The 57,671-nt window shown below is 44.4% G+C and carries 48 protein-coding genes, 7 tRNA genes and 6 pseudogenes (2 of these 61 running past the window's edge); 33 read left to right on the top strand and 28 right to left on the bottom strand.

The window, feature by feature from the left end; translation table 11 throughout:
- Positions 1-58, bottom strand: partial view of a 23S rRNA (uracil(1939)-C(5))-methyltransferase RlmD gene (gene rlmD / locus H1A11_RS04910; protein WP_008663284.1) — the 5' end (the start) only. It extends 1,364 nt beyond the left edge of the window; the window shows 58 of its 1,422 coding nt (coding positions 1-58); it begins with the start codon at positions 56-58; the stop codon falls past the left edge of the window.
- A gap of 204 nt (positions 59-262) precedes the next feature.
- On the opposite strand from rlmD, the gene ppdK reads away from it, so the two are divergent.
- A complete protein-coding gene (ppdK, locus tag H1A11_RS04915) occupies positions 263-2,983 on the top strand; it encodes a pyruvate, phosphate dikinase (RefSeq protein ID WP_117964434.1) in 2,721 nt (906 codons plus the stop codon).
- Positions 2,984-3,074: 91 nt separating this feature from the next.
- On the opposite strand, the gene H1A11_RS04920 is transcribed toward ppdK, so the two are convergent.
- Complete coding sequence (locus H1A11_RS04920; protein WP_061411457.1) at positions 3,075-4,736, bottom strand: IS1182 family transposase; 1,662 nt, start codon at positions 4,734-4,736, stop codon at positions 3,075-3,077.
- A gap of 265 nt (positions 4,737-5,001) precedes the next feature.
- Between H1A11_RS04920 and H1A11_RS04925 the strand changes: the two genes are divergently transcribed.
- Positions 5,002-5,247 (top strand): hypothetical protein, encoded by a 246-nt coding sequence (locus H1A11_RS04925; protein ID WP_227186921.1) that lies wholly within the window; start codon positions 5,002-5,004, stop codon positions 5,245-5,247.
- A gap of 186 nt (positions 5,248-5,433) precedes the next feature.
- Here the strand turns inward: H1A11_RS04925 and H1A11_RS04930 are convergent, their stop codons facing one another.
- From H1A11_RS04930 to H1A11_RS04940, 3 genes are all read right to left on the bottom strand, one after another.
- Positions 5,434-6,216 carry a hypothetical protein gene (locus tag H1A11_RS04930; RefSeq protein WP_131226111.1) on the bottom strand — a complete coding sequence of 261 codons (783 nt, stop codon included), beginning with the start codon at positions 6,214-6,216 and terminating at the stop codon, positions 5,434-5,436.
- Positions 6,189-6,401 carry a hypothetical protein gene (locus H1A11_RS04935; protein WP_117600527.1) on the bottom strand — a complete coding sequence of 71 codons (213 nt, stop codon included), beginning with the start codon at positions 6,399-6,401 and terminating at the stop codon, positions 6,189-6,191. Before H1A11_RS04935 ends, H1A11_RS04930 begins: the two co-directional genes overlap by 28 nt.
- Before the next feature lie 163 nt (positions 6,402-6,564).
- Complete coding sequence (locus tag H1A11_RS04940; protein ID WP_117600526.1) at positions 6,565-7,404, bottom strand: ADP-ribosylglycohydrolase family protein; 840 nt, start codon at positions 7,402-7,404, stop codon at positions 6,565-6,567.
- Between the two features lie 734 nt (positions 7,405-8,138).
- Between H1A11_RS04940 and H1A11_RS04945 the strand changes: the two are divergent.
- From H1A11_RS04945 to H1A11_RS04960, 4 genes and pseudogenes are all read left to right on the top strand, one after another.
- Positions 8,139-8,533, top strand: a pseudogene (locus tag H1A11_RS04945) (hypothetical protein).
- 53 nt (positions 8,534-8,586) lie between these two features.
- Positions 8,587-10,052: pseudogene (locus H1A11_RS04950) on the top strand (relaxase/mobilization nuclease domain-containing protein).
- 209 nt (positions 10,053-10,261) lie between these two features.
- A pseudogene (locus H1A11_RS04955) lies at positions 10,262-10,560 on the top strand (AAA family ATPase); the annotation flags it as partial.
- A 51-nt stretch (positions 10,561-10,611) separates the two neighbouring features.
- Positions 10,612-11,076 (top strand): hypothetical protein, encoded by a 465-nt coding sequence (locus tag H1A11_RS04960; RefSeq protein WP_370293458.1) that lies wholly within the window; start codon positions 10,612-10,614, stop codon positions 11,074-11,076.
- Between the two features lie 166 nt (positions 11,077-11,242).
- Here H1A11_RS04960 and brxL read toward each other — a convergent pair whose 3' ends face one another.
- The 10 genes from brxL to H1A11_RS05010 all read right to left on the bottom strand — a co-directional run bounded on the left by brxL (position 11,243) and on the right by H1A11_RS05010 (position 25,792).
- Positions 11,243-13,393: a BREX system Lon protease-like protein BrxL gene (gene brxL, locus H1A11_RS04965; protein ID WP_181757793.1), complete on the bottom strand. Its 2,151-nt coding sequence runs from the start codon at positions 13,391-13,393 to the stop codon at positions 11,243-11,245.
- A gap of 3 nt (positions 13,394-13,396) precedes the next feature.
- Entirely contained in the window at positions 13,397-15,877 is a 2,481-nt protein-coding gene (locus H1A11_RS04970; protein ID WP_181757794.1) for a PglZ domain-containing protein, read from the bottom strand.
- Between the two features lie 14 nt (positions 15,878-15,891).
- Positions 15,892-19,815, bottom strand: coding sequence for a BREX-1 system adenine-specific DNA-methyltransferase PglX (gene pglX, locus H1A11_RS04975; protein ID WP_181757795.1), 3,924 nt, complete (start codon positions 19,813-19,815; stop codon positions 15,892-15,894).
- Between the two features lie 15 nt (positions 19,816-19,830).
- The gene (locus tag H1A11_RS04980; protein ID WP_181757796.1) at positions 19,831-21,999 is read right to left on the bottom strand and encodes a hypothetical protein; all 2,169 of its coding nucleotides are present in this window, start codon (positions 21,997-21,999) and stop codon (positions 19,831-19,833) included.
- The gene (locus H1A11_RS04985; RefSeq protein ID WP_181757797.1) at positions 21,921-23,411 is read right to left on the bottom strand and encodes a DUF6079 family protein; all 1,491 of its coding nucleotides are present in this window, start codon (positions 23,409-23,411) and stop codon (positions 21,921-21,923) included. Before H1A11_RS04985 ends, H1A11_RS04980 begins: the two co-directional genes overlap by 79 nt.
- A gap of 3 nt (positions 23,412-23,414) precedes the next feature.
- The gene (locus H1A11_RS04990; protein WP_131226120.1) at positions 23,415-23,975 is read right to left on the bottom strand and encodes a DUF1788 domain-containing protein; all 561 of its coding nucleotides are present in this window, start codon (positions 23,973-23,975) and stop codon (positions 23,415-23,417) included.
- Complete coding sequence (locus tag H1A11_RS04995) at positions 23,962-24,726, bottom strand: BrxA family protein (RefSeq protein WP_181758074.1); 765 nt, start codon at positions 24,724-24,726, stop codon at positions 23,962-23,964. Before H1A11_RS04995 ends, H1A11_RS04990 begins: the two co-directional genes overlap by 14 nt.
- Positions 24,726-25,196 carry a BrxE family protein gene (locus H1A11_RS05000; RefSeq protein ID WP_131226123.1) on the bottom strand — a complete coding sequence of 157 codons (471 nt, stop codon included), beginning with the start codon at positions 25,194-25,196 and terminating at the stop codon, positions 24,726-24,728. Before H1A11_RS05000 ends, H1A11_RS04995 begins: the two co-directional genes overlap by 1 nt.
- Positions 25,197-25,203: 7 nt before the next feature.
- A complete protein-coding gene (locus tag H1A11_RS05005; protein ID WP_117964421.1) occupies positions 25,204-25,410 on the bottom strand; it encodes a helix-turn-helix transcriptional regulator in 207 nt (68 codons plus the stop codon).
- 205 nt (positions 25,411-25,615) lie between these two features.
- Positions 25,616-25,792, bottom strand: a complete 177-nt coding sequence (locus H1A11_RS05010) for a hypothetical protein (RefSeq protein ID WP_165491397.1) — start codon at positions 25,790-25,792, stop codon at positions 25,616-25,618.
- 420 nt (positions 25,793-26,212) lie between these two features.
- Between H1A11_RS05010 and H1A11_RS05015 the strand changes: the two genes are divergently transcribed.
- Both H1A11_RS05015 and H1A11_RS05020 read left to right on the top strand, forming a co-directional pair.
- Positions 26,213-26,575 carry a hypothetical protein gene (locus H1A11_RS05015; protein WP_131226125.1) on the top strand — a complete coding sequence of 121 codons (363 nt, stop codon included), beginning with the start codon at positions 26,213-26,215 and terminating at the stop codon, positions 26,573-26,575.
- A gap of 90 nt (positions 26,576-26,665) precedes the next feature.
- Positions 26,666-27,013: a hypothetical protein gene (locus H1A11_RS05020; RefSeq protein WP_252195245.1), complete on the top strand. Its 348-nt coding sequence runs from the start codon at positions 26,666-26,668 to the stop codon at positions 27,011-27,013.
- Here the strand turns inward: H1A11_RS05020 and H1A11_RS05025 are convergent.
- The 6 genes and pseudogenes from H1A11_RS05025 to H1A11_RS19015 form a co-directional block, all read right to left on the bottom strand.
- A complete protein-coding gene (locus H1A11_RS05025; protein ID WP_255461559.1) occupies positions 26,953-27,126 on the bottom strand; it encodes a DNA-binding protein in 174 nt (57 codons plus the stop codon). The genes H1A11_RS05020 and H1A11_RS05025 overlap by 61 nt on opposite strands.
- Entirely contained in the window at positions 27,050-27,652 is a 603-nt protein-coding gene (locus H1A11_RS19010; protein ID WP_227186954.1) for a hypothetical protein, read from the bottom strand. Before H1A11_RS19010 ends, H1A11_RS05025 begins: the two co-directional genes overlap by 77 nt.
- 42 nt (positions 27,653-27,694) lie before the next feature.
- Positions 27,695-29,235: pseudogene (locus H1A11_RS05030) on the bottom strand (toprim domain-containing protein); the annotation flags it as partial.
- 63 nt (positions 29,236-29,298) lie between these two features.
- Positions 29,299-29,487: pseudogene (locus tag H1A11_RS19700) on the bottom strand (hypothetical protein); the annotation flags it as partial.
- A gap of 499 nt (positions 29,488-29,986) precedes the next feature.
- Positions 29,987-30,304, bottom strand: a pseudogene (locus H1A11_RS05035) (hypothetical protein).
- Positions 30,305-30,320: 16 nt separating this feature from the next.
- Positions 30,321-30,512 (bottom strand): hypothetical protein, encoded by a 192-nt coding sequence (locus tag H1A11_RS19015; protein WP_131226126.1) that lies wholly within the window; start codon positions 30,510-30,512, stop codon positions 30,321-30,323.
- Positions 30,513-30,649: 137 nt separating this feature from the next.
- Between H1A11_RS19015 and H1A11_RS05040 the strand changes: the two genes are divergently transcribed.
- On the top strand, positions 30,650-31,099 hold the full coding sequence (locus tag H1A11_RS05040; protein WP_131226128.1) for a transcriptional regulator: 450 nt from the start codon (positions 30,650-30,652) through the stop codon (positions 31,097-31,099).
- Between the two features lie 434 nt (positions 31,100-31,533).
- Positions 31,534-32,418: a sensor histidine kinase KdpD gene (locus H1A11_RS05045; RefSeq protein WP_117599467.1), complete on the top strand. Its 885-nt coding sequence runs from the start codon at positions 31,534-31,536 to the stop codon at positions 32,416-32,418.
- A 13-nt stretch (positions 32,419-32,431) separates the two neighbouring features.
- On the opposite strand, the gene H1A11_RS05050 is transcribed toward H1A11_RS05045, so the two are convergent.
- Positions 32,432-33,040: a thiamine phosphate synthase gene (locus tag H1A11_RS05050; RefSeq protein WP_117599468.1), complete on the bottom strand. Its 609-nt coding sequence runs from the start codon at positions 33,038-33,040 to the stop codon at positions 32,432-32,434.
- A gap of 168 nt (positions 33,041-33,208) precedes the next feature.
- Positions 33,209-33,829 carry a superoxide dismutase gene (locus H1A11_RS05055; protein ID WP_181757798.1) on the bottom strand — a complete coding sequence of 207 codons (621 nt, stop codon included), beginning with the start codon at positions 33,827-33,829 and terminating at the stop codon, positions 33,209-33,211.
- A gap of 144 nt (positions 33,830-33,973) precedes the next feature.
- Here H1A11_RS05055 and H1A11_RS05060 point away from each other — a divergent pair, with 144 nt between their 5' ends.
- The 8 genes from H1A11_RS05060 (at position 33,974) to H1A11_RS05095 (ending at position 38,337) form a co-directional block, all read left to right on the top strand.
- A complete protein-coding gene (locus H1A11_RS05060; RefSeq protein WP_181757799.1) occupies positions 33,974-36,328 on the top strand; it encodes an ATP-dependent helicase in 2,355 nt (784 codons plus the stop codon).
- Between the two features lie 141 nt (positions 36,329-36,469).
- Positions 36,470-37,615 carry a carboxynorspermidine decarboxylase gene (nspC, locus tag H1A11_RS05065; RefSeq protein WP_181757800.1) on the top strand — a complete coding sequence of 382 codons (1,146 nt, stop codon included), beginning with the start codon at positions 36,470-36,472 and terminating at the stop codon, positions 37,613-37,615.
- Between the two features lie 111 nt (positions 37,616-37,726).
- Positions 37,727-37,799: transfer RNA gene (locus H1A11_RS05070), tRNA-Gly, on the top strand.
- Positions 37,800-37,827: 28 nt separating this feature from the next.
- Positions 37,828-37,912 (top strand) — tRNA-Leu (locus H1A11_RS05075).
- Between the two features lie 40 nt (positions 37,913-37,952).
- Positions 37,953-38,036 (top strand) — tRNA-Leu (locus H1A11_RS05080).
- Positions 38,037-38,050: 14 nt separating this feature from the next.
- Positions 38,051-38,123: transfer RNA gene (locus H1A11_RS05085), tRNA-Gly, on the top strand.
- Between the two features lie 27 nt (positions 38,124-38,150).
- A tRNA-Leu gene (locus H1A11_RS05090) sits at positions 38,151-38,232 on the top strand.
- Between the two features lie 32 nt (positions 38,233-38,264).
- Positions 38,265-38,337 (top strand) — tRNA-Gly (locus H1A11_RS05095).
- 72 nt (positions 38,338-38,409) lie between these two features.
- Here H1A11_RS05095 and H1A11_RS05100 read toward each other — a convergent pair.
- On the bottom strand, positions 38,410-39,006 hold the full coding sequence (locus H1A11_RS05100) for a DUF4923 family protein (RefSeq protein ID WP_044468698.1): 597 nt from the start codon (positions 39,004-39,006) through the stop codon (positions 38,410-38,412).
- Positions 39,007-39,017: 11 nt separating this feature from the next.
- Positions 39,018-39,626: a ribosome biogenesis GTP-binding protein YihA/YsxC gene (yihA, locus tag H1A11_RS05105; RefSeq protein WP_009036961.1), complete on the bottom strand. Its 609-nt coding sequence runs from the start codon at positions 39,624-39,626 to the stop codon at positions 39,018-39,020.
- A 175-nt stretch (positions 39,627-39,801) separates the two neighbouring features.
- Between yihA and recR the strand changes: the two genes are divergently transcribed.
- The 3 genes from recR to H1A11_RS05120 are packed head-to-tail and all read left to right on the top strand — an operon-like array spanning position 39,802 to position 41,477.
- On the top strand, positions 39,802-40,419 hold the full coding sequence (recR, locus tag H1A11_RS05110) for a recombination mediator RecR (protein ID WP_035448317.1): 618 nt from the start codon (positions 39,802-39,804) through the stop codon (positions 40,417-40,419).
- 49 nt (positions 40,420-40,468) lie between these two features.
- Entirely contained in the window at positions 40,469-40,927 is a 459-nt protein-coding gene (locus H1A11_RS05115; protein WP_181757801.1) for a hypothetical protein, read from the top strand.
- 13 nt (positions 40,928-40,940) lie between these two features.
- Positions 40,941-41,477, top strand: coding sequence for a GNAT family N-acetyltransferase (locus H1A11_RS05120; RefSeq protein WP_117599474.1), 537 nt, complete (start codon positions 40,941-40,943; stop codon positions 41,475-41,477).
- Here the strand turns inward: H1A11_RS05120 and H1A11_RS05125 are convergent.
- Complete coding sequence (locus H1A11_RS05125) at positions 41,470-42,063, bottom strand: YqgE/AlgH family protein (protein WP_165491398.1); 594 nt, start codon at positions 42,061-42,063, stop codon at positions 41,470-41,472. The two genes, H1A11_RS05120 and H1A11_RS05125, sit on opposite strands and share 8 nt — an antisense overlap.
- 139 nt (positions 42,064-42,202) lie before the next feature.
- Between H1A11_RS05125 and H1A11_RS05130 the strand changes: the two genes are divergently transcribed.
- On the top strand, positions 42,203-45,310 hold the full coding sequence (locus H1A11_RS05130) for a SusC/RagA family TonB-linked outer membrane protein (RefSeq protein ID WP_181757802.1): 3,108 nt from the start codon (positions 42,203-42,205) through the stop codon (positions 45,308-45,310).
- A 20-nt stretch (positions 45,311-45,330) separates the two neighbouring features.
- Positions 45,331-46,911, top strand: a complete 1,581-nt coding sequence (locus tag H1A11_RS05135) for a SusD/RagB family nutrient-binding outer membrane lipoprotein (protein WP_181757803.1) — start codon at positions 45,331-45,333, stop codon at positions 46,909-46,911.
- 28 nt (positions 46,912-46,939) lie between these two features.
- Here H1A11_RS05135 and H1A11_RS05140 read toward each other — a convergent pair whose 3' ends face one another.
- On the bottom strand, positions 46,940-48,256 hold the full coding sequence (locus tag H1A11_RS05140; protein WP_117599478.1) for a pyridoxal phosphate-dependent aminotransferase: 1,317 nt from the start codon (positions 48,254-48,256) through the stop codon (positions 46,940-46,942).
- A gap of 165 nt (positions 48,257-48,421) precedes the next feature.
- Here H1A11_RS05140 and H1A11_RS05145 point away from each other — a divergent pair.
- From H1A11_RS05145 to H1A11_RS05190, 10 genes are all read left to right on the top strand, one after another.
- Positions 48,422-48,495: transfer RNA gene (locus tag H1A11_RS05145), tRNA-Asp, on the top strand.
- Between the two features lie 518 nt (positions 48,496-49,013).
- Positions 49,014-49,391, top strand: coding sequence for a DUF3853 family protein (locus H1A11_RS05150; RefSeq protein WP_181757804.1), 378 nt, complete (start codon positions 49,014-49,016; stop codon positions 49,389-49,391).
- Positions 49,372-50,472 carry a hypothetical protein gene (locus tag H1A11_RS05155; protein WP_181757805.1) on the top strand — a complete coding sequence of 367 codons (1,101 nt, stop codon included), beginning with the start codon at positions 49,372-49,374 and terminating at the stop codon, positions 50,470-50,472. The genes H1A11_RS05150 and H1A11_RS05155 overlap by 20 nt, the downstream gene beginning before the upstream one ends.
- A 57-nt stretch (positions 50,473-50,529) precedes the next feature.
- Entirely contained in the window at positions 50,530-50,868 is a 339-nt protein-coding gene (locus H1A11_RS05160) for a hypothetical protein (protein ID WP_181757806.1), read from the top strand.
- Positions 50,869-51,157: 289 nt separating this feature from the next.
- Positions 51,158-51,697 (top strand): hypothetical protein, encoded by a 540-nt coding sequence (locus H1A11_RS05165; RefSeq protein ID WP_255461531.1) that lies wholly within the window; start codon positions 51,158-51,160, stop codon positions 51,695-51,697.
- Between the two features lie 70 nt (positions 51,698-51,767).
- A complete protein-coding gene (locus H1A11_RS05170; RefSeq protein ID WP_181757808.1) occupies positions 51,768-52,223 on the top strand; it encodes a leucine-rich repeat protein in 456 nt (151 codons plus the stop codon).
- 243 nt (positions 52,224-52,466) lie between these two features.
- Positions 52,467-53,927, top strand: a complete 1,461-nt coding sequence (locus H1A11_RS05175) for a phage/plasmid primase, P4 family (protein WP_181757809.1) — start codon at positions 52,467-52,469, stop codon at positions 53,925-53,927.
- A gap of 225 nt (positions 53,928-54,152) precedes the next feature.
- Positions 54,153-55,079: a BT4734/BF3469 family protein gene (locus tag H1A11_RS05180; RefSeq protein WP_181757810.1), complete on the top strand. Its 927-nt coding sequence runs from the start codon at positions 54,153-54,155 to the stop codon at positions 55,077-55,079.
- A gap of 4 nt (positions 55,080-55,083) precedes the next feature.
- Positions 55,084-56,238, top strand: coding sequence for a phage/plasmid primase, P4 family (locus H1A11_RS05185; RefSeq protein WP_255461532.1), 1,155 nt, complete (start codon positions 55,084-55,086; stop codon positions 56,236-56,238).
- A gap of 164 nt (positions 56,239-56,402) precedes the next feature.
- Entirely contained in the window at positions 56,403-56,771 is a 369-nt protein-coding gene (locus H1A11_RS05190) for a zinc ribbon domain-containing protein (RefSeq protein WP_120387437.1), read from the top strand.
- A gap of 144 nt (positions 56,772-56,915) precedes the next feature.
- Here H1A11_RS05190 and H1A11_RS05195 read toward each other — a convergent pair whose 3' ends face one another.
- On the bottom strand, positions 56,916-57,671 hold the end of the coding sequence (locus H1A11_RS05195) for a sel1 repeat family protein (RefSeq protein WP_181757812.1). The gene runs 1,644 nt beyond the window's last position; only the last 756 of its 2,400 coding nucleotides appear in the window; its start codon lies off the right edge, out of view; the stop codon is at positions 56,916-56,918.

Raw genomic sequence — 57,671 nt, forward strand, 5'->3', positions numbered from 1 at the left:
CCACATCCGTAATTGTCACCTTCTCCAGTAGGGGAAGTTCTTTTCTCTTTCTTGCCACTTTTACACCAATCTAATAAATTCTTCGGCAAAAATAGACATTTTTTCGGGATTTCTCTCTATGAAATGAAATATTAAAGATTGCAATGTCGAAATTGCATTTTAGCATAAAGTTTTTTCTGAAAAAGTTTTCTAGTCTGCGAAATATACTTAGATTTGCGAACAGAAAAGAGAAAATCACTATCAAAAACTTTAAATTTATATTATGGACAAAAAAAGAGTTTATACCTTTGGTAACGGTCAGGCAGAAGGAAAGGCCGATATGAGAAACCTTTTGGGTGGGAAAGGTGCCAACCTTGCAGAAATGAACCTTATAGGAGTTCCGGTTCCTCCGGGCTTTACAATAACGACAGAAGTTTGTACGGAATATTATGAAATGGGGCAGGATAAAGTCGTTGCTCTGTTGAAGAACGAAGTTGAACAAGCCATCGCTCATGTGGAAACACTGATGCGTTCCAAATTCGGTGATGTGGAGAATCCGTTGCTGGTTTCCGTTCGTTCGGGTGCACGCGCTTCCATGCCGGGCATGATGGACACTATCCTGAATCTTGGCTTGAATGACGAAGTGGTGGAAGGCTTGACGCGCAAGACGGGCAATGCACGCTTTGCATGGGACTCTTACCGTCGTTTCGTGCAGATGTATGGCGACGTGGTGCTGGGTATGAAGCCGGTGAACAAGGAAGATGTAGACCCGTTCGAGGCTATTATAGAAGATGTGAAACATGCTAAAGGCGTGAAGCTGGACAACGAGCTTGAGGTGGAAGACCTTAAGGAACTCGTGAAGAAGTTCAAGGCTGCCGTAAAAGAACAAACAGGGAAAGACTTCCCGACTTGTGCTTACGAGCAGTTGTGGGGTGCCGTTTGTGCCGTATTCAACTCTTGGATGAACGAACGCGCCATCTTGTATCGTAAGATGGAAGGAATTCCTGACGAATGGGGTACTGCCGTAAGCGTTCAGGCTATGGTATTCGGTAATATGGGCGAGAGCTCTGCCACGGGTGTTTGCTTTAGCCGAGATGCTGCTACCGGTGAAGACCTTTTCAACGGTGAGTATTTGATTAATGCACAAGGCGAAGACGTGGTTGCCGGTATCCGTACTCCGCAACAGATTACAAAAATCGGTTCTCAACGTTGGGCTGAATTGGCCGGTGTAAGCGAAGAAGAACGTGTCAGCAAATATCCTTCCATGGAGGAGGCTATGCCGGAAATCTATAAGGAGTTGGATGCTTTGCAGACGAAGCTCGAAAATCACTACCGTGATATGCAGGATATGGAGTTCACTGTACAAGAGGGTAAACTCTGGTTCCTCCAGACCCGTAACGGTAAGCGTACCGGAGCCGCTATGGTGAAGATTGCCATGGATTTGCTCCATCAAGGTATGATTGACGAAAAGACTGCATTGATGCGTTGTGAGCCCAATAAGTTGGACGAACTGCTCCACCCGGTATTTGACAAGACAGCTCTGAAGCAAGCCAAGGTATTGACCCGTGGTCTTCCCGCTTCTCCGGGTGCCGCTACGGGACAAATCGTATTCTTTGCCGATGATGCTGCCGAATGGCATGCTGCCGGCAAGCGTGTGGTGATGGTACGTATTGAGACTTCTCCGGAAGATTTGGCAGGTATGACAGTTGCCGAAGGTATCCTGACTGCCCGCGGCGGTATGACTTCTCATGCGGCAGTGGTTGCTCGTGGTATGGGTAAGTGCTGTGTATCCGGTGCCGGTGCCTTGAACATAGACTACAAGGCGCGTACAGTGGAAGTGGATGGTGTACTGTTGAAAGAAGGTGACTATATCTCCTTGAACGGAAGCACTGGTGAAGTATATAAAGACAAGGTGGAAACAAAAGCGGCTGAGCTGTCCGGTGACTTTGCGGAATTGATGGATTTGGCAGACAAATATACGAAGCTGCAGGTTCGTACCAATGCGGATACTCCTCACGATGCAGAAGTGGCACGCAATTTTGGTGCGGTGGGTATCGGCCTTTGCCGTACGGAGCACATGTTCTTCGAAGGCGAGAAGATTAAAGCCATGCGCGAGATGATTCTGGCAGAAAACGCCGAAGGACGTCGCAAGGCTTTGGCTAAGATTCTACCTTACCAGCAAGCTGACTTCAAGGGTATCTTCAAGGCAATGGCTGGTTGTCCGGTGACTGTACGTCTGCTCGACCCTCCTTTGCATGAGTTTGTTCCCCATGACTTGAAGGGACAGCAGGAAATGGCAGATACGATGGGTGTAAGCCTCCAGTATATCCAGCAACGTGTTGAGGCGCTTTGTGAGCATAATCCGATGTTGGGACATCGTGGTTGCCGTTTGGGAAATACATATCCTGAAATTACGCAGATGCAGACGCGTGCTATCCTGGGCGCTGCTTTGGAATTGAAGAAAGAAGGCGTTGAAACCCATCCTGAAATCATGGTGCCTCTGACCGGCATCTTGTATGAGTTCAAGCAGCAGGAAGAAGTGATTCGTGCTGAGGCTGCCCAGTTGTTTGAAGAAGTGGGTGACAGCATCGACTTCAAAGTAGGTACAATGATTGAGATTCCGCGTGCCGCCTTGACTGCCGACCGCATTGCTTCCTCTGCCGAGTTCTTCTCATTTGGTACGAACGACTTGACTCAGATGACATTTGGTTATTCACGCGACGATATCGCTTCCTTCCTCCCGATTTATCTGGAGAAGAAGATTCTGAAAGTAGACCCGTTCCAGGTACTCGACCAGAATGGTGTAGGACAGTTGGTGCGTATGGCTACTGAAAAGGGACGTGCTATCCGTCCGGACTTGAAGTGCGGTATTTGCGGCGAGCATGGAGGTGAACCTTCTTCTGTGAAGTTCTGCCATAGAGTCGGCTTGAATTATGTCAGCTGTTCTCCGTTCCGTGTGCCCATTGCACGTCTGGCTGCGGCACAGGCGGCTGTTGAGGAATAATTCCAAATTGGCTTAATTAAAATAATGAGGTTGTGTCAAAACGTTGGCACAACCTCTTTTATATTTTAAGTTCTGCTATATTTTCTTTTGGCTATGCTACTTTTTCCTCATGCATTTGGCAGCAAGTTGCTATATTCCAATTATATCGGGTTATAAATAGTCCCATAAACAAATATTTGGCAACTGTAATGAGCCCCTTTCCTTCTTTTATCAGTTTAGCGCACATTTTTTTGATATTAAAGGCTATAGCAAAGAAAGCAAAGTCCATTGTAACCTTGTCTTCTCCCACATGCCGGAATCTTCTGTATGCCATGTTGTATTTCATTTGTCCAAACACAGCTTCTGGTTCTATACACCTCCTGCCTCTATGCTTGATACCTTCTTCTGAGAGCAACCTTTCCCGTGCCTGCCGTTTGTATTGATTTAATCGGTGGTTGACTTCTATAATACGGTTCCCCCGAGCTTTAAAACAACTGCCACGCAAAGGGCAACCTTCGCATCTTTTTGCTTTATACCGGGCACTTTCGGTGATGTATCCGCTCGCTGTCTTGTCACGTTTGGTTCCTATACGGTTCATGTGCTGTCCCATAGGACAAACGTAATAATCCTCTTGGGCATTGTAATGGAGACTTTCGGCATGGAACGGGTTGGGAGTATAACGGGGACGCTGTTCTTTATGGAAGTAATTGTACTTGATGAAGGCTTCTATCCCATTCTCCTGCATGAACCGGTAATTTTCTTCCGAACCGTAACCGGAGTCTGCCACGCAGATATTCGGTAAACGGTTATAGCGGTACTGGAAAGAGTGGAAAAAAGGTATGAGGGTCAGTGTATCGGTAGGGTTGGGAAACAGACGGAAGTCTGTGATAAATTGGTTTTCAGTACCTATTTGCAGATTATATCCGGGTTTGGTCTGCCCGTTCTTCATGGCATCTTCTTTCATGCGCATGAATGTGGCACCAGGATCGGTCTTGGAATAGGAGTTACGTTCTCCAAGGGTATCAAGGTGATTGTCATATTCTATCAGCTTGTCACGATACCCTTCAAGTTCCCTGACCTGCTTCTTCTTTTTGCGCAGGGCTTTCTTTTCTTCCTTATCCTTTGTTGCAGGCTGGCGTTCCAGGGCTTCTTTAAGTTCATCCACTATGTCAGAGAGCCTGCAGGAAGTAAACTCCACGGATGTGTCTTTTATAGAGTTCTCCTGTGCAATGGTTTCATCCACCTGCTCCAAGAGAATACGGATTTTATCCATTAGTCTCGTACGGTTCCGTTCGACTGTCTTGCGCCAGACAAAAGTATATTTGTTGGCTTTGGATTCAATCTTGGTGCCGTCAATATACTCCACATCAAGGCTGATGAAACCTTTATCGGCAAGGACAAAAATCAACTGGGTAAATACATTATTTATTTCCTCCTTTACACGGTTACGAAAACGGTTGATCGTGATAAAATCCGGATGCTCATTACCGGCAAGCCAAATATAATGAATGTCACGAAGGAGGTGCTTCTCTATTTTACGGCAAGAATAGATATTATTCATGTAGGCGTAGATTATCACCTTAAGCATCATTTTAGGATGATAAGGACAACGGCCCGTTTCCTTATAAAGCTTCTTGAAACTCTCAAGATTGAGGTTGTCAATAACAGCATTCACGATGCGGACCGGGTCGTTCGCAGCTATGTTTTCATCAATTCTTTGTGGAAAAAGAACGGTTTGGTTGGGAATGTAAGGACGAAAATGTAACTTTGCCATAACGAAAAACTTTATGCCTAAAGATACGAAAACTTTGGGTAATAACAAAGCCCGGGCTTGAGAAAGTCTGGGCTTTGCGCATAAAAAAAGGCTGTGTCAGCATTTTGACACAACCTCATGTTGTTCTTATACGGTTCGTACACTTGACAATGGAAACCGCGCCAAATGTACGTACTCGCTTACTCACTGCTTACACTAAAACTGATGTTGCTTACACCTGCTTACACCATCAAAAAAGCCTATGGCAGCGTAAAATTAAAAGCTTATGACAACTACATTAAAAGCAATCGTAAGGAAGCTGAGAACAGACGGCCTTTATGCAGTGTACACTCGCATCGTACACAACAGAAAACCGGGTTACATCAAGACCAACAAGATTGTTGATGCGAATCATATCTCTAAAGAGAATGAACCGACCGACCCTGTCGTTAATGAGTATTGCTCAATGCTCGTTCGACAATACACAGACCGACTGAACAGAACCAACACTGCCCATAGCACAGAACGTTAGAACTCTTTAAATGTTAATTTTCAGTGCTTTCAACTCATGGTTTTGGGAGATTTTGTTTCGTGAGAATGCGCTATATTCATTACGATTGGAGATGAATGTCTATTATTACATTTGTGAGCGAATGGGCTAAAAAACTCGCCTTGGTCTTGTGGGGTTCCACTTGACCAAGGCGAGTTACTTATGCTATTAAAGTTCATCTTCTGCCTGGATGCGCTGTTTCCAAAGTTTTAATTCATTACGCATTGCATTTCTAATCTCTTTCAAAGGTTTGTTTGGAAACTCATGAATGATAAGATTATGAAGAAAGAGAAATACGGATATGAAATATTTGCTCACCAACCAATCAGTAGCCGATGGATGTAAAATGCTTACTGCTGGAATGCCAAAAAATGTGCCAACTTCCCATTTCAAGTTATCAAAGACTTGAACAGATTGGATAGCATCTGACTCAGACTCATCCATATTCTTTCTGAGCGTATCAAAAGCATTTGTTTCCATGAAAACAATCCTTTTTGGTTTGAGTATGTTTATTAGCTCTATAGTGCTTTTAATACCTTCAGCCAACAGCTCTTTCTTCAAGTTACTTACACCTTTAGATGACTCAAACGGAGAAAGATTTGTCCATACCACCTTCTTGTCATCATCAATCTGGCTGTCCGGGCATTTGGAACCATACCCAAGGAACAATCGTCCGTTGGCAAGAAAACGGGAATCTTTCAATTCCTTGTTGAACCGCTTGCTCCACCATTCTTTGTTTCCCTCCAAGTAACCATCAACTGTATGGGTAGAGGTACATTTCCCGTTTCCTTTGGGATTTATTCCTACTACCATCAGTTCAATGTCAGTTTCAATTACGTTGAGAGGTGATTGGGTATAATACGGAGTGTTATACTTCTGTGAGAGTTCATTAAATTTCGGTATCCACAGTTCACTCCATTCTTTCAGTAATTCTTGTTTGGTCTTTTCCATTGTATCAAGTTTTTAATCGGTTTCGTACATTTTCCATAAGTCTTTTGTCCACTTGTGCATTGGGCGGTGGCATAAGTGCCAAGCAACCACCGATTCAGCGTTCCGTTCTTCAAACTCTCCGGATTGGCAATGTAATAGCGAAAGCTATCCTTCCAGTTGCATTCAATCAGCACTCCTAACGACATAAGGATGTTGCCTTTCCACCGGTCAAAGGTCTGTCTGGGGATTGGTTTGCCATTACTGGATCTTCATTGAGGAGCCATTTCTCGTTGAGCTCCTTCAAAGAAAGTCCCTTCTCTCCAGCGTGGGAAAGCGTATTGACCACCCAAATGTATTTTTCCAGGAAAGTCATCTTCCTTCTGTTTTACGCAGTCCACTTCCGTATTTCGCTTCAAACTCAGTAACCAGTTTCTGGAAGTTCTCGGGCAGATAGGTCATCGCTTTTTCACACATGTTCGCAGGCACCCCATAAAGAGCTTCAGCAATGGAACCGGTGATGCAGCCGATGGTATCGGAATCGCCACCGATACTGATGGCATTACGGACAGCATCTTCAAAATCCGTAGCCTGCAGCGCACATTGAATGGCTTGCGGAACGCTGTCCTGACAGATGCCGCCATTGCCTTCCCCATCAACTCCATTCCAGGAATAACGTTTTTGCAGTTCGGCAATGGTGAGCGGGAAACGATAGCCGAATTCCTGCTCCATACATTGCTGAATCTCATCTTTCGATGCTCCCTTACGGGCCAGGAAGATACACATGGCTGTAGCCTGTGCACCCTTGATGCCCTCCGGATGGTTATGCGTTCCTTCCGCTGAAACCTTGGCGGCATTCATGGTGTCATTTTTCGTATCGAATGCCCAACCCACCGGACCTACACGCATGGCCGATCCGTTGCCGCAGCTGTTGTATGCCGGAGCATATCCGGTTCTTGTCTTCTGGATGACCCAATTCTGGAAACAGTTTCCATATCCTCCCATCGGAGAGGGATAAGCTTCCGCATACCGGACATAGTAATCCGCCACCAGTGAAAGGCGTCCGGCCAGAATCGCATCCGCTGTAGCCAACGTCAGGATGCTGTCGTCTGTGTATTCCACGTAGCGACCGAAGAACTCAAAGTCCTTGGTTCGTATGTTACTGAACTCGTAGATACTGCCTACGATGTCCCCAATGATACTTCCAATCATATTCTTCCTGTTTTAGTGATTCTACTTACTCAAAGCTGTTGCCACCAGTAATGTCCGTAAATATACTCATTTTGTATCTCATACAGAGCCAACCGATGGACTTTAATGCAAAGTTACCACGATACTCCCTCAAAAAGTGAGACACTCTCTATGTTTTAGGTCATAAGTACCATGATATTTGCTGTTGATACTTTTATACGGCCGCATTTCCATACGCTTCCACACTTCTTTTTCACTTCTGTTCTGAGTCCATACGCAGTAATGCCCTTTTGCCCTTGAAGTCATTGTCTATAGAACATTGAAGTATGTATAGCCTTTGCAACCTTGGAATATGGGACGGATGAACCATTAGTTCAAGGCAATAGCCCAGCTTGGCAACAAGTGATTTCTATACAGACGTATGCCGTTCCAAAGATGCAGAAAACTACGGATAAAGAAATTTGGAACACTTGATAATCAGGCTAATATTACCGAATATTTTTCCCAAGAATGATGTTGTGAATTTTTGCGTTTCGCCGTTTTTTGTGCTTCTTTGAGGTCTCTAAAGCTACCGGGAAGACATCGAACTGCGTTGTAGGATTTGTCAAGCAAGTTGTACTCTTGTCATTACAAAACGGAGTTTTGTCCTCACAAGAGTCACTTGCCGATTACTGCCGCAACGGAGCGATAAATCGCTGTTTCGCTATGCGAAATAGGTGTCCAGAGAACCCAGCTAACAAGTAATCAAAGGAAGTATGAAACAGAAAACCAAAGTATTCCAGTTACGGCTTATCCCGAGGAAGCCCAACTGTTGAAGGAAAAATCAGGCTCATTCCACTCTGTGAGCCACTATATCCTGTCTGCAGTGCAGGAATTTTTCAATGTGGATGTGAAGGAACGCATCGAGTTGATCCGAGAACTCGGAGAATTTTACCGAAAGAATCAGAACGAACTGTCCTGGGCAGGCGGAAACCTAAATCAGGTGGTCAAACGAGCCAATGAGCTGGCGGTAGCCTGGTTACTCGCACCCAGCTATATCCAAGAGATTGTGCTTCCAACCATTCGGGAAACACAGGAAACGATGAACCGCATCAAACGGGATTTGGAATTGATTACACTCAAGTGTATAAAAAACAAAACACTGAAGTAATGTTTGTGCGGTATATGCTTTAACCGTTGAACCCAACTAATCCGAATATTCAGATGATTGCAACCATTTTACCCGGAAGTTCGAACTTCTATGCCGTAGATTATAATGAACGGAAGGTGGCGAAAGGTGTAGCCCGGTTACTGGAGATAAAAAACTTCGGAGCACTCGGTGAAGTGCGCAAGCCAACCCCTGAAGAGCTGGCTCAGTTTCTCATGGAATATTCCTCCATGAATCCCAGAATCCAGAAAGCCCAGTTCCATGCAGTCATCTCCTGCAAGGGCTACGAGATGTCAGAAGCCCAGTTGCTTGATTTCGCGCACCAGTATCTTCAAGAAATGGGCTATGCCGAACCCGGACAACCCTGGCTCATTTATTCCCACAACGATACAGACAATGCACACCTACACATTGTTACTTCGAGAGTGGCGCCCGACGGTCGCAAGATACAGCATAACCATGAACGCAGACGCTCATTGACAAGATACTCGGTATGGACCGGCAGCAGAAAACAGACAAGGACATCGAGGCCGTCAAACAGTACAGCTTTTCTTCCTTCACCCAGTTCAAGGCCGTGATAGGAACCATGGGCTATGAAGTCTTTCAGAAAGACGGGAACGTCTTCGTCAAGCAAGGAGGCAGAATCCAAAAGAAAATTCCTCTGGCAGAGATTGAAGCCCTGTTCAAGAAAGGCTATCAGGATAAGGCACGCAATCGCCAGTTGAGAGCCTACCTGGAGAAATACCGGGATGTATGCGCCAACAAGGAAGAACTGCAGAAGGAAATAAAGAAGAACTTCGGAGTGGATGTGGTCTTCTTCGGCAAGAAAGACAAGCCCTACGGCTATATGCTGATAGACCATGCCAACAAGACCGTCATTCATGGTGCCCGGGTCCTTGCCGTAGAAGAACTGCTCGACTTTGCTACCCCCGAACAACGCTTTGACCGGATAGAAGCATTCATAGACCAGTTGCTGACCCTCAATCCTAAGGCCACGCAGGGAGAAATCTTCCAGAAATTCAAGAAACAGCATGCCTATATAAAGAAAGGTGTCATCTACTACGATGGCCAGAGCAGACCCTTGCCGCCTTTCATGGCCAAGGCCATAGACCGTAATAATCGCATCAGTTTCATTGAGAAATTCCGCCTGCAGAACGAAGCCGAAGTGGAAATGCTGTGCAAGGCATTCAAGGTGGACCGTCCGGACCTGGTGGACATTTCTACAGAACGTCCTCCCAAGTATGCTGATGCTGTGGACAAATTGCGTGATATATTCCAGAATCCCGAAGTGAAGTCCCCCCGCAGCGCTATGTATCAAGAAGGTTTTGATGTGGAACGGGTGAAGAAGAAGCCCAAGAAGAATACACTCAATCCAATCAAAAGTTTACAGCGGAAGTCCCATCAAGGATTGGGTAAACTCCGGAAAGAAGGAGTCGGCAGTCACAGTGCTAACCGCGAATGGGAAGTTGGCAAGAAAACGAACTACGACGAGGTGGACGACGGACGCTCGTTGAAGATTTAGTATTGATGTTTAATGATTTAAGTTACAACAGAAAGTCAAATGGGGACTTTTAGTTGTAACTTTTTGGGCTAATTTTTCTCAGATTCCCTTGTTCCGAAGTCCATTCACCCCCCGGTTTCAGCAACCGAAAGCACATTGATGTTGTACATTTAGGTTTTCCCTGTTCCAGCATTTACTTTTGCTTGCGAATTTAATAAACGGAAAACAACATGATACAGACCCCGGTCATAGTCACCTTTGCCAACCAGAAAGGAGGAGTCGGAAAGACCATCCTTTGCGTCACCTTTGCCAACTACTTAGTGGCAAAAGGCGTCCGGGTGGTTGTCATCGACTGCGACTTCCAACACTTGATCATGAAATGCCGCAAGGCAGACATCAAGAAGTATGAGAGGAACAACTACCCTATGAAGTCTGGTCATACGAACCCAACAACAAAGTGGATAGGACCTCGCTGGTGGAGAAACTGCACAATGACCCAGAGATAGATGTGGTACTCATCGACTCACCTGAGGAGGATGTAGACATATCGGACGAAGCACAGTCCTTCCGACCTCATAAGGTGAGCAGGGAGGAACCGAAGAAGGAAGAGGAAAAGAAAGAGGAATCCGAAGCACAATCGGATGCCGATGCTTCACAGGAAGGGAAAGAAGAATCCGACGATGAAAAGGAGCAATCAGACAACTCAGAAGAAACATCCAATGAAACTGAATTGGACACCGAACAGGACGAAACTTCTTCTCAATCTTCGGATGATGAAACGACCGAGGAACCTGCTAAAGAAGCAGAGTCTGAAAAACCTTCTGATGAACAAGCATCCGAAGAAAGCAACGATGATGCCTATGATGAAGAACACTCTGAAAGTAACGACCACCCCTTCTGCTCACCGAGCTACCGCGAAGCCATCATGACGGACGGCATCCTGGTGGATGACATCTTCAAAGTCATCGACCAGTTGGCTGAAACCGGTGAATGTGACCTGGGCACCATAATCTATCACTGCGAAAGCATGCGATATGCCGGGTGAATGCACCCTATACCAACTGGACGAAAGTCCACCGTTCCTTTAGTGACCTCTGATACTTGAATGACCTCTGTTCCTTTGGCGATGAAATCCATTATCTTTTTAAGCAAGTCTGCATGAACCTGATAACCAAGTAAATCTTGCGTTGTTTCATTATCTGAACACATATTTATTCAACTTTAGTATATACAATTTTTGTTTCCAAGCAAGGGCGTAAATCCAAGTCATAATAGCCCATAAGATAGAAGTTGCGACCAATGTTTTGATAGATATGCAAGCCGCGGTCAAGGGAGATATTCCATCCGTTGTCGGTGATGATGTACCTTGCATGAATTAAATCTGAGAATGTGAATTCAAAATCAATCCCAGTATCTTGCAGAGCCGCCTTTAGTTGTTCCAGCCCATCTTGAATCTTTTGTGTTTCATCAATGGATTCACCCATTTTGGTGGTAAGTATAATCTTCTTACAATCACCTATTTTTACAATGGATTCAATAAAGCGAGTTAGATTTTGCATTTGATATCCATGTGATAGGTAGGGCTCTTGCAGTTCGATAACCTTTGCCCCTTCCAAGTAATCAGCAAATAGCTTATCGTAGCTGTAGCCTGTATCTCCATACCGAATAGCAAGCGATTTGGGCTTTGGATCATTGTCTATTATTGCATTAGGTGCAGTTGTCGCTTGTACAGGTGTAAATTCTTGCAAACATTCTTTCTGGCATACCGCTTCTTTTTCTGTGCTCTTAGATTTATGAGGATTAAAGGCTGCTGGTTGTTTTTCAATAACAATTTCTACATCCCCAGTCTTTCTAGGATCCTGTGTAACCATTGAATCTTTACTTTCCGGACACCATACCACAACTTTTTCTCCATCTTTGTTGATATACGACATATTGATGCGAGCGTATTCTTCATCAGGCTTACGCTTATTCAATTGTTCTTTTACACGTCGACGACCTTCTAGAGCATACGCTACAATCTCATCAAACTCCTTAGGCGTAGGTTCACCTATGGGGTAAATGAGTTTTAAGAAGCCAAGTACAGTTTTTTGAAGCGCACGACTATCACGGCCTTCTACATTGTCACCTACTTTGAGATATTTATTCAATATGGGCAGATAGTCACTGTTGTGGTCAAAGAGGTAGTGCATGACTTCCGACAGGTAGTCAGAAATCATGCCATAGTTGTTATTGTAGGCAGAATCGTCAATCTTGGGTATTTCCCAGCCTGGTATATAATTGTAGAACCGATCGATAACAGCAAAGTCGAATGCCTTGGGTAAAGTGGCCAATAAGTCATGATCATAGCTGTTGACTATAGTGGGTATGTTCAAGTCAAAGTTACCGACAAAAGCAAAACTTGCCTGTCCGGTCACTTCCTGTCCTCGGCTGAAGCGTCCATTTGCCATATAATCCTTCATGATTTGAATGGTATCGGCATCTTTAATCTTCATGTTGGCTACTTCGTCAAAAGCCACATTGTCCCAAAATCCCACTGCACCAACTTGTTTACGCTGATTATTGTACAGCAATGTCGCAGTACTGGCTTGACCACCGGACAGCAAGGTGGAATAGGGAGAGAACTCCGAGTAAAAGTACGACTTACCGGTACTTCTACCTCCCAGTTCTATGCTGTTATAATTGTTTTGTACCAATGGGATGAATCTCGACAAGATATGGAATTTCAGTCGTTTGCCATCTTTGTCTCCCTTTAGAGAGCGGCTACGTTCTGCCAACCAGTCCGGATTGATACCGATACTGCGTATCAAAACATTTATCCACTCATCCGTAGTGAATCCTTTACGGCCTTCAAACAGTTTTTGTTCATCAAAACGTGCTATTTGGATGGGGCGCAAATCTTCTACATAGAAGGCATAGTCATCCTCTTGCACTTCATTGTAAGCCAATGTGACTTCAGCCCAGATACCACTTTCAAGCAGTTTTTCGTTTTTCTGATAAAACTGCGGATTGATGGCGATACGTTTGGAACCGAAATTTTCCATTTCGGCCCAATAACGTTTTTCTCGCTCCACATATTTCACATGGATCTTATCAATAAACTTGTGGCGCTTCTTTTGTTCCACAATAGCCTGAGCCTTATTGCTTTCATCGGGCTTTACGTAGTTCTTCTCGATGATTTGCAACACTGCTTTTTTACCTTCCTCAATTTCATCTGGGTCGTCCGAGGCACAATAACGTGACAAAAGAAATTCCAGTACGAATGAAGGCACATTTACAGTCTGTTTGATTTCATGCAGTAAATCCTTTCGTACGACCTTTCCAGGGAAGTATTCGTTGAGCTTTATATCTAGTCTGTCCATTGTTTAAAAATCAAATTCAGTTTGTAATTGAATAGAAGCTAATGTCACATTGGTATCTGGATCAAGGGCCATCACAATGATATCACCTTCTACGCCTTCGTTAATTTCTATGGGTTGCTTACACTTGTCGCATTCACTTGGAATTGCAATCAAGTCTGTTGTCTCATTATAGAATGTCGATTCAACCACACGACCCACTTCTTTTCCGGATGCATCGGTTACTACCATCTTGACAATGCACAGTTCAGGGCGGAAAAGTGAATCCACACCGCTAAAGTTTAATTCGATGAGCGGACGATTAACACGTACAATGCCACTGTTCTTTCCTTTATAAGTCAGCTCAAGACGGAAAGCATCTTTTTTGCGCTCTTCTGTCAATTGAACAGTCAGGATGGGAACGATGTTTTCCTGCAGCGACAAACCTTCATGGAAATAGATCTTATTCTTTTCATAGATGCCATATTGCTTGGCAAATGCAAAACGATAGACTTGGCTATGCACACCGATTTGCTCAGGAGTATAGAGCCATGAATTTTCGTTCCCATTCAGATCACCTGCTTGACTACGGCGTTCGTTCATTACGCTGGTACCAACAGGCTTGCTCATATTGTCTCCAGCCTGGTATTTGGGCTGTACCATATAACCATGGTCGGCCATAATGACGACATTGTCGAAACCTGAATTTTTGCAAGCACGGATACACTTGGTAAACAGTCGCATTTCACTTTCCATTTCAGAATAGCCTACACTGTTTAGATTCTCTCCCGCAGCATCGATTGATTGGCTGCGAATGATAAGCAAATTCACATCCGAGGTGACGTTAGCTGAGAGGAAATCCTCGGATCGTACATCCATCAGCTTAACATGCGCAGGCACTTTACTTTCAATATAGCTGATTCGATCTGCCGATAAATCTACCTTTTTCCCTTCAAAATAAGGCTGCAGTTTACCATCTTCAACAGCCAACTGCAACTTTGATTCTGCGTCAGGAAGTAAGGCAGCCATGCCAAATCTGGTTACCGTAGGGACGTAAGCGGCCGAAGGCTGTATGCTGACGGTATAACTGTTTTCCAGGCTTTGAGCCAATTCCTTACCCATCTCAAAACGGAAAGCGTCGGCATAAATGATGGCTACTCGTTTGTGGGCATTTAGGAGGGGTGCAATTCCCTTGTTCCAAGCTTGTATATTCCAGTTGATGCCTGCAATTGGATAGCCTTCTTCTTCAATGAGTTTCTGATAACGACTCTGTATTTGTTCGGTAAAGTTTCGATAGTTACGATATACAAACTGCGCTAATTCATTTATCTGTGGTGTGTCAACATCCGAACCGGTCAGAATGGTCTGAAAACGGCGGAAGGCATAATCAACCTTATAGCCTTCTTCGCTGTACCACAGGACAAAATCCTTCAAGCTATCCAAATCGCCCAAAGGCTGGCGAATGCACTGCATCATTCGTTCACATTGGTCGGTTAAATTCCAGAATAATGCCACACCGGCATTAGCCTGATACCAAACGCTCTTTTTGTTTTTTGCTACCAATAACGTGGCTTCCGTGTATTCACCTTTGTGCAGATGGTCCAAATAGATATTGAACTCCACCTTGTTTTCAAAGGCAAATGTTACTATTTTACCTAAATCAATCGCATCAGCAAACAAACTATCCAGATGTAAACGACTGGTAATAGCCTGAGCCTGTTCTACATATTCGTCACGAAGATCGGTACGGTTGCGGATGCTTTGACAGAGGTTGTTTATGCTCTCCATGTTCTCTTTCGGGCATTTAGCCACGGTGTTGAGTTCCGCAGGCAAAATTCCGGGCAGGTCGTGCACGAATTCGCTGAAGAGCAAGTATTGCCATAGCTTTTGCTTGACATCCTTCAACGTAATTCCATTACTGTCTAATCCGGGCAAATGGTTTTCACCGAAGCTCTTCCATTCACTCATCCATGCAGTGCTGTTTATCTCATTTAAAGCCAAGAGATTCAAGGTAATCTCTACCATGCTTTTACCACCGGTAAGCGTCTCCAGCTCCGGATAATTTACACCCTCTTGCAGGGCATTGATGTTGGCAAAGCTGGCTGTGCCATTCTTAAACAATTCATCAATAGCCTCTGTTTTTCCGTGAAGGAAGTTTTTGCACAGGTTGATATAGGAGTCATTGGGACCGATGGGAAAGCGGGCACCAATTTGCGTCATTCCGATAAAGGGGTCATACACCCGTTTTTTATCTTTGGGGACAGCTGATTTGCGATAGATCAGCAGGCGCGCATCTTCGTTTTGAGCCAACTCGTTCATCCAATAGTCACAAGCCGCTTCTCTATGATGAATCAACTCTCGGGTGGTGTCGATTACCTGTACACCTCGCTCTGCCACCAAAGGCAAAAGCGAATAGTATTTGCCCTCGGGGTCATAAATGGTTATAATGGGATGTTCCTTGCTGGTTTTACCAATCCAAACATCTATGATATGTCCTTGTATATCCATATAGATAGAAGTGTTTATAAGTCAAACAATTGCATCGTTGGTCCTTCGCTGCGTTTTTTTCTTGGCTTCTTTTCCTTGGGCTTGTTTTCGCACAATTCCTCAAGATCATGGGTCAAGGCCATGCACCAATCCTTTTTCGCTTTGTTTCGGATGCGAGCCGGATAAAGGGCATAAGCCAAATGACTCCAGTCATATTCACCCTTTTGTAGATTTTCCCAATTACTCAGGCATTCCTTTTTCCATGCGTTGTGGTGGAACACATTGCGCAACGGTGCTGCTGTTACCGGAACACCATCGTCATGATTGGGCTTATATGGCAGGTCATTCAATTGTTGGAGTTCTGCCTCCAATGTGCGTATATCGCCCATCAAGTTTAGCAAGGCAGCCTCTCGTTTCTTATCGTTAGCCAGTTGAGCTGCAGTTAAATCGCTTTGTGCAGCGGTATGTTCTTTGCTCAACAACAAGAGTAAGTGAGGCAGTGTTTGACTACTCAGTTGGGGATAATACACCCAAAGGGTAATTTCGCCCTCCGGTGATGAAACCGGCCAATAGATAGGTGCTTTTCTGCGGCTCTTGGTATAGCGCTTAAAATGGTAATCGAAGAAACCATTAGGCGATTCCAAATAAGTTTGCAAACTATCTACACCTATTAACTGGCAGAGTTCGCTTTCCATTTCATCTGCATCATTTTTCCAGAGACTGTGCATCACTTCCTGCACGCGCTTTACCAAACTGTCAGGATGCTGATCATCACCTATCAGAATGCCGTCAGTCGGTAGTGTAAGCGGATATAGCTGCGCTTCTTCAGACTGGAACGATACTACTGGCATAAAGGGCAAGGCGTCGAATACATTGCCAAAGGGAGGAATGGTTTCGGGCTGGGCTGCATAGCGGATATTCCATCTGCCGAAAGCCATGCCAACCAACTCCATGACGATTTCTTGTGCCATCACTTGTTTGTTGATGACATTCCCGTTACTAGCACCATCGATGGAGAGTAGCTCTTCATAAGGACGGCGACTCTTATAGGCATTAAGCGTGGCTCTGAAGTTACTGTCTGCTTCAATCTCTGCCAAATCCATCCATAAGTCGTCGTTTTCTTTCACTAACTCTTGGTAGCGGGTATAATCAGCAGTAAGCTTTTCTTGCAGTTGATCTAAACTTTCTCCCAAATGGTGACCATGCATAACTTGTGCAATCAAACCATGATATTCCAGGTTGGTTTCATCTAAACTGAACCACCAGCGTTTGATGTCAATGATTTCAGTAATGATGCGCTCGATATCAGACTGGCGATTAGCATAGTCGGGCATGGGGAGGAGATTGGTATAACCTGTCCATTTATGTTGTCCTGAATATAAATTTAAGAAATATTGTCCATATATTGAATTAAACATCGAATTTAAAACCAATGCTTCATTCCATTTTAAATTTACAATTGATAATCCTTCCTTTGTAAAAAACATGTTTGATTTAAGGAAATGCATGTCTAGAATATCTCCTCGTTCTCCATAACATACACCAGGGATGAATTGGCTGCCTAAATTGGAACTTCTATAAGATTTATGAGCTTTTACATAAACTCCATCATTTTCCCAATTGGTCATGTCGCAATAAGTTGTGTAAAATAGACTATAGGAGTTGCCATTGTACATGTGTTTATAGTTTACTTGATTTCTTAACTCATAAAAAATCCGAAAATGACTTGAGGAAACAAAACCAATTCCCTGCATTGCATAGAACCCTCTATTTTCTATAGATTTCCTTTCAAAGGCTTCAAGTATCTTATTATCAAAATAATATCCATTTATGGAATTAGGGAGGGTCGCAAATTCAGCTGAATTGCAAATGAATGTATTGCCATTGTTTTTTCCGCAGATTAATGTGTCAATTGATTGTTTGATCATTTCCGCTTTACATGCAGGCTCATCATCAAGCACATCAAAGAATACCCCTTCTCTACTTTCTGAAGGAGTTTTAGACAATACCAGTGTTGAAGTTTCTACACTAGCATCTAAAACATTCCACCCAGTATCTGCACAAGCCGAAATATAACCACAAATATTTTTCTTTCGGAATGGCTCGTAGGAGGATTTAATGAGTACAGTACGGTCAAAGATAGCCCCAACAAGCCCATCATTGATCAATAACTCTTGCATACGATCGAAGAAAGCGCAAACAAGGTTTTTGCACCAACAGGAATAATGGGTGTCTAAATAGTCAATTGTACTTTCTGATCCTTCTCCAAAAGGCGGATTCATCAGAATGACATCGTATCGCTTTTGACACAATTCAATAAAAGCAAACCCGCGTACCGCATCATTGGCAAACAAGGTATTTTCGTAGCCTTCTTCTTCCGACAGATGAGAAGAAACCGTGTGCAATGCTTCTTGTAGCTTCTCCACAACTGTAGCAAAGAAGGCTTCTTTGGCTTCCTTCTTATTGTTAAGAACATGAAGTTTTCTGTTTACAGCGCCAATTTCTTTTATCCTTTCTTCCGAATCAAATAAACTGGCATCTACATACTTATTTACTTCACTCCAATTCTTGCGTAAATCTTCAATTTCAGCCTGTATTTCCTGCTCCATCTTAATGAGTAAGCCCGCTTCGCCGGCATACTTCATCTTGTCCCATATCTTTATCAGCAAGCGTTGCATGGGTTTATCCAATTGTTCGGTCAACAATTTGAGCATACGCTTATTGCCCGGCATCGGCTCAGCCAATACCAGGTGTGAACGCTCAATTACCGGACGCTCCTCGCGAGGGATGCCCAAATTACTCCACGATTGTTGAGCACGGAGCCACAGCGAAAGAGCGGCAATCTGCAAGGCACGAGGATCTATTTCCACACCATAAATGTTGTTTTCCAAAATAAGTTTGGGAACCAAGCGAGCAAAAGATTCCCGGGTTTCCGTGTAGCGATATTGCGACAACAATTCGGGCTGATTGTCCCAGGCATCCATGTAGATGGCTTCCATAACATCGAAGGTATATAGTCCAAAATGCATAGAGCCACAAGCAGGATCAAGCATGGATAATTCGGTCGGTTCCTTAATAAAACGTGGCGTCAGCACCTCGTCAGGCCGATGAATCATATACTGACATAAATCCGTAATAGAAGTCTTACCATCGGTCATTTCATACCAAATACGGCCCAGGGAATTATCTGTGAGAAAGCGCACGACATAATCGGGCGTAAAAAACTGGTTACGCACCGCCATTTCTCGACTATTGCGCGGACGATTGCTCTCATCACGCATCTTGCGACGTTCCTCTAATGAGTTATAGTACTGGAAAATCCAGCCCAAAGTTTCGTCTTCCCTCCAGAAGTCTACCGTTTCGCCCGTCTGGTCATCATAGAAAGCCGTAAGATTTTCATTGTTGATTAAGTCGAAGAGTTTGGTCAATGTCGTTTCATCCGGCCATATCAATCCATAAGGAGAATAGCGGTCGAAAACCGATGGAAGTTCGATAGACAATTCATCGTAGAGTGACTGGATATACCAGCAGTAACGTTCGTAACGGGAGCCCACGCTGCCTTGTCCGGTTACCATATCATAACTGACGAAGCCGTCAGAATCGTAGCCATCACCGATAGAGGGCATAATCAATTCACGTTCTTCACACATGCGTACAGCACAAAAACGATTCAATATGGTGAACGCTTGTTCGGCTGTGAGCTGTTGCACTGCTTTTTTGTCGATATCTGTACTATCTGCAGGAAGGCTGTTTTTGATGTATTGCAAACGGCCACGAAGCATGCGAGCACGATAAATGATATCCGCATTACTTGTAGTCAGTTGGCTGACAGGAATAACCCGGCCGTCAGCCCAAATACCATAATGCTGCTGCAGAGAAGATATGATGTTGTTTGTGAGCAACGTCTTGACGTCACTCACAAACTGCATTAATATTTTGCGTCCTGATGTAGAAATCATAACTAGAAGTTTTGATTAGTCAATAAAAGAGAGGTCGATTGATACGCCCTCATCCATTTGAGGCAATAGACGGGTCAACTCGTTAATAAGTGACTCAACATCCTGTCGCTGAGTAAGGCGACGCTTAATCTGACGACGAACGACTGTAGGTTCGTTAGCTCCTGTAACACTTTCGGCATCAGTTGCGTCACTGCTTTCATTGGGGCGTTTGGAATCATCGTCCTCAGCAGGCGTTGTAACGGCCGGTTTGTTGGCTGCTACAAAATCTTTCACTTTTCGCTCAATACTATCGAATAGACCTAAAGGAGCGTAGAAAGCGGTAAATTGGTTGCACATTTCCTGCAAAAGTTCGAGCGTTTTACCCTCCTGAATAGCAATTCTACTCATCAAGACTTCAATGCTTTGCTTCTGTTCCTCTTTCAATGAACAGAAATCTTCCGAACCACGAATTTCGCTGTTCTTCTGATTGATGAAGAGAGTAGCCTCCGTATAGAAGTGCATGCAAGCCTGCTCAATTTCATTGTCAATGTGTGAAGCTAAATCCGCATATTCTGAAGTGTGATTAAAACAGATTGGATCGAGCATAATATCATTGAAGGCCTGTTCATCTTCTCCCAATTGATTCTTCAATATTTCCAATGTGGGAAGTTGCGGCAAGCGTTGGGTATCATTCAGTCGTTTTTGGATTTTCTTGATAGAAGTGAGAACCTTTCCTTGTTCCTCCGCTTTGAACACCTGGTTGACAAACCTTAATGCATCGGCACAAGCTTTATCTTTGGCAAAGAGATAAGGTGCTTCGGCACCTTCTGAGTCGATAATCTTAACCAAATAATTCACCGCTTGACTAACAGTAGATGTTCCAGCCATTTTCAGTTTTTCAAAAGTGTCCTTCAATTGTTCCACTTTTGTTCGACGTTGCGTGGCGATTTTTAATGATATTTTGGCTATGCTGGCCGGAATAGGAGACAATCCTTGCGGGTTGTACAATTCCTTCAGGGTAGTCATAGCCATCATCATTTCTGCCGGCTTTAAGTGAGCATCTGTATTAAGAGACAACCCAAGGTGGCTGAACGACGTATTATTCTTCATGGCTTCAGCAGCATTCTTGGTGAACATTTTAAATGACTGAGCACCACTTCTTACTACGATAATGCCTGCCTTCAACATCAATGCTACCAAATAACGGATAGTATCTTTGCTCCAGCCATACTGAGCACGGCTGAAGTGGTCGGATAGTTGTCCGCCGTTAGCATCATTGCTTGAGGCGATATAATCCTTTATTTCAGCAAACGCGGCATGACCGGTTTCTATAACGCCGTTATCGCCTACAATGCCAAATGGATTGAGCGATTCAGGCAGCTTGGTAGAATCTTCATAAGCCAATAAATCACTAACAATAGAAGCTGACATGCTACGCGAAGCCAAAGGATATTTGTTATAAACCTGTTCGGCAAAATTCTTCAAGGCTTGCGTTTTGTAAGTTTCTCCATTTACAGATGTAGGCGAACCCTTGCAGATGGTTTCGCTGTTGTTTTGTGATTGACGCAAAATGCGTGTAATTTCCTGTCGATTCTTATCGGCATCTGCTTGTTGGGCACGCAGATAGTCTTGGATTTCCTTATTAGTATCGTGCCGATGGTTATTACAAATGGTTTCGTCTCTCACCACGTCAATTAGCAAGAGTTCTATGTCCTGAGGCAAGGTGCATACCCAAAACATGGTCTGCTTATTTTCCACTTTCGTACTTTCAGTGAGGAGCGCGTTATGCACTTTCTCAAAGTCGCTGGCGTCCACGAAGCGAACGTTTAGTTTGATGTCACCTCCCGGAATCAACACAGGATTCTGTCTGCCACGGCATAATTCCACCGTTGCACTAATCGTCTTCGAGCCATAAATACTAACAGATGGTGCCGGGGATAGAATATCATGCACCAACTCTTTCATGACTTTGAATTTATCAGAGTCAGTTGCATTTATTCTGGAACGTTCATCTTGAACGCTAAGAATGGCATTGGTCATGAATCGGAAACGTCCATCAATTTCTTGGAGTGTAACGCCGGCAGTGTCTTTTATTTCATCCAGTAAAGCACGAAGTTCCGGTTTGCTCAATGGATGGCCAATCTGTTGGAACAGTAAGGAACAGAGATTGTCGAACGACAAACAAAAGTCGTCCAACAATTGCATAATGGCAATCGTCTTGCATACTCGCGAAAGTCTTGATTCTTCTCCATATACGGATGAAGAGCATCATAGAATAAATCCGGCGTAGCCATCTTGCCTAAATGGCATTCTGCCAAATGGCCATCTACCAACAAGTCTCTAATCAATCGAATGACTGAACGAAGACCGGAGCCACCACTTCGGCTTGCCAGCTTTTGAAGTAAAGCCAGCAAGATATCAATATGAACGGGTAAGAAGGGATAGAGATTGGCAAACAATTCGCAGGTCAATGGCTTCATATACAACGAACGATCCATATTGGTTAACCGCGTTTCTAGTTTAATGGATGCTTCATTGCGATTGAATAGGTCGGTCAACACTTCTTTTCCCTGAGGAGACTTTCCCAACAGTCGTTTTGTGATGATTTCCTTAATATCATCAGCTTCTATATCAACCTTGATGGGGAAACGGTCATTAAGCTTAAAGAGTTTGTCAGAGTTGACTTGTGCATGAGGGTTGTCTTCAGTCAATGTCTGCTGAGCAGTACCGATGAGCCAAACATTTCCTTTAAATTGAGATTTCAGGATTTGCATGGTTCCCTGCATACTACGAATCAAATCTTCACTGCCCCCTACGTATTGTCCAATTTCGTCGAGGACATAGATAATGCGTTCTTTGCCATATTTTTGTTTGACCAATGAACAGAGTCGCTTGAAGCGATCGGTTTCATTCTCAACGGATTCAACTTTGATAGCGTTATACTCTTCTGAAGAGGAGAAATATTCAGGCAGTATGACTGGCGCAAATTTGGCAGCATATTTATTGGCTATCAACTTCTTTGACTGAATAACCTCCCAGTCTTTCCCTTCTGCTTTGACCAATTCGCAGAACTGGTCATATTTACCCTCTTCTTGAAGAATGGAAATAAAATCCATCAGTTTAGGGTCGGTAGCTTTGATGCCTATGAGCTTCAACGTTTCGTAATACATAATATCGCTCACGGTCGATGTAATACCAGCTGTAGCTTCGGTGGTAAGGTCAATCATAATGACCAGCGGATCATATTTTTGGATAACCGCACGATGCAAGGTCTTGAGTGCATTATCTTGAATTCGGTTCATCAGTTTTTCACCAAAGCTAATACCATCCACCTTTAATGACTGCTGGAAGGAGTAGCCTAAATATTTGGCAAATGAGCTCTTACCTGAACCATAAAATCCAGATACCCAAACACCCACTTCGTTGGAAGAATCACGGAATGCAGACTCCAATTCTTCGATAACCTTTTCATAGTTATCGTGCAACTTGTCGGTTACTACATATTCATTGATTTCGTTTTTTAGATTCTCCTCGCTATTATCTGCAAAAGTGACAACACTTTCAATTCGGCGATTGATGTCCTTGGACGAATCAAATAGTTCTTTTATGGTATTCATGTCTTAGAAGTTTTTTGAACGATAGCTACCGTCCATGGGATAAATATTTAAAAATGTTCTGGCAATGCCTTGAGCGCTGCCGGGGTAGAGAATTAAGATAGGAAGGTCAATCTTGTTGTATATCAATTGTTCGATGCGACCAATCTTATCATAAGGATGAAGAAGCTCAAGATCCTTGAGGATGAGCAAAGGATGAGCTGTGGCCATCATCTCTTGTTGAACAGCAAGAATGGCACGGGCAACCACCGAATTGTCTTGTATTTCTTGACGAATACTCTCATAAAGATCAAATTCATTTTCTTCATCTACCCACACTTCATCATAATATTCATGATTGTGAATATACTCTTGCAGAATTTTGCCAATAGAAAGTACTTTTACATTTGCAAAGCCATGAAATTTGGCTTTGGGAATCAAATGGAGGGGAATCATACGATATACTTCCATAGCATCCTCTACATCATAATTTACATAGCAGATGGGGCGGTCGCCTGTCGGATTAAGTATATCAGGACGACTTAAATAAGCAAGTGCTTCCTCAAATTTTTGTTCATAAAGTTGCATTAATAAACTCCTCCATTGATTTGTAATTCCATGAAATAGCAAGCAATTCACCAGATGTCTGAGCCATATAGGCACCTTTGAGACTAAGGTTCATTATTCTATCCAACACTTGATGACGAGTCAGGTTAAAGAGGCGCCATTCTTCCATTTCCCAAATAGCCATATCTGACATTCCTGCAAAATGCTGTTCATGCATAAAATAAAGAATTGTAAAGTCGTTCACTTCATAAGGTAGGATTTCGCCTTTACGGTTAATCATTTCATAATCGATAAAACATGAACGGACATAAGAGGCGTTACGCTTCTGTACAGACTCGCTCCATTTTGCTCTGCCTTCTTTTACTAGGTTTTCAACGTATTTTGTGAAGGCATCCCTATCAACAATATGCAGGTCTTCATTTTTGCATGAATTCAAAATTTTTGTGACGGCATCGAAAAATACAGCGTTTTCGCGAGCACAATAGACCATGAGAAGTTGAGTAAAATGCTTCAATGACAATCCACACTCACGAATGAGTTTAAGCCAAAGAGGCACATTGGGATTTACTTTCATAAATCTCTGGAAAAAGACATCATAGATAATATGAACCAGTCTATTTTCCGTTTTGCATGACAGGCAATCATTTTCTTTCACACACTTAATGAGCGCATCCTTGTCCATGCCTTCCTGATAAATAGAGAGCAGAGACAGTGTTTCATTAATCATGCCGGTGCCATGAGTTAACTGAGTTGTGTATTTAGGATTCCTCATCAATTGAAATATGGATAACAGCAATAACTGTTGGTGAATAAATTTGTGTAATGATAAGCCATCACTCTTAGAGAATTGTCTATATCATCTGACAGCTTTCCAATATTTATAGCTTCAAAACAAGGATCACATGCCACTGTAGCCATGGAACTGATGAAGTCAAGTGGCTCCATGCCTAAGTTTACGTCATCGTCCAAATGATGTTTAAGATAGACATAAGTTTCCTCTTCTATTTGTATCGGACATTTGAAAAGGCTATACATATCTTTAGGTATAAAATTCTCATGGGTCTTTTGGACGATATTAATCATCAAATTATAAAAGGCCAATTTGGAAGACTTAGGAAAAAGGTAATACATATATTCCTTTGCTGCATTATCTTCCAAGCATGGCCAAAGTCCCTTGCCGCATCCTGCTTTGTAAACAGCAAAACGCAATTTAAGTAGATTGACTATATCCGAATTTTTCATGTTGCTCTTATTGTTTATTGGTAGGTATTAGCAATTCTCGAATGTCGGCTTCTAACAATTTGGCCACCTCTGCCAGAGTTTCTATAGATGGCTGTGATGTGTTAGTACACCATTTGCTTATCGTAGCAGGGTCTTTACCCATTTTATCTGCTAACCATCTGGCTGTTTTCTTTTTCTCAACGAGAACCACTTTTAGCCTATTTAATTCTGCCATAATGATAAATTGATTGTAGTAATACGCAAAGATAAAACATTAGAATGACAATATACAATATTTGTTTGATTATTTGATTGATTTTTCTATGAAAATTACACGATAACTCTACCGAACGCAGGCTGGCGCTTGCGGAAGTAGAGCCATTGAATGGTTTTGGCAGTTGGCTCACAGATGTTGGCCGCCACTTCCGATTTATCGTATTTTATGCGATGCCGGAAGTGACGACCTTTTGGGGACGATGCGCCATCCGGTTTGCTCCGTGTCTGCGACACCAAGCAAAGCTCGGCTGATTGGCTTTTGCTACGAATGGAGGACTCCAGTCCGTTGCCATAGAGAGAACCTGCAAGGCTCCACTTCGCTTCACTTTATAGGTTCTCACAACGGCAACGGTTTTCGGGAAGCATATCTTCAAGATGGATGGGGTATTGGGTTGCGCAAGCTTTCATGAGGAATTTATCTAGGATAACCTGTTAGAGCTAATTCTTTCCCTTGGAGTCATGTTCAGGAAAGTCTTGGAACCATTGGAGCTTCTTGGTCCAACTCGTTTTGTACGTGCAAAGGTACTGCGGACGGGAGAAACGTCAAGTGCCGCTGACGCTTTCGGACGGAGGACTTTCCAGCAGCCTTCCACAATTTGTGTCAAATTGGGTATTCCGTAAAGTCCTCTGTCCTCCCACTTGCTTTATTCTCCCTGGTGTCCGCAGTGAGGGGATGCATGTAAAACGGTTTTCCCAACCAAGAAGCTCTAAAGAGCTTCACAAGAGGGATCGGAAACGTAACCAACTTAAATGATATAATTATGTACAGACTCATGATAACACAGTTGGAGGGAGCCTTGAAAGGTTTTCCTCTCTATTCCCAGGACGGCAAGGGAAAGGACGCTATTTGCCATGTCATCTTTGCGCTCGGTGGCGTGCAGTGGCTCATTCTTGAAGGTGAAAAGGAAGGAAACGACACCATCCTCCTCGGTATCGTCATCGGGCTGATGGAGGACGAATACGGCTACATTTTCTTGAATGAGCTGTCGGACATTGATTTGGACTTGACCAAACAAGGCTTCGGCAAACTACAAGTAAGGCAGCAGGAGAACTTCCATCCGGTGCCGCTGAAGAAGTTGCGTGACTGCTGGTTGCAGGAGTTCCTTGCAAGAATGGGTGAATGAGTGTGAGAACGAAGTGAAAGTAACAACAAAATGACCTGCCTTATCCGTCACGGACCGGGAAGGTCTCAAATAGTAGGTTTAGTCTGAGATATGAGGAATGGAAATATATTCAGTATCGCAGCCCAACTCGGTTGGACTGCTTCCGCTCAGTACAAGGAAGGCAGGCTCTTCTTTGACTTCCATCGGAAGACCTTGAGCGGTGTGCCGTTTACCTTCACGGCAGAAATGAAGGACGGCAAGGTTAGTAACCTGGTGAAGGAGATTGAGTCCTTCGTGGATGCCAGCTTGCCGAGGCAGACGGCAAATCCGTTTTGGCTGGTCTGCCCTGGAGCCAGTGGAACTGAGTTCCGCTGCCCGGCAAGTCCAAAGGCAGCCTTCTATTCACGAGGGCTGTCCTTGAACTTGCGTTCTCTTCTTGGAAGACCCGCTTCCTTGTAGGCAATGAGGTCACTTCCCTGGAAGAGGATGCCCCTTTTATCGGTGTAGATCCGGATAAAAGGCAAAGGTCGCTCGGGATTGTTGATGTAGTCGTAGATGGTACATCGGTGCACCCCGAGGTAAAGGCAGGCTTCCTTGATCATTATCAATGGAATATGTTGCTTCTTGGCTGCCATGCACAGCGTGAACAGGAGGGAGTATAATCCGTTTACTGCCACTGGAGAGTTGACGAATGCTGGTGGCAGAAACATTGTGTACTTCTTTGATGCGTACGTCATATAGTTTGCTTTGTCCGTCTGCCAATGTAATAGCTTCTGCTGAAAACTTACTAATGCCGGATATCAACTGCTTGAGACCATCGGTTAGGATGTCATAATTTTCTTCATCCGTCTGTTTCAGGTAATACAGATATTCACTCAAGGTGCGTCTGCCCAAAATGGAAATGCCTTTATTTTCCTCGGCAGAAAAATAGCTTTGCGGATTGTCTAAGGTTTCTATATTGGGGATGGTGATGGCATATATCTGTTTGGCAATGTCGTTAAAGAACACATGGTTGGTGGCTGTTATGGTAGAGAGGGCCAACTGTAAGGAGGTTACCTCATACTGTTGTAACCATTCTTCCTGTATTTCGCCCAGCAAACGCAAATATTTTCGCGTTTAGACGTTCCTTACTCTTCATGTCTGTTTTAACCCGAGAAAGGCCGGATGAGATTTCAGGTAAGAGAGGATGGTGGACCACGACGAGCGGTTGGCCGTGATGTTCTGGGTGGATTTCCGGCTGCTGAACAACGAGGAGATGGCAGCCATGTTCAGGTAGAGAATGGGGTGGGCTTCCTTGAACTCGATGTCCATGTTTGTCAGCATCGGACGGAATTTCGTGAGGTAACGGATGTTGAAGTGTACCTTCTCCACACATTTGCCGATGGTTTGCCAGCTCTGGAGCATGTTCCAGAAATCTACCACCTCGGAGCTCTCCTTCGCCAGTTCATTCTGATTGTGCATGCCACTGATGCAGGTCTCCAGCATCTGGGTGTAGTTGAACGATAGGTTCAGCACGGTTTCCAGCGTGCGGAAAGCAGCCAGCGGAATCACCCAGTTACCGAAGATACGGTCATGGATCTGTTCATCCTCTATCCGGATGGCCAGCTCGTTCTTGGTGATGCCGTACTGGGTTGCGAAGTTCTTTTTAAAGAGGTCACGGTATTTGAGAATTTCCAAGGTCAAATGGGTCAAGCCCAGATTGCAGATGGCCTGCAGCTCTTCGTAGTGCTTCTTTTCCAGGATGCTGAAGCTGGTCTTGGAGTATTCCAGAAATAGCACACGGGTATAGAGCGCCATGTCCTGAGTAGGCTTCTCCTGACCGCAGATGACCATTCCGGTCGTGACAATGGTTTGTGTGGTCATGCCGTCCGTCTGGGTGTTCTTCTTGGTCTGTTCACCGCCACCCCAAAGTCCTTTGAGAAAGGCGATCTTCCGGATGTCGAGGTCGTTCTTATATTCGTTAAACACGACAAGAATGTTTACAGCCTGGGAACCCCGGTCGTTCATGGCCGGAACGGAAGCCACACCCATGTTGGGCGGTTCCACATCGTGAAGGAAGAAAGCCTCCAGACTGGTGGCCAGCGTGGTCTTACCTGTACCTTTCTCACCAAACAGGTTCAAGATGGGGAAATGGCGGGGCTTCCGGTACACGATGTCACGGAATAGGGTAGCAAGCAGATAGCCAAAAGTCACCTGGGCATTGTTCCCGAAGACAGTGGTCAGCTTTTTTCCTGCTTTCGGTCCATCGTTGTTGAGGAAGGACTTTTCTTGGAATTGTTCCGTATCTGCTCCACGGCACTCCGCCACAGTCGGGTCTTGCCGTGAATCTTTCCCAACTGCTCGATGCACTGGGTATAGACCATCTGGTCTTTGACATAGCGCAGCAGCCCAGCGATCAGGCTGACGCATTGCCCCTCTTTGACAAGTGAATCTACTTGGGCAAACAGTTCCTTCGCCATGACCGCCTTGAAACCAGGGCCGTAGGGACTGCCCTTGGCCAGGTCCGTATCGGGAATGAAACAAAGCGAGTTGGTGTAGTGCTTCAGGATCTCAAACTGGTTCTCGTTCCAGGCCGTGCCGAGTGTGGCCACTGTATTCTCCAGTCCGATGGAATGCAGGCGTAGCACATCCGGCGCTCCTTCCACGATGATGAAGTTGGCCGCGTCACGCAGACGGAAAGCCCAGTCAATGCCGAACAATGTTTCTCCCTTGGTGTAGAGCAGACTGGTGATGGAGTTGATGTATTTGGGCGCTTTGGGGGTGGTGCCGATATACCGGGCCGTATAAGCGATGATGCGTCCCCATTTGTTCCGGATTGGAATCATAATCCGTTTACGGAACATCGGATAGAGCTTTTCGTCTTCATTTTTCCGGAGTATCCCCAACTCTATCAGCAGCTCTTCCTGTAGTCCCTGCTGTCGGCAAAAGTCCATGAACGCATGGATTTCCCGTGGCGCATAACCGATACCTGCTTCTGCACAGAAGTCCTCCGGCTATCGGTTGTAGGCATATTCCCGGGCATGACGGCTGTCATCATTGGCAGAAACGCGCAGATTGTCTGTAAAGAAGGTCTGGACTTTTTCCAGTACGGCATACAAGGAATCCTTGTGTGCCTGCTTTACCTTGTCGGCTGTAGCCGTTCATCCGGTATTTACGCAATGTCTTGTAGCAGACGCCCAGTTCTGCACAAGCTCTTTTTACTGAACTCCCAAAGGATCTACTATTGGCTTTGATTCTATCATATCTTTAAACTTTTTGGATATACCAATGGTCTATGAGAATGGGGTACACCAGATTTGTGTGGTATTCTCATTACATATTCAAATTGATAAAAACCAGTTCCTACTATTATGGTTTGTCTCCCAATAATGAATTAAGTGGCTATACTCTGGGAGTATGACGAGGTTAAGTATAGTCGCTGTCGTTTTTAATCTAGTCTTTTTTATCTTGCTTACGTACTCTTTTAGTTCTTACTTGAACTTTTTTGAAGTAGTTTTGAGTGGTCCGCTGGAGAAGTCTTAGGTCTGCAGTTCTGTATTCTAACTTGCCTGGTCGTTTGCACGGCTCAACCTTTCCTTCCTTCCGCCAGCGTTCAACATTACGTCTGCCAAATAATCTTCAGGCCTTGTTTTGACTGATGTATTCAGGGTTGTCATGGGTGGATTGAATCATGTTGGCAATTCTAGCTGCTAAGTCATTGGCGAACTCTTCGTATGGAATCATTTGGTCCGAGAATTCTAGAACATTCATAGGACTCAGGTTTAGTCTACGAAACTCGTGTAACCATAATTGTGTGGGTCTCCCGATTCGTTCTGGTTTTGAACTGTCGGTTGAGAATCATTCCTAGTTTGGAAGCTTGTGTTCGAACACTTTTCATCTTTTCGATGGGGAACTCCATGCTTTCGCCTACTTCAAGAGAAACGAGCGCAGGACGGATTTTTGTAGAAATTTCATTCATAAAACTTTGGTGTTTAATGTTTAACCATGCCCCATGGTTATGGGTTTGTACGCCCCAAATTAAATGATTTATGTTTATAATAGCCAATAAATGTTTGATGTCTTTTTGAGCTTCAATTAAAATTTTGTTCGTATGCTATGAGTATAGGAATAAAGCATGTTCATATTGGCAGGGAGATTGATAAACGACGTCTAGAGCTAGGTATCAGTAAATCAGAGCTTGGACGGTGCATTCATGTGCCCCAGCAGCACATCAACTGTATTCTGGAGAAAGAAACCATCGACACAGGCAAACTTATAGATATAAGTGTGGCCTTGGAGAAGAATTTCTTTGATCTGTATGCTTCTGATATGCACAACGTATCTGCATATCTGGCAGCAGTATCCATTCATGGAGATGCCAATAATATGATTGGCGATTCAGAAGTTGCGACTGAGCTGTCCCAAACGAAAGTTGTTTTGGAGGAAAAAGACAAGACCATTCAGGTTCTAACTGACGAAATCAAGCGTCTGGAGGAATCACTTGAGGATAAGACACTCATCATATCCTTCTATAAGGAGAAGGTGGGTGAACCAATAAAGAAATAACCATAGTTGCCTAGTCTGGAGAGATTGGTAGAGGTTGTGGTGAGTACAAGATTTTAGTGAAGTAATAGATATGAGTTGCAGGCTCAGAGCTTACCAGCATAGTGTAAGCATCTGATAGTTAAGCCAGCTTTTCAACGATGCCTTTAAGTCATGATGGAAAATCCATCAAACTTTAAACTTTAAATAAACATTCGCTTACACAGGAAGTGTTTGCAATTGATTTTCATAGCTATATTAGAGTGGCACAGGCTGCCATTGAAGGCTGATACCAATAATACTGAATAATGAATTTATGGACTGCATGCTTTACTTGGTAATGGCATGCGGCCCATTTTGTTGGAAAAAAACTGTAGTTTCTATTAATTTATTTGTATTTTCTTTAGTATATTTGCTTCCTATAATTTTATAGTTTTCCAATAAGCAAGCAATAAACGATGATGCTAACAATTACGGCAGCATATGATGTCTGGACCAGCGGCCTCTATCAGAAGGATGAAGCATTGATATACAGTTTTGGCATGATTGTCATTCTGCTTTTGGTCATCATGATAATCATTTCCATCAGTAAAAGCAAAAGGTTGAAGACGTTGCAGCGCATTAATGAGGTTGCCGAAGAATCCAACCAGCTGAAGGATGCTTTCATAGCTAATATGACTCACGAAATTCGTACTCCTTTGAATGCTATTGTAGGCTTTACAACTATGCTTGCCGAAATGGATGATCTGGACAGAGAAACCCGTATGGCTTTCCTGAAAGAGATTAATGATAACAAGGACTCGCTGCTGCAACTGGTCAATGACTTGCTGGACTATTCAAAGATTGAGGCAAAGACCCTGGAATATAATGATGGAGAAGCGGATGTGAACGCGCTGATTGATGAAGTCTGCACGACAGAGAATATGCGCTCGCATCCCACAGGTATTCAGGTGGAGTTTGTAGAACGGCTGCCTCAATGCCGTTTGGTGGTAGATCGCGTGCGCTTTGCCCAAGTTATAGGTAACTTGGTGAGGAACGCCTTGAAGTTTACGGAGATGGGCAGTGTGAAAATCGGTTGTAGGAGATTGAGTAATCATAACTTCTATTTTTATGTGGCAGATACAGGCTGTGGCATTGATGAAGTGGGAAGACATGCCATCTTTGAACGGTTTGTGAAGATGAACTACAATATTAAAGGTACGGGGTTGGGGCTTTCCATCACTAAATCCATTGTGGAACACTATGGGGGAGGTATAGGTGTGGAGTCCAAGAAAGGGGAAGGCTCCACTTTCTATTTTACGTTGCCTGCCGGTATTGAATACAAAGAGTACGGTAAATTTTGATTTACCTGCGCTCTCAATCAGCCATTTCCTTCAGCTTCTTGAAGTGGCGGATTACTTCCAGATAATCGCGGTCGGTGCAGGCGTTGAATTTATTCCATAAGTCACCCATTATAACGGCACCACCGAATCCGTAATCCTTTATCTCCAGGATGTTATCGGAGGTAATGCCTCCCAAAGCCATGACTTTGCTGTCTATAATTTTACTTTTTTCTGCTTGTCGTAGTTCTTCGGCTGTAAAGCCTGATGTAACTCCGGTCTTTGTGATGCAATTATATATCGGACTCAAGAATAGATAGTCATAAAAATGTTTCTTGTTCCGCACTTCGTCCAGCGAGTGGCAGGTACAGCTGATGTGTCCTGAATAATCGTGCGGTTCTTTGGGGTTGCGGGTGTTTAGATGAATCCCCATCAGGCTGAATTCTTCCTGTAGGTAGAAGTGTTCATGAGTAATGATGCGCTTATGGTATTTTTGGGGTATCAGCGTTAAAAGTCGTTCTGAATACATGGCGGGAGTTTCCGGCTTCCTCAGATGTAGAATATCCAGCCCCTCTTCGAATAGTGCCGTGATAATCTTGTCTTCTTCCACAAAAAATGTGGGTGCTGTTACTACGATGAGTTTCATTTCTTTCGTTTAACTTTTAAGTTTAGCAAAGTTAATGAATACTTATGGTAGAAGCCAAGGAATTTCTTTAAAATATGTTAGATGGCTGCTTTAAACAAGAAAACGCCTTCTTGCGTCTTTATAACTCAAGAAGGCGTCCTTCACATGGCTTTGTGGGACCTCGTTGGTCTATTTGAATCTTTTACTTACCGCATCCCAATCAACGATGCTCCACAATTCGTTTACGTGATCGGCACGGCGGTTCTGGTAATCAAGATAGTAGGCATGTTCCCACACGTCGAATCCGAGTAGCGGAACAAGACCGGCGCGTACCGGATTGCTACCGTTGGCTTCTTTGGTGATGTGGAGTTTGCCGTTCTTGTCGGCAGACAACCAAGCCCATCCGGAGCCGAACAAGCCGACAGCTGCCGCGTTGAATTCCTTCTTAAAATTCTCAAAGCTGCCGAAGTCGCGTTTGATGGCTTCTGCCAGCTTGCCGGTAGGCTCGCTGTGGGCAGGCTTCGGGGCAAGCTGTAAGAAGTATAATGTGTGGTTCAACACTTGTCCTGCATTGTTGAAGATGGCACCGTCCGGTGCTGTGGCAACAATGGTTACCAGGTCTTTGTCTTCAAATTCCGTTCCCGGAACGAGGTTGTTGAGGTTGTTCACGTAGGTTTGCAGATGTTTACCGTAGTGGTAATCTATGGTTTGCTGACTGATTACAGGTTCCAGTGCATTGTTAGTGTAGGGAAGTTTTGGCATTTCGTAAGTCATAACTGTTATCATTAAAATCGTTAATATTGTATTCATAAGTTTCAATTATTTAATTTTGGAACTTTACTATATAAACACTATAACCTATAGAAATGTTCGTACGTCTCCGAAGCTTTTTTTATCTTTGCCTCCGTAAAAACAAAGGAAGGAAAAATATCATCATTTTAAGATTATACGGATATGCCCGATTATATAGAGGAACTGAACGAAGGACAACGGAACGCGGTGTTATACAATGACGGTCCGTCACTGGTGATAGCCGGTGCCGGTTCGGGAAAGACGCGCGTGCTGACCTACAAGATTGCTTATCTGCTGGAGAATGGCTACCAGCCTTGGAACATTCTGGCATTGACCTTTACCAACAAGGCGGCGCGCGAAATGAAGGAGCGTATAGCCCGTCAGATGGGGCCGGAGAGGGCGTGCCATCTGTGGATGGGAACCTTTCACTCCATATTCCTGCGCATTCTGCATGTCGAGGCCGGGCATATCGGTTTCACTTCGCAGTTTACCATTTACGATACGGCGGACAGTAAAAGCCTGATACGTTCCATTATCAAGGAAATGGGGCTGGATGAGAAAGTGTACAAGCCGGGGATGGTGCAGGCGCGTATCTCGAATGCCAAGAATCATCTGGTTTCTCCGGCAGGCTATGCCAACAACAAGGAGGCTTACGAAGGAGACCGTGCTGCCAAGGTTCCGGCGCTTCGCGACATCTACCAGAGATATTGGGAGCGTTGCCGGCAGGCGGATGCGATGGACTTCGACGATTTGCTGTTCTACACATTCCTGCTGTTCCGGGACCACCCCGAGGTGTTGGCGCGTTATCAAGACCAGTTCCGTTACATTCTGGTGGATGAGTATCAGGATACCAATTTTGCACAGCACAGCATCGTGCTGCAACTTGCCAAGAACCATCAGCATGTCTGTGTGGTGGGGGATGATGCACAGAGTATCTACTCCTTCCGTGGTGCCGATATTGACAATATTCTCTATTTTACGAAAGTATATCCCGATACGAAGGTCTTCAAGCTGGAGCAGAATTACCGTTCCACCCAGACCATTGTCCGCGCGGCCAACAGCCTGATAGAAAAGAACCAGTGGCAGATACGCAAGGAAGTGTTCTCGGAAAAGGAGAAGGGAGAGGCCATCGGTGTGTACCAGGCATACAGTGACGTGGAAGAAGGGGATATTGTGGTGAATAAGATAGCTGAACTGCGGCGTGAAAAGCGCTATGCCTACTCTGATTTTGCGATACTCTACCGTACCAATGCGCAGAGCCGTATTTTTGAGGAAGCCATGCGCAAACGCAGTATGCCTTACCGTATTTACGGAGGTTTGTCGTTCTATCAACGCAAGGAAATCAAAGATGTTATCGCTTACTTCCGTCTGATAGTGAATCCCAATGATGAAGAGGCTTTCAAACGTATTATCAATTATCCTGCACGGGGTATCGGAGATACGACAGTGGGAAAAATCATTGCTGCCGCCACCGGGCACAATGTCAGTTTGTGGACCGTGCTTTGTGAGCCGTTGGCGTATGGCTTGAACTTCAATAAAGGTACGGTGGGAAAGTTGCAGGCATTCCGCGAACTTATATCTGCCTTTATCACAGATGCTGCGGAGAAGAATGCCTACGAGATTGGTGCTGACATTATTCGCCAATCGGGCATCATCAATGATGTGTGTCAAGACAACTCTCCCGAGAATCTGAGCCGTAAGGAGAATATAGAGGAGCTGGTGAACGGTATGAGTGATTTTTGCGCCCAACGGCAGGAGGAAGGAAACTCTAACGTGTTGTTGGGTGACTTCCTTTCGGAAGTTTCCCTTCTTACCGACCAGGATTCGGATAAGGATGGGGACGATGAGAAGATAACCCTGATGACTGTACATTCGGCCAAGGGATTGGAGTTCAAGAATGTGTTTGTAGTGGGGATGGAGGAGAATCTTTTTCCCAGCAGCATGGTGGGTGACTCTCCCCGGGCATTGGAGGAAGAACGGCGGCTGTTCTATGTAGCCATCACACGTGCCGAAGAACACTGTTTCCTATCGTATGCAAAGACGCGTTTCCGGTACGGCAAGATGGAGTTTGGCAGTCCCAGCCGTTTTCTGAAGGATATAGACGTACGGTTCCTGCGCCTGCCTCAGGATGCGGGAATGTTCCGCAGGGTAGAGGAGGAAGCTGCCGTTTTCCGCAGGGAGAACGCCAGAGGCTTTGCGCCTGATAGGGAAGATGCTCCGTATGGAGGAAAAGAGTGTGTGTCTGTACGGCCGAAGCAGCAGATTATTGCGCCGACCGTTCCACGTAACCTGAAACGGGTGGCGCCTTCTGCAAATACGGCAAGTACATCGCCTTCTGCCGGCGCGTCTGCCAACCGTGTACAGCAGGGACAACTGATAGAGCACGAACGTTTCGGCCTGGGTGAAGTTTTGAAAGTGGAGGGCGAAGGAGACAATGCGAAAGCCACCATCCGCTTCAAGAATGCGGGAGACAAACAACTTTTGCTGCGCTTCGCGCGTTTCAAAGTGCTGTCATAGGATAGTACGCATCTTTTGTCTCACACAGAGGCGGGATACTTGTAAGAGGATGATGGCATGAGTGTAGGACTGTGGTATCTTAAAAAAGACAGTTAGAACGATACATACGGACAATTTAGAATAGTAAATATAGATAGAAGAATGACAAATAAAGACTTTTCCCTTTTCCCTTCTCCCTGCTATATTATGGAAGAAGGATTGCTGAGAAAGAACCTCGCACTGATAAAAAATGTGGCCGACCGCGCAGGTGTGGAGATAATCCTCGCTTTCAAATCATTTGCCATGTGGCGTTCCTTTCCCATTTTCAGGGAGTATATAGACCACTCTACGGCAAGTTCTGTCTACGAAGCCCGTCTGGCATTGGAGGAGTTCGGAAGTAAGGCACATACGTACTCGCCTGCCTATACCGAGGCCGATTTTCCGGAGATAATGCGGTGCAGCAGCCATATTACTTTCAATTCGCTTTCGCAGTTCCACCGCTTTTATCCGGTAGTGGTGGCGGAGGGAAGCGGCATTTCCTGCGGTATCCGTATCAATCCTGAATACTCTGAGGTGGAAACGGAGCTTTATAATCCCTGCGCACCCGGTACCCGCTTCGGTGTAATGGCCGACCAGCTTCCCGAAGAACTTCCGGCGGGTATTGAAGGTTTTCACTGTCATTGTCACTGCGAGTCTTCTTCCTACGAGCTGGAACACACATTGGAGCACTTGGAAGGAAAATTCTCCCGCTGGTTCTCACAGATTAAGTGGTTGAATTTAGGAGGCGGGCATCTGATGACGCGTAAGGATTATGATGTAGAGCATCTTGTCCGTCTGTTGCAGGGCTTGAAGGGGCGCTATCCACATCTTCAAATCATTCTTGAGCCCGGTTCCGCTTTTACTTGGCAGACCGGTGTGCTGAGCTCGGAGATAGTGGACATTGTGGAAAACCGCGGCATTCGTACCGCCATTCTCAACGTTAGCTTTACGTGCCACATGCCGGATTGTCTGGAGATGCCCTATCAGCCTGCAGTGCGTGGAGCGGAGATGGGCGATGCGGGCCCTTACGTCTATCGCCTTGGAGGAAACTCCTGCTTGAGCGGCGACTATATGGGACTGTGGAGTTTCGACCATGAGCTGCAGATAGGGGAGAGAATCGTCTTTGAGGACATGATACATTACACCACTGTAAAGACGAATATGTTCAATGGAATTCACCATCCGGCCATTGCAATGTGGACAAAAGAAGGAAAAGCTGAAGTTTTCAAGCAATTTTCTTATGAAGATTATCGTGGGCGAATGAGTTGATAATCAAAAGTCTGCTTGTATGCCTGGCGAAAATGTACACTTTTCTGTGTGAAAAAAGTCTGCAGAATGTTTGCAGGTTTAAGGAAAATATCTACCTTTGCATCCGCAATCGCGGAAATAGCTCAGTTGGTAGAGCATAACCTTGCCAAGGTTAGGGTCGCGAGTTCGAGTCTCGTTTTCCGCTCAACGCAGTTTAGATTGCAATTACCTATGCCCAGGTGGCGGAATTGGTAGACGCGCACGTTTCAGGTGCGTGTGTCGAGAGGCATGCAGGTTCGAGTCCTGTTCTGGGCACCAAGGTAAAGCAGTCGGTTCTTTGAATTGTTGAAAGTAAGTTGGAGAGGTGGCGGAATTGGTAGACGCGCTACTTTGAGGGGGTAGTGACAATTATGTCGTGGGAGTTCGAGTCTCCTTCTCTTCACGCTTTTATACATTGCGGAAATAGCTCAGTTGGTAGAGCATAACCTTGCCAAGGTTAGGGTCGCGAGTTCGAGTCTCGTTTTCCGCTCTTTCAGATGTATTGAAGATGACTTATGCCCAGGTGGCGGAATTGGTAGACGCGCACGTTTCAGGTGCGTGTGTCGAGAGGCATGCAGGTTCGAGTCCTGTTCTGGGCACTTTACTCCTCAAAAAAGGAGAGTCATCCAATGCGGAAATAGCTCAGTTGGTAGAGCATAACCTTGCCAAGGTTAGGGTCGCGAGTTCGAGTCTCGTTTTCCGCTCTTTTCAGATAAAAAAATCCCGCAAGCATTGTTCGGTGCTTGCGGGATTTTTTTGTTGTATGGAAGTTGTTGTTACAGTTTCTGTAATGAGAATCCGAGCATCATTCCGTCGTAGCTGTTGGCCAGCGAGCCGATACTCTTCAGAGTGGAGTTGCTGCTTTTGCTGGAGAGGAAGGTTATCAGTTTCAGTAGCTTGTCCGATTCGAACAGCAGGTCCATAGTTGTGGAGGTAGCGTTGACCTTGGCATTCATACCTATCAGCTTGGCGAATTTCAAGTTGACCTTTTGGGTGGATGCATTGTAGGAGTAGCTTCCCTTCATGCTCTTTTGCCCTACTTTGGCGCTGAATGTGCTGTCGGCGTTGAATGTGAATGACATTTGCCCGGCTTTGATGCCTACTTTGGCAAGCTGTTCGTCCAGTTTCTTTTCTGCGGCTGTGGCGGCAACGGCACCGCCGGCTTTCTGCAGCAGGTTGTCCGATTCGAATTCAATGGCGGAGCCGGTATACGACCAAGTGCCGGTCATATCCGCTGTTGACTTGCCGGTCACGGCATTTACCGCCTTCTCTATATTTTCTTTGTTGAACAAATCCTTGATGGATTGTGCGTGACTATTGCCGGTCAGCAATAGTGCGGCAACAAACAGTTGCCAAAAAACTAATCTTTTCATTTTACTTATGTCTATTGTTTGCTATTCAGGCTTTTGTTGATACTTTCGATATAGTCCAGCAGTTCTTTCCGTCCCATGCGGTTTTCGGAGGAGGTGATGAAGTAGGGGGGCAGCTCTTCCCATTGTTCCTTCAACTGTTCCAGGTATTCGTTGATGTGGGTGTTCAGTCTGCCGCCTTTCAGTTTGTCGGCCTTTGTGAAGACGATGGCAAAGGGTACGCCGTTCTCGCCCAGCCATTCCGTAAACTCGAGGTCGATGGCTTGGGGAGCCAGCCGGCTATCTATAAGAACAAACAGACAAGTCATCTGTTCGCGTTGCAGTATATAACTTTCTATAATACGTTTGATTTGTTCCTGACCTTTCTGTCCCCGTTTGGCGTAGCCATATCCCGGAAGGTCTACAATGTACCAGCTCTTGTTGATTAGGAAATGGTTGATAAGCATGGTCTTTCCCGGTGTGGCAGAGGTCATGGCGAGTCCTTTCCTTCCGGTCAGCATATTGATAAGACTGGATTTTCCTACGTTGGAGCGTCCGATGAAAGCATATTCGGGAAATGTACCGGCGGGGCATTTCCGCACGTCTGTGTTACTGATGACGAATTCGGCGTTTGTAATATCCATTTTGTTGCCTTTTTGGGGTTTTACGTGTGGCAAAGGTAGCACTAATTTCATAAGTTTGCACTATCTTTGCCCAGAAAGCGAAGATAGGCTGCACCTCAGCATAAAAAATGAACGAGTTCATTTTATTCTGCATTCGGTTTGCACTATCTTTGTGGCCAATAGGAAAATTTTAAGTATGAATGGACAGTTTCCCTCGACATTATTGGAGAAGGCGGTAAATGAGTTTGCCAAGTTGCCCGGAGTGGGACGTAAGACGGCTATGAGGCTGGTTCTTCACCTGCTCCGCCAGGATACGGCAGTGGTGGAAGCGTTCGGCAATGCCATTGTGACGCTGAAGCATGAAGTGAAATATTGCAAGGTATGCCATAATATATCAGATACGGAGACGTGCCGCATCTGTTCCAGTCCGCAACGGGACGCTTCCGTGGTCTGTGTGGTAGAGAATATCCGTGATGTGATGGCTGTGGAAGCCACACAACAGTTCCGTGGTTTGTATCACGTGTTGGGAGGCGTCATCTCGCCGATGGATGGCATTGGTCCCGGAGACTTGCAGATAGAAAGCCTTGTGCAGCGGGTAGCCGCCGGTGGCATCAATGAAGTGATTCTTGCCCTGAGCACGACGATGGAGGGAGATACGACAAACTTTTATATCTACCGCAAGCTGGAAAAACTGGGTGTGAAGCTCTCCGTCATAGCCCGTGGCATTTCCATCGGCGACGAATTGGAGTATACGGATGAAGTGACTCTGGGACGCAGTATCGTGAACCGCACTCCATTTTCCGGAACTGCCTGATCGTGTTGGGCTTCTATCAATTATTCATTATCCACTATCAATTCACTAAATGGAAGAACAAATAAAGAAGACTGCATTGCGTGTCCGAATAACTTTTGCTTATTTCTGGATGCTCCCCATCCTACTCGTCCTGCTTGGAGAAACCGGAGGCGAATGGGTAGGTATGTATGCCGGAGATGTACGTGCTATCTATATGGCTGAGACGATAACCATTCTGCTGGCTGCCTCTTGCGTGCCCGTATCCCTGAAACTCTTTTCATGGGTATTAATCCGGAAAATAGATGTAGTGACGCTTCCCGAAGCCCTCCGCCTTTATGCGTTGTGGAGTGGCGTGCGGCTGGCATTGCTTGCCATACCAGTGCTTGCAGGTTTTTTCACCTATTATATAATGTTGAGCAGTACGGGTGTACTGTGTGCACTGATAGGACTGACGGCTTCTCTGTTCTGCCTGCCGGGTGATGGACGCCTGCGTAAAGAACTGCATATCAATAAAGAAGAAGAAATGTAACCGACTGGAAGATATGAATAAATCTTATTTCTGTAGTGAAAGGGTGCGTCTCCGTGCTATGGAGCCGGAAGACTTGGAAGTGATGTATGCTATGGAGAATGATTCCCGGACTTGGGATGTGACGAACTTCACCGTGCCCTATTCCAGATTTGTCTTGAAACAATATATTGAGAATTCCGAATGCGATATGTTTGCCGACCGCCAGCTGCGTATGATGATTGTACGTGTAGAGGATGATGCGGTGATAGGCACCATTGATATTACAGAGTTTTCTCCCATGCATGCCCGGGGAGAGGTGGGCATTGCTATACGGAAGGAGTATCAGGGCAATGGTTATGCCAAGGAAGCGTTGCGTTTGCTGTGCGACTATGTTTTCAGTTTCCTATATCTGAAGCAGTTGATAGTCCATATTTCGGTGGATAATGAGGCAAGTATCCGCCTTTTTGAATCCTGCGGTTTTGTGCGTTGCGGGCTTTTGAGGGAGTGGTGGCGCGTAGGAGGGTGCTATAAGGATGTCGTATTGTTGCAACTTCTCCGCAACACTAATTGAACGTTGGAATCTGGGGGAAACGCGACCATATTTCATATTTTGCTCCCAGCTTGCACAATGCCTTCTTCCAGAGTGTGCCGCTGGCTGCCTCGTCCATTAGCGAGCTGATGTTTTCTTTGCCTACCAGCCAGGTGTTTTCTTCAATTTCCCGGTCCAGCTGTTCGTACTCCCAGCCGGAGTATCCCAAAAAAAATCTGATTCTGCCTTTAACGGAATTTCCCTGCATGATGTAGTTTTTAATGGCTTCAAAGTCACCGTTCAGGTAGAAGCCTTTGCCGATGGGCAATGCTCCGGTAATGCCCTTGAGCGTGTGCAAATAGAACAACGTATCTGTGCTGAGCGGTCCTCCTTTATAGATAGGTATGTTTTCCGGGCAGTTGAAGTCTTTCAGCACATCATTCAAGAATAGGGGGAGAGGTTTGTTCATAACCAGTCCCATTGTGCCGTCATGTGTATGGTCCACCAGTAGAATGACGGATCGCCCAAACATATGGTCACACAAAAAGGGTTCGGAAATCAAGACCTTTCCCCGGGCAGGAACCACATGGTTTGTTTCTATCTTGAATAGATCTATATTGCTATACATGCCCCTAATATACATAATATTCCACAATAAACAAAAGTTCTTCGCTGTTTTTCATTTTAAAAGTTTCTTTTCTCAGATTTTATGGTTTTTTTATTCGAAGAAAATGCTTAAATTTGCAAGTAATTGGCAATTTAATGCAATGAAGTATACTACACTATATACGTTAATTTTAGGGCTGTTTTCTATAGGATGGACGGATTGCCCGGAGGGATTTTGGGAGCGTATGCAACGTCCGGGGCATTCCGAAATACAGCTTTCCAAAGTGACGGTAAGTGGCTGTGTGCTGGATGAAGGTGGGTTTCCGCTGGCCGGTGCCACTATTCAGGAGAAAGAAACGGCCAATGGTGCGATAGCGGATTCGGAAGGAAAATTCACGCTGGTGGTTGCCGATAATGCAGTGCTCCGTATTTCATTTATCGGCTACATTTCTCAGGATATTGAGGTGGAAGGACGTTCGACCTTTCATATCACACTAAGAGAAAATATGATAGAGCTGGATAATATCATTGTTACCGCTTTGGGTATCGAAAAGAAAGAAAATTCTCTTTCTTATGCCACAGATTTAATAAAAAACGAGGAATTGACTCGAGTAAAAATGCCCAACTTAATCACTTCGTTGACCGGCAAGTCAGCTGGTGTGCGTGTTAACCAGGTTTCTTCCGGTCTGGGAGCTTCAGCCAAAGTCAGTATCCGTGGAGTCCGTTCGGTGGCGAGTGACAACCAACCTCTGTACGTGATAGACGGTGTTCCCATTCTGAACTCCATCTCCGAGCAAGCATACTCTGCCATAGGCGGGACGGCCAATGCTGGCAACCGTGACGGAGGGGACGGCATTTCCAATCTGAATCCTGAAGATATAGAGAGCATCAGTATCCTGAAAGGAGCTCCCGCGGCAGCTTTGTATGGTAGCCAGGCTGCCGATGGGGTGATACTGATTACTACAAAGAAGGGGCAGTCGCACGGGCAACGCAGTGTTTCTTTCTCGACGAGCCTGATGTTCGACAATGCTTTTGCGCTACCCAAGATGCAGAACCGCTATGGAGTAAGTGACGGTGTGGACAGTTGGGGAGAACGGGCAAACCTTCCCGAATACGATAATCTGAGAGACTTCTTCTCTACTGGTGTCACCTCCATAACTTCCATCTCCTTGAGTCACGGCAATGAGAAGTTGCAGAACTATTTCTCCTATGCCAATACTACGGGGCATGGCATCATTGGGAAACATAACCTTTCGAAGCACAACCTCACTTTCAGAGAGACTTCCGTTCTATTGAATTCCCGTCTGAAGTTAGATGGCAGTATGAACCTGATGCGCCAGGTGGTGAAGAACAAGCCTACCGTGGGTGGTTTCTACATGAATCCTTTGGTGGGGCTCTACCGTTTTCCACGGGGTGAGGATATTGCTTATTATAAGGAGAACTTCGAGGTTTATGATGAGGGTAGAAACTTGAACATACAGAATTGGCATACCTCCTACGAGGATTTTGAGCAGAATCCCTACTGGATTACCAATCGCATATTGAGCAAGGAGAACCGCATGCATGTCATAGTCTCCTTATCCGCCAATCTGAAGATAAACGATTGGTTAAGCCTGCAGACCCGTGGCAATGTAGACTATATTAACGACAAGGTGCGTCAGCAGTTCTATGCCTCTACCGCTCCGGCGTTAGCGGGAGCCAATGGGCGTTATATTGAGATGGACTATCAGGAAACCCAATATTACGGAGACGCCATACTGATGATGAAAAAGCAGTGGGATGCATTCTCTCTCAACGCGGCGCTCGGTGCCAGTATCAATGATAAGACAGTGAACTCCACCCGCTATGACTCTAAAACAGCTTCGCTGAAATATGCCAATGTGTTCAATCTGGCCAATATCATCATGAATGGTTCTGCCGGGCTGGACCAGAAGATTGATGCGCGGCGCCAATTGCAGTCCTTGTTTGCGACGGCACAACTGGGCTACAACGAGTTTGTCTATCTTGATTTGTCGGCTCGTAATGACTGGTCCTCCACGCTGGCTTATACATCTCATGAGAAAAGCGGGTTCTTCTATCCCTCCGTGGGATTTTCGCTGATATTCAATAAGCTGATGACTTTACCCCGATGGGTGTCACTGGCAAAGATAAGGGGGGCATACAGCATGGTGGGCAATGATATTCCCATGTTCATCACAAATCCTTCCTCGCATATCACGGCGGGTGGAGAGTTCCTGGCAAGTGATGCCGCGCCGTTCAAGGATATGGAACCGGAGATGACGCATTCCTTTGAGGCGGGTATAGAAGCGCGTTTTTTAAAGAACCGCATTGGTTTGAATGCCACTTTCTATAAGACGAATACCCGGAACCAGTTCTTCAAGCTTCCCACTCTGTCGGGCGATAAATATGCCTACCGTTATGTCAATGCGGGTAATATACAGAATGTGGGGTGGGAGGTTTCATTGGATGCCGGTCCTTTGCTGACAAACCATTTCAAGTGGAAAACAGAGGTAAACTTCTCCACCAACCGCAACAAGATAATTTCACTGCACGAAGCGCTGAAGGAGTTTCTTTACGGTCCTACCAGCTTCTCGTCCAGTTATGCCATGAAATTGGTGAAAGGGGGCTCTATCGGTGACATCTACGGAAAAGCTTTTGTACGTGACGATGCGGGCAATATCGTTTACGGCACGGAAGGAGACAATACTGGCATGCCTTTGGTGGAAGGTGATGGCAATACGGTGAAAGTGGGCAATGCCAATCCAAAACTAATGCTTGGCTGGAATCATATGCTGTCTTACAAGAATTTTTCTTTCTATTTTCTGGTGGATTGTCGCTTTGGAGGCGATATTTTGTCTCAGACGCAGGCGGATATGGATATGTATGGCGTTTCTGAAGTCACGGCCCGGGCCCGGGACAAAGGTTATGTAATGCTTGAAGGTAACCGGATAGATAATGTGAAAGGATTTTATAAGAATGTTGTAGGCGGACGGGCCGGGGTGACGGAATATTATATGTATGATGCCACGAACATCAGGCTGCGTGAGCTGTCCGTGGGCTACCAACTGCCTGCTGCCTGGATGGAAAAGACCAAAGTCCTCAAGCGGGCACAACTGTCCTTTTCGGGACGCAACTTGTTCTTCTTCTACAAAAAGGCGCCTTTCGACCCTGACCTGGTACTCTCTACGGGCAACGATAACCAGGGAATTGAAGTCTACGGTATGCCTACCACGCGTAGTTGGGGATTTTCTTTGAAGTGTGAATTTTAAGAGGGGGAGGGAGACTTGATATGAAGAGGATTATAGTACTGATTGGCATGGTTTTCGTGTTTCTGGCTTGTATGCGGGACTTTAAGGAAATCAATACGGACAAGTCCGGCGTGACGGACGAGGACTTGCAGGCCGACTATAACGAACATGGCATCCGTCTTGGAATCATCCAGCAAGGCATCTATTTCAATTACGACTACGGAAAGGGGAAGAACTGGCCTTTTCAATTGACCCAGAATTTGAATGCCGACATGTTCAGCGGTTACATGCACGATGCCAAGCCTCTGAATGGAGGTTCGCACAATTCGGACTACAACTTGCAGGATGGATGGAACAGCGCCATGTGGGGACATACCTATGAGTATGTTTTCCCGCAGATATATCAGTCGGAGAATGCCACACGTGACCGTATGCCTGCCTTTTTCGGCATTACCAAGATACTGAAGGTGGAAGTGATGCACCGTGTCACGGACTATTACGGCCCTATTGTGTATAGTCATTTTGCCGATCCCGAAGCCCGTTATATGCCTGACACGCAGAAAGAGGTCTATAATGCCTTTTTCTGTGAACTCGATACGGCTGTTGCTGTACTTTCCGATTATATTGTCGAGCATCCGAGAGCTTCGGAGTTTGCGCGTTTCGATATGTTGTTGGACGGTGATTATGACTCTTGGATAAAGTTTGCCAACTCGTTGAGGATGCGGCTTGCCATGCGCATCGCGGTAGCCAGTCCGGAGAATGCAAAAACGGAATTCCGTAAGGCGATGGATAATGAATACGGAGTCATTCGGGAGGCGGACGAGTCGGTGGCGGTTTCCACAGCGAGTGGATATACCAATCCGTTGGGCGAGATAAACCTTGTTTGGAATGAAGCTTATATGGGAGCGCCGATGGAGTCCATACTGAACGGATATGAAGATCCCCGTCGTGAAATCTATTTTGCCACTTGCCAGAATGAACAGTTTGCAGGCGAGTATCGCGGCATTCGTCAGGGTACATGCTTTGCACATAACTATTATAATACACTCTCAAAATTGAAAGTTACCCAGCAGACTGATGCAGTGTTGATGCCGGCAGCAGAAGTCTGGTTCCTGCGTGCCGAGGCTGCCCTACGGGGATGGACTGATGAGTCGGCGAAAATCTGCTATGAAGAAGGGGTAATGGCTTCTTTCCGTCAGTATGGCATCTTGCAGTCCGACGCTTATCTGGAGAGCAACTTGTTGCCTGCCGATTTTGTGGATACCTACGATATGGAGAATGATATTACCGCCCGTTGTCAGGTTTCGCCACGCTGGCTGGAGTCAGCGGATAGGGATACGAAACTGGAGAAGATTATTACCCAAAAATGGATTGCCATGTTTCCCGAAGGGTGTGAAGCTTGGGCTGAACAGCGCCGGACGGGGTATCCCCGGCTATTCCCCGTACGCTTTAATCACAGTAAAGACGGGTGCATAGATACTGAGACAATGATTCGCCGTCTGAACTTTCCCGGCGGACTGAAGACGGAGAATGCCGAGCAGTATGCCGCTTTGGTAGAGGTACTGGGTGGAGATGACAATGCCGGTACCCGATTGTGGTGGGATACCGGCATCAACTGGTAGAAACACCTTATTTATATAGGGATATTTTTTATTGGATGGGGTGATTCTCGGCAAAAATTGCCATACGTTCGTCCAACTGGTCGTACTGATGGTCTTGGATAAAGGAAGTGCAGGCACGTAATCCTTCCTGATGGCTTCCGGTGGTCACCAGCGAAATGGCGCTTACACCGTAGTACATTAGTTCCCGCGCAAGTTCTCCGCTACTCATGCCCGGGTAACCGATGGTGAAGTAGAAACCGTCGGCAACGGGATCACCCAAATCATTGTCGTATACCAAGTGGAAACCGTGGCGCAAGAAGATTTCTTTCAGGCGGCGGGCACGTTCACCGTATACTTTCACTTCATCAAGGAAGTTGTATTGACCTTCATTGGCTGCTTTAAGCATGGCGGCAAGAGCATACTGCGCAGAGTGGCTGGTGCCGGAAGAGAGCGCATAGAGTACGCGGTGGATGAATACTGTGCCGAAGGTGCCGCCGCCGTAGCGTTGTGTCAACCCGGGATAGGCCCGATGATACAGTTTGTCCGAAATGCAGCTGACACCGATACGTTGACCGGCATAGCTGAAAGCTTTGGAACCGGAAATGAGCAGCACGTAAAGGTCCGTATAGTGTGCCACAGAAGGTTGGTAAGGCGCTTGGAACGGTTTGCTCAAGTCTTGGCGGAAGTCCATGGCAAAGTAGGCGAGGTCTTCCAGCACAATGACGTCATATTTGGTTGCCAGTTCGCCGATGATGCGCAATTCTTCTTCTTTTAGGCAAATCCAGCTGGGATTGTTGGGATTGGAATAGACGATGGCAGAGATATTTCCTTTGCTGAGGTAACTTTCCAACTTCGCTTTCAACTTGTTGCCACGGTAGTCATATACGTCAAAGGTTTCATATTTCTGTCCCATCACGACCAACTGCTGCTTCTGTACCGGGAAACCGGGATCGATGAAGAGAATGGTATCCTTTTTCTCATCGCACTGGCTGCATGTGAGGAATGAAGCAAAAGTTCCTTGCATGGAACCGGTAACTGGTACGCAACCTTCGGGGGCTACATCTACATTGATAAAGGCTTTGATGAAACGGGATGCTTCCTGCTTCAAGGCGGGGAGTCCGTTGATGTCCGGGTAGAGGCTGGCAATACCATTCTGCAATGCCTCCACCTCTGCCTTTACGCCGACGGCTGAGGGGGGGAGTCCGGGTACACCCATTTCCATTTTTATGAATTCCACACCCGATGCCGCTTCGGCATTGGCTGCAATGGCTTTGACTTCACGGATGGTTGCTTTGGCAAAGTCTGTGATATGAAAATCTGCGATAGTTTCATCTATCAACTTACGTTCAATAGGAGTATTTCTCATGATTTCAATATTAATTTAGTTTTGCAAAGGTAACATAAATCTCTTATAATCAAGCTATGTTAAAAAAAAGATGATTTTTTTTCTTTCAAGCTATTGCAGATATAAGAATTTTGTCTACCTTTGCAACCGCAATCGAGAGAGATAGCAACGAAAGAATGAAATAATGGTGCGTTAGTTCAGTTGGTTAGAATACATGCCTGTCACGCATGGGGTCACGGGTTCGAGTCCCGTACGCACCGCTTAAGGAAAACAAGTGATAAGATAAGCCTCTGAGAATCAACATCTCGGAGGTTTTCTTTTTTCTGATACTCCCCCTCTTACTCCCCCGGTCTTTTATACTCATTTAACCCTCCTACGTTAAAGGCTGTGAAGAATATGTCCCAAAAATCCTTCGTAATGTTTTTCCGGCATGGACTACAGACCTTTCGTTACTATCCAAATTATCTTCCGTTCGCTTTTCTAACATCACTCAAAGACGTTTTAAATACCATTTGAACATAACGTCTGTTTCTTCTCCATTGGAATATACACCATGATACACTTTTATTCCCAAAGTGTTCCCAGAATGTTCCCAGAATCCCAATATTTTGCATTACCGTAAAAAAAATAATTGTATGTAATTTACTGATAAACAACGCTTTGATGTAATAAACATATGAGTTTGTGGCTGTTCCCAAGTAAATCATCCCTTTATTTCCCATCTTACCTTTGCTATGTCATTAAGACAAAAAGTATGACGAACTAAAATTTTAAAAAGATGGCACAGCAAAAAAATGAAGTACAATCGCTGTTGGAAAAAGCGATGTTCCAAGCAACTGTTGCAGATTTTTGGATGGCCGGCCTGGAGCTGGGAGTAATAAAAACAAATCAAAGGGATGAAGCGTCTCCGAAAGAGGTTTGTTCCGGTATCCCCCAATTTATAATAGGGGTAAAGGGACTTGCTGGATTTTTGGGTACTTCCGTTTCAACAGTCAACCGTTGGAAAGCTTGTGGTCTGCTTGATGATGCAACCCTGCAATGTGGGAAGGTAGTGATCTTTGAACTGCCTAAAGTAATTGAAATCCTACGTGTGAGTGACAAGAAAAACAAGTTTAACGTTAAAAGTAAAAAGTACAATGGAAAAGAGTCTAATTGATGAAGCAGTTTCCACACTGGATCTGCAAGGGTCAAATATGAAAGAATCCGCTGTAGAGGATAAGGATCTACAGGCAGGTGCATCTGCTGGTGATGCACAACAAACTAATTCAGAAGAAAACAAAGATGAAGTCCCAGAAGCAGTACCGATGAAGCTGACATGGGGAATGATCTGCACCATATCTGGACTACTCGAAACGGGTTATACTTTCGGGCGTATCAAGATCAATCGTGATATTGATGCGAAACAGGTCAAGAAAAAAATAGCTTCCATTCTGGCCTGCAAAGGTATCATATCTCCATTCCTTGTCGTACCTGCCATTGTTTGCCTAAAAGCGGGGCTGGAACTGGAAGACGAAAACAGAAATCCAATCACAGAGGATACCCCGAACCTTGATCTTATCCTTATTGTAATTGACGGGCAGCACCGCATGGAGGCTCTCAGGCAGTTGAACAAGAAACTAAGGAAAGAGGGTAAGACAGAATATGAGGGTTATGTCTATCTTCCTCTTATAAGCGAGTATGATGTTCCCACGTTGTTGAGAGAGGCCAATTCAGCAACGAGCCCTTGGGATGGTATGGATTGGGTGACACAACTTCTTGCCACTGCCAAAGAAAAAGGTATATCAACTGAAAAATTGGAGTGGGTAAAGGAGAAAGCCAAAACCGGATCTGATTCCGCTGCATGGTCTTGGGTAAATGGTGGCAAAACCAATTCAAAGACAGTCTGCATCAAGGCTTCAACCAATGATCAAAAACTGGAGGAGCTGGCTGATACTACATCATTCAAGGAGGACAAGAGACTCTATGAAGCAGCCGCCAAATCTTTTGAAGGAAATTCAGCCAAGGTTCTCGGTTGGAAAGTATTACCGGAATGGACTTACAAGCAACTGGACTCCCTGATAAAAAAGGATATGAAACGGAGTGAGGCCATGAATCTGTTGGTTGCATTTCTTGAAGGCATAGGAGCTACCAATGCACAGGAAATAAGCCAGATGAAGAAGAGCGCCAGCCAGAGCAAGGATAATATGATTATTGCCAAGTTGAACGAATTATTTGCTGATTCCAATTTTAAACACTAATCCCGGATTCCCCATCATGTGAGAGGTGATGGGGATTCTCTTAACAATGCTCAGAAGATGAAAACATTGAAACAATTTAAGGAGGATGGATATAGTATCTGTCTCCCCCAAAAGCCCAAACTTGATACCGGAATTATCAACAAGCTACAATGTCAGCTAATGTGTCCTACAGATAATGTCATAGTACATGTTATTCCGGTCAGTGATTATCTGATACGTAGAGTGTCTATAGTTGATGGGAACGGTGATCTTATAACTTCCCTTGATAACGGTTTGGAAAAGAAACTGGTTGTTGTAAGTAGTGACCTGAACCTTTGGTACGCTCTACAACAATCTGCTGTCAAGGATGAGGAAATAAATATTGAAACGATTCCCGGCAGATATATGAAATTCTAATTATGAAGTAAGTATAGGCGCCTGCTTACTTTCTTACAAGTAAAATTTATTAAAAAAATAAGATGATGGGAAATAAGATATTTTTCATTACAGGACCTCCTATGCCTGAGAATACCACAGGAATAGAGTATAACAAGTTAATAATCAATTAAAATCAAGAATCATGGTACAATTTAATTGTAACAACGGCAAATTATTTCCATCCTACAGATTGCCAATTCAGAGTAAAAAAGGATATGAATCATTATGTGAAGTAATGTATGAGTACTTAGGGAACAATGCCTGTCTTATGAATGAAATCAGTCAAAAGATAAGGGATAATACCAATCTGTATGAGAATTATTCAAAATCAGACCATTCCGATATCGGTCCACATTATAAGACCTTTCCGTCCATTGATCTGGGAGACGGTTATACAGTCCATATCGGCATGAACTGGCCGGAAAGGAAAGAGAACCTGCTCCTTTCCCTGACTAAAGACTTTGTTCTTGGAAACGGAGATGACAATATCACATTCGGAATGATATATCCTGATAAGCCGGAAGAGAGAGTGCCGGCCTTCCTTACCGAATCGTTTTTTGAAAGTTTCTCGCGTTCGACAAAGTTTGGAAAAGTTTTTTTCTTCCTTATCGCCAGTAAAGCGGGATATATCTCACAACAGTCCTCAGGAGAAGCCAGATGGCTGTTTCCGGAAGGGGTCGCTTTGGGTTATAGGAACAGTGATTTCTACGTATTCAATGAATTTACCGACCGGATTAAATTTCAGGAGGAAGAACTGACGGATGAAACAATAAAATGGCTTGACAACCTCCTATGGAGCATTAAATAGTAATTTCCAACCGGAAGAGGGGGAATTCAATGTTCTCCCTCCCATTAACAATAAATATAATTATCAGATTATGAAAAAATCAAAAGAAAACAGAAATACATTCCAAAAACAGATGTATTGCAAGAAAACAGAGATTGACTTGTCGAGAAGTGAAACAGAGTTATATTCCGACACCTTTTATGGAAACAAGACTGTCGAAAAGGTGGTGCTTCCGGATTATGCGGATACAGTACCGGCCAATCTGTTCAAGGGATGTATAAACCTGAAGGAAGTTACCCTCCCCATAGATCCGGATATTGACGAGTCAGCATTTGAAGGATGCATATCGCTGACTGATATTCATATTCCACTTTGTATCGGTAGTATTGCGGCAAATGCTTTCAAGGAATGTCGGGAAAATATCAGATTCCATGCCGACTCACCCGTTATCAACCCGAAAACACTGAAACAACATATCGAGAAGGAACTGGGACATAGTATCGAACTGTATGATATTTCCGGTAACTTGGTGGCATCAACAGACTGATAGAACCGGAAGACATTCACTTTCCACAAGACCGTTTTCATCATGGTTTCCAAAGAGAGGTTATGGAATCGGAAACGGTCTGTGGATTTGAAGAGAACAAGCAATAATTTAATCAGAATTCAGTATGGTGAAAAGCTATATTCTTTTCATTACAGGCCCTCCTATGCCTAAATATATTACGGTCGTAGAATGTAATAGGCTTATAAACAAGAAGATAACCAGTTTGAAACTTAAAAACAGTATATGAATAAACTAAAAAAGATACTTAAAGAGATCCTTGATAATATTCCAAAAACGGATTTCAAGGAGATTTATGCCGGTGGATTTTACCGGAGACTGGAAAAGGAAACCGATCCGGATGTGAAGAAACTTTTTCAGGAGAAGATCTATTCCATTCAGATCACTGATGAGAACAAATCCGTCCTTGTTGTCGAGAAAGTGAGGGAAGTAGCTGAACAATTGGGATATGGCCTGGTGATCAATGAGGGAAAAACGTGCTATCTGTATAACAAGATGTTCTGGGAACCGATAAACGAGCTTGACCTGAAACATTTCCTAGGCAAGGCTTTCCAGAAAATGGGAGCCGACAAATATACAGCCAGAAATGTGAGGATAGCGAACAAGGTCCATGAACAGGCCTGCTACTCACTTTACAGACAGACAGAACGGGATAAGGGTGTAGTTAAAATCAATCTGGCTAATACGACTCTCGTGATAGGTCATGACGGAAGCGTGAGGGAGCAGGAACATTCGGCCGATGACTATTTCTTCTACGTCCTGCCTTATGAGTACGACCCTAAAGCGATGTGTCCCATGTTTCATAAGTTTCTGGATGAAGTATTGCCAGCCAAAGATGTTCAGGAAGTATTGCAGGAGTTTGTCGGTTGCTGTCTCAATCCCTTCATCAAACTGGAGAAGGCATTGTGTTGTGTAGGTTCAGGATTCAATGGCAAGAGCGTGTTCTTCGAGATTGTGATGGCCCTGCTTGGCGAGGATAATGTCTGCTCCTACAACATAAACTCCTTGTGTGATGATAAAGGATACAGCAGGGCAATGATCAGGAACAAGCTCCTGAACTACAGCAGCGACTTCAACGGCAAGATATTCGCCAACGGTATCTTCAAGCAACTGACGAGTGGAGAACCCGTTGAAGCCAGAAGATTATATAAGGAACCGGAGATTTTAAAGGACTATGCAAGGCTCGCTTTCAACTGTAACTCCATGCCTTATAGTAGTGATACGTCTTTCGGATTCAGGAGGAGGTTATTGATTATCCCTTTCGATGTGAAGATAGACAAGAGTAAGGCTGACCCTGATCTGGCTAAAAAATTGAAAAGTGAATTGTCCGGCATTCTCATCTGGGCTATCGAAGGTCTGGGAAGATTTATCAGGAATGGAAAAAAACTCAGCAAGTCCTCTACACTTGAAAATTTGGAGCAGGCATACAAGGAGGATACGGATACAGTGGTCATGTTCCTGAGTGCCAAGAAGTGTGTTCCCGATAATGACAACAAGATAGGTCTGACTCCTCTATTCAACAATTATCGGGAATATTGCAGGGATAATAACCAGAAAGCCGAGACCAGGGAAAACTTCAAGATGAAACTGAAAAGCGAGGGTTATGTGGTGGAAGAGGATAACAAGAAAGGTGTGAAGATAGGTATAAACAGTTCCATGATTAGACTTTCCTCACTTTGTGATTAGATTACTTTTCTTTCCCTACCTCAAAGGGGGAAAAGGAGGGGAAAATGGGGGAAAAGAGGGGGGAAAAGCCTATTTTTTATAACTTTTTCAATTTCATCTATTCAGAAATCAGAAAAAAAATAGGTTTTAGGGGTTCCGCTTTCCCCTTTCCCCCCTTCTCTCTCTTGAGGACGGAAAGAAGAAAGATTAAATGAAATATTAACGAACAATTAAAATTTAGAAATTATGATTACAATAACACTCTTTAAACAGAAACCTTACAGTGAGGAATATACAAATCCCCTGACCGGTGTAAAATCATTCAAAGTTATGGAATATCCTCCTAACCATGTGGATATTGATCTGGTATTCGACATGATTAAACAGGAAAAACTGAAACCTGAGATTGATGCCATGAGATCTTTCTATGATACTGACCATTCAAAGTATTCCGAACTTAAGGGAAAATTACCAGTCTGTCTTTTCGCCGGAACATTCGGAAGATTCTGTAATGATGCTCTTATTGCTCCTTCGGGTCTTGTAGTAGTTGATTTCGACAAGATTCCGGTTCAAGAAATGGTTAATGTCTGGAATATGCTGGTTAATGATCCTTATACCTATGCTGCATTCCTTTCTCCTTCCGGTAGAGGTTATAAGGTTATTGTCCGTGTTGCCAATAATATAGATAACACCAGTCATAACGAATACCTTGACGCTTTGAAGGAATATTATAGCTCTCCGTTCTGGGATGACTGTTGTAAAGGAATATCCAGAGCTTGTTATCTAAGCAGTGACCCTGATCTTTATCAGAACAGGAACAGCAAGGTATGGACTATAAGAAAAAGTACTCCTCAACCAACGAATACAGGTAATCACAATCCTATAAGTCCTAAATACATAGTCTGTTCACCCAGTGAAGCAGCTAAAATCATAAATTTTCTGGAAGGTGGATTCTATAAATACCCGATGACACCAGGTCAAAGACATGATTCAGCCTTCAACAGAGCAAGGGAATTGGCTGAATGGGGATTTTCTGAGAGTGCGGCTTATGTCAATCTGAGAAAGTTCATAGAACCGGATTTTTCAGAAGAGGAGATAAAACGTGAAGTAAGGAATGCCTATAAGTGGGTTAATGATAAAGGTAATTTTGGTAGTAAATATAGAAAAATTTAAGATTATGGATTACAAAAAATTATTAGGGGATATAATCAATGCCATTCCCCGACCAACTACTTCAAACAAGAGGGGAACAAGTGCTGAAATATGCTACAAGATACAACAAGTGGCAATCAGGGTCGGTCATCCTTTTCAGACTTTCAGGGACCAGCATGTTTATTCCTACACCGGAAAGTATTGGGTCAGTATAGATGATTTTGACCTGAAGATATTTCTCAGGGAAGCTTTGGGGAAAATGACAAACAATATGGTAGAGGCATCACAAAGGGAAGTGGTGGAAGGATTGTTCAAGCAGTTTCCATATACGGTGATGGGATTGGCGGTAGAGCAGGACAAGGAGAAAATCAACTTTCTGAACGGTACTCTTAATCTTAAAACCGGAAGACTGGAACAACATCTGTATTCGGATTATTTCAGGTATGTTCTCCCTTATCCCTATAACCCAAGTGCGACGTGTCAGATGTTCATGAAGTACCTGGACAGAGTATTACCGGACAAGGACGCTCAAAAGGTTCTGGCTGAGTATATAGGCTGGATCTTTACCCCATTGAAACTGGAGAAGTGTCTGTTTCTCTATGGCTCCGGAAAAAATGGGAAATCGGTGTTCGTTGATATTGTCGAGGCTCTTTTAGGCAAGGAGAACATTTCCCATGAGTCTCTATCGGATATGTGTGGAGAGAACGGAGACAGAAGCAGGGCAAATTTATCCGGGAAACTGTTGAATACCTGCTCTGATGTAGCCCCAAACGCTTTCTCGGGGGATATTTTCAAACGTATCGCCAGTGGGGAGCCAATCAGCACCAGACAACTATATAAGGATGTTGCGACACTTACCGATTACGCCAAGATGCTTTTCTGTCTGAACGAGCTTCCGAAAACCAACGACAAGTCCAATGGATATTTCAGGAGGTTTCTTATCGTTCCCTTCAAAGTCCAGATACCCAAATCGGAAGTGGATCCGAAACTGGCTGAGCAGATTGTTTCTACAGAGTTACCCGGAATCATGAACTGGGTACTTGAAGGCAGAAAACGGTTAATCACTCAATCCAGTTTTACTGAATCTTCATTATGCCAGAAACAATTGGAGGAATATCGTTATGGCAGTGGAGTACGGAAGAAAATAAGACTCATTCTGCCTGAAGGATTCAAGTTATAAAAGAAAAGAGGGGACTGAACTCAAATTACAGTCTCTTAAAAAGCCTAATCGGTCTTAATTGGCAGGTTAGGCTTTAATGTCCTTATTATTATTTGTGCATTTCTATTGACTGAGATTGATATAATTTATATATTTGCAATATCATAAAATAAAAGCACTAATCTATGTATTGTAAAGGATGTGGAAAAGAAGTTGCCGACGATTCTAAATATTGTCAGTATTGTGGTATTAAGCTAGTAAATAATGCTGATGCCACCAACAAACGTTCTCTATTACTTTCTGCATTGGCGAGGGTTAAATTATCGAATAAAGCTAAAACCATCCTCTCTTACTATATGGTTTGGTTTGTTATTAATATGATATGTTTAATATTTTATGATAAAAATAGAGATGCAAGCGATTGGCTGTTTCCATTTGTATCCACAGATTTAAGATATTATGATGGTTCTGAATTTATATTATATACATTGTTAATACCATACTTGATATACTGGGGGACTACTCTTTATAATAAAAGTAAAAAATCTAACTAAATATGATTACCTCCCCCAGCTTACTTTCATCGGTAGACTGGGGTCAAGAGGAGACTGAACAATAATTGTCCGGTCTCTTTGTTCTTTTCAAAACCAATAGCACAGATATTTGTACACCAAAAAAATGGTCAAATACCAAAGGTATCAAAAGCGTATACCACAATTATATTTGTACAAGACTTCTGATTCAATTTCTTTATTAATGCGAATCCTTTTCCTATCATTGAAGTTTATGCTCACTGTTTCTCGAACTAATCCTTTCCAATCATTCCAATAACAGCACCTGACTTTAGCCACGTTTCCTATTAGTTCAACCTCTGGTAGAATATCATCGGCTATATTCGAAATATCGACCTTTGAGAATATATTTTCCCGACAAAAACCTGAAAGGTTAGAGATGTCTGATTTTGAGAAGACATATTGTCTGTTCTCATAATTGCCATGCCAAAAAGCTGGCAAAACCGTTGATGCTGTTGTCAACAAATATATTTGCCATGCACTCATTTCTGAACATGTAGCACCTACTTTTTCAATTAAAAGTCTCTTTTCCAATGCTTTTGTTGAATGACCGGTATCAATATAAAACCAAGAATTATCTCCTATACTGACATGCTGTGCAAAATATATTTTCAGTATTCCATTAAAAGTCAGTTCGTCCAAAATGGATAAAACGTCATGATTATATCCATCAGGCGGCATTGTTTCTTCATGCAAAGATTTCAAATACCTATGAAATACGCGACCTATCCAACCATACTCATTACTTTCTTTGATTAGACGAACAAGGATTTTCGCTTTCATCCGTACCTCCTCGATTTCTTCCTCGTCACTCTCCAACACATCATATTCTATAATCTGATTCAAGAGAGAGATTCCTTTGCCCATATCTTTAATGAGCGT

Source organism: Bacteroides sp. CACC 737 (assembly GCF_013874375.1).
GTDB classification, from domain to species: Bacteria; Bacteroidota; Bacteroidia; order Bacteroidales; family Bacteroidaceae; genus Bacteroides; species Bacteroides uniformis.

Bases quoted from the DNA above. Each gene is read 5' to 3' on its own strand.
- H1A11_RS05190 (WP_120387437.1), top strand. From the start codon at position 56,403: ATGTATTGTAAAGGATGTGGAAAAGAAGTTGCCGACGATTCTAAATAT.
- brxL (WP_181757793.1), bottom strand. From the start codon at position 13,393: ATGGACAGACTAGATATAAAGCTCAACGAATACTTCCCTGGAAAGGTC.
- ppdK (WP_117964434.1), top strand. From the start codon at position 263: ATGGACAAAAAAAGAGTTTATACCTTTGGTAACGGTCAGGCAGAAGGA.
- H1A11_RS05140 (WP_117599478.1), bottom strand. From the start codon at position 48,256: ATGAGAAATACTCCTATTGAACGTAAGTTGATAGATGAAACTATCGCA.
- H1A11_RS05125 (WP_165491398.1), bottom strand. From the start codon at position 42,063: ATGTATAGCAATATAGATCTATTCAAGATAGAAACAAACCATGTGGTT.
- H1A11_RS05170 (WP_181757808.1), top strand. From the start codon at position 51,768: ATGAAAAAATCAAAAGAAAACAGAAATACATTCCAAAAACAGATGTAT.
- H1A11_RS04935 (WP_117600527.1), bottom strand. From the start codon at position 6,401: ATGTCGTTAGGAGTGCTGATTGAATGCAACTGGAAGGATAGCTTTCGC.
- yihA (WP_009036961.1), bottom strand. From the start codon at position 39,626: ATGGATATTACAAACGCCGAATTCGTCATCAGTAACACAGACGTGCGG.
- H1A11_RS04980 (WP_181757796.1), bottom strand. From the start codon at position 21,999: ATGCAATTGTTGGACGACTTTTGTTTGTCGTTCGACAATCTCTGTTCC.
- H1A11_RS05165 (WP_255461531.1), top strand. From the start codon at position 51,158: ATGAATGAAATCAGTCAAAAGATAAGGGATAATACCAATCTGTATGAG.
- H1A11_RS05175 (WP_181757809.1), top strand. From the start codon at position 52,467: ATGAATAAACTAAAAAAGATACTTAAAGAGATCCTTGATAATATTCCA.
- H1A11_RS05000 (WP_131226123.1), bottom strand. From the start codon at position 25,196: ATGAAAAATTCGGATATAGTCAATCTACTTAAATTGCGTTTTGCTGTT.
- H1A11_RS05115 (WP_181757801.1), top strand. From the start codon at position 40,469: ATGGAAGAACAAATAAAGAAGACTGCATTGCGTGTCCGAATAACTTTT.
- H1A11_RS19015 (WP_131226126.1), bottom strand. From the start codon at position 30,512: ATGAATGAAATTTCTACAAAAATCCGTCCTGCGCTCGTTTCTCTTGAA.
- H1A11_RS04990 (WP_131226120.1), bottom strand. From the start codon at position 23,975: ATGCAACTTTATGAACAAAAATTTGAGGAAGCACTTGCTTATTTAAGT.
- H1A11_RS05040 (WP_131226128.1), top strand. From the start codon at position 30,650: ATGAGTATAGGAATAAAGCATGTTCATATTGGCAGGGAGATTGATAAA.
- H1A11_RS05005 (WP_117964421.1), bottom strand. From the start codon at position 25,410: ATGGCAGAATTAAATAGGCTAAAAGTGGTTCTCGTTGAGAAAAAGAAA.
- H1A11_RS04925 (WP_227186921.1), top strand. From the start codon at position 5,002: ATGACAACTACATTAAAAGCAATCGTAAGGAAGCTGAGAACAGACGGC.
- recR (WP_035448317.1), top strand. From the start codon at position 39,802: ATGAATGGACAGTTTCCCTCGACATTATTGGAGAAGGCGGTAAATGAG.
- H1A11_RS05185 (WP_255461532.1), top strand. From the start codon at position 55,084: ATGGATTACAAAAAATTATTAGGGGATATAATCAATGCCATTCCCCGA.
- H1A11_RS05020 (WP_252195245.1), top strand. From the start codon at position 26,666: ATGAGGAATGGAAATATATTCAGTATCGCAGCCCAACTCGGTTGGACT.
- H1A11_RS05100 (WP_044468698.1), bottom strand. From the start codon at position 39,006: ATGAAAAGATTAGTTTTTTGGCAACTGTTTGTTGCCGCACTATTGCTG.
- H1A11_RS05135 (WP_181757803.1), top strand. From the start codon at position 45,331: ATGAAGAGGATTATAGTACTGATTGGCATGGTTTTCGTGTTTCTGGCT.
- H1A11_RS04940 (WP_117600526.1), bottom strand. From the start codon at position 7,404: ATGATTGGAAGTATCATTGGGGACATCGTAGGCAGTATCTACGAGTTC.
- H1A11_RS05150 (WP_181757804.1), top strand. From the start codon at position 49,014: ATGGCACAGCAAAAAAATGAAGTACAATCGCTGTTGGAAAAAGCGATG.
- H1A11_RS05050 (WP_117599468.1), bottom strand. From the start codon at position 33,040: ATGAAACTCATCGTAGTAACAGCACCCACATTTTTTGTGGAAGAAGAC.
- H1A11_RS04930 (WP_131226111.1), bottom strand. From the start codon at position 6,216: ATGGAAAAGACCAAACAAGAATTACTGAAAGAATGGAGTGAACTGTGG.
- H1A11_RS05015 (WP_131226125.1), top strand. From the start codon at position 26,213: ATGTACAGACTCATGATAACACAGTTGGAGGGAGCCTTGAAAGGTTTT.
- H1A11_RS05130 (WP_181757802.1), top strand. From the start codon at position 42,203: ATGAAGTATACTACACTATATACGTTAATTTTAGGGCTGTTTTCTATA.
- H1A11_RS04920 (WP_061411457.1), bottom strand. From the start codon at position 4,736: ATGGCAAAGTTACATTTTCGTCCTTACATTCCCAACCAAACCGTTCTT.
- H1A11_RS05060 (WP_181757799.1), top strand. From the start codon at position 33,974: ATGCCCGATTATATAGAGGAACTGAACGAAGGACAACGGAACGCGGTG.
- H1A11_RS05045 (WP_117599467.1), top strand. From the start codon at position 31,534: ATGATGCTAACAATTACGGCAGCATATGATGTCTGGACCAGCGGCCTC.
- nspC (WP_181757800.1), top strand. From the start codon at position 36,470: ATGACAAATAAAGACTTTTCCCTTTTCCCTTCTCCCTGCTATATTATG.
- H1A11_RS05120 (WP_117599474.1), top strand. From the start codon at position 40,941: ATGAATAAATCTTATTTCTGTAGTGAAAGGGTGCGTCTCCGTGCTATG.
- H1A11_RS05155 (WP_181757805.1), top strand. From the start codon at position 49,372: ATGGAAAAGAGTCTAATTGATGAAGCAGTTTCCACACTGGATCTGCAA.
- H1A11_RS05160 (WP_181757806.1), top strand. From the start codon at position 50,530: ATGAAAACATTGAAACAATTTAAGGAGGATGGATATAGTATCTGTCTC.
- H1A11_RS04970 (WP_181757794.1), bottom strand. From the start codon at position 15,877: ATGGATATACAAGGACATATCATAGATGTTTGGATTGGTAAAACCAGC.
- H1A11_RS05180 (WP_181757810.1), top strand. From the start codon at position 54,153: ATGATTACAATAACACTCTTTAAACAGAAACCTTACAGTGAGGAATAT.
- H1A11_RS04995 (WP_181758074.1), bottom strand. From the start codon at position 24,726: ATGAGGAATCCTAAATACACAACTCAGTTAACTCATGGCACCGGCATG.
- H1A11_RS05055 (WP_181757798.1), bottom strand. From the start codon at position 33,829: ATGAATACAATATTAACGATTTTAATGATAACAGTTATGACTTACGAA.
- H1A11_RS04985 (WP_181757797.1), bottom strand. From the start codon at position 23,411: ATGAATACCATAAAAGAACTATTTGATTCGTCCAAGGACATCAATCGC.
- pglX (WP_181757795.1), bottom strand. From the start codon at position 19,815: ATGATTTCTACATCAGGACGCAAAATATTAATGCAGTTTGTGAGTGAC.